A 57671-nucleotide genomic window follows, 5' to 3' on the forward strand; every position below is an offset into this window, starting at 1 on the left:
CCTGCTTGGTCTTCTCGCCGGTGCTCCAGTTATACGTCAGGGCATCCGTCGCTTCCAGGGTTGTTGCGTTGCGATCGCAAAAACGGGCCTGTCCCAGATTACGAACGGTTGGCGTGGCAGGCAAGGGGTTTACGTTGACGGCAATTTCATTGTTGGATGTAAATTCGCAATTGCCCACATCCCGGTAAACGGCCCGGTACGTGCCAGCCGCAGATACCGCAACATTTCTCCCCGTCGCGTTGTTGCTCCAGAAAGTATTGTCGTAATTAGAAGCCAGTGTCACACTTCCTCCCTCGCAAAAGGTAGTCGGGCCGGTGGCGGTAATGGTCGGGCGGTCGGGAACCTGATAGGGAGCCGTAAACACCGTATTTCCCAGCGCGTCTTTCACAGTGGCCATGTAGCGCCCCGTTCCTACATTAATGGTTTGCGCATTGCCGTTCGGTCCCCAATTGAATGAAGTATAGTTTCCATCCACTCTAAGAGACAGCGTATTGTTACCCGCACAGCTTACCGAGAGTGTAGCGCCAGGTCTTGGGTCCTGGGGCGTTGAATTCTGAAAAAAGCCATCATTCAGGCTGTTGCTCCAGGCATCAGCGAGTTGAATTAAGCCGTAATCATGAAAATGCACTCTGTCGGGATCGTAAGAGCTAACGCGGGGGATTTGAATGCCGTCGGTTTCGGGTCCGGCAAAAACATTTCTGACTGTTTGAATGACTCTGTTTTGCCCAGCGATGATGTTCCCGTCAACTCCCCGTTCATCGTCGTAAGAAGCCCGGCTGACTACCCACGAAATATCCCTCCCACTGTGATCCCGGCTTTTGGTGATTACTCCTGAAAGGTTTCTGAAATAGTCGTCCACCGAACGGTTGGAGAAGTTGTCGGCTTCACCCTGATGCCAGAGGATGGCCCGGATACCCAGCGTTTGAACATAATAATTTAACGCCGTTCGCAGGTTTCCGTAAGGTTGCCCGACCTGAAATTTCACAGCACCGTCATAGTCTGAGGCCGTTTGCAGGCCCTCTGAACTCTCCCGCCAGTTTTTGGAGGAAGAACCCTGCCAAGCTGCATTGAAGAATAAAACCGGAACACCCAGACGAGCAACTAGCCTATCGCCCAGAGCGCCCCAACACCAGGCGCTCTGCCCGCGAGGGAAAATCCATTTACCGGCATCCAGGTGCGAAAACTCAAGTGTATTCGGGTCGCGCGGAGATTCGTCCCCTATTCCGACATCGACGCAGCTAACTCTGTCACTGCTAGCGCCTTGTTCACCAAAATTAAAAAAACCTTGGCCGTTGGACTGCCCGGCAACTACAAAAACTTCTCCCACACCAATTCGTTCTACCCCTCCGCCCTCAATGTATTGTTCGCCCTGCAAGCCCCGGATTCTCAGGCGGTACCAGCCACCCCTTACCGTAACCGAGCCAGCAAAAGCACCCCCTTTCGGATTATCCTGGAGCGTTGTCCAATCCAGCAGCGTTCCGCCATCCATCGGTTCAGCCCGAACCTGGATGCGGGAAAATGGCAATGCATAATAACCACCAATCCAGAGACTGGCTTCGTTGCCTTTGTTCCGTTGGAAAACCATTCTGGACCGCGGAAATGTAATTTGAAGTTGCTGCGCTATGCTGAACGCAGGAAGCAGTAAAAATAAGATGTAGAATAACGTTGTAGAAATTCGATTAATCTTCATAGCGTCCGATTGAGTCAATCACGGTGGGTGATCGCCGGATTGGGTACTGTTATTCTTCCGTACGGGTTAAAGCCTTCCATATCAAGTCTTTAAGTTCTACTAATCCTTGCTGACGAATAGCTGAAATAAACACCGTCGGTATTCCAGCGGGTAAACGATCAATAACCGTGCTATAGTCTATTTCGTCGATTAAATCTATCTTAGAAATTGCCAACAGACGCTCCTTGTCAAGCAATTCGGGATTGTATTGACGCAGTTCGTTCAACAGTGTTTCGTATTCGGCAGCCCAATCTTCGCTGGTGGCTGGCACCACGAACAGCAAAATGGAATTCCGCTCAATATGACGCAAAAAACGCAATCCTAACCCTTTACCCTGTGAAGCCCCTTCAATGATTCCCGGAATATCAGCCATCACAAACGACTTGTAGTCCCGATACGCTACCACGCCCAATTGGGGAACCAGGGTTGTAAACGGATAGTCTGCGATTTCGGGCTTTGCCGCTGAAACAACCGACAGCAGGGTTGATTTACCAGCATTGGGAAAGCCCACCAGACCGACATCGGCCAAAAGTTTTAGTTCCAAAATGACCCAGGCTTCTTGCCCGGGTTCGCCCGGCTGTGCGTAGTCGGGCGTCTGGCGGGTCGACGACTTGTAATGATCGTTGCCCAAACCACCCCGACCACCGTGAAGCAAGATAATCTGCTGGCCGTCTTCCGTGATTTCTGCCATCCGTTCGCCAGTTTCCGCATGACGCGCCACAGTACCCAGAGGAACTTCAATGATCACGTCATCCCCTTCCGCGCCCGTCCGGCGACCTCCCTCACCCGCTCGGCCGGGCTTGGCTTTGATGTGTTTTTGATACTTTAAATGCAGTAATGTCCAGAGCTGGGCGCTTCCCTTCAGAATGATATGTCCTCCCCGGCCACCATCACCGCCATCGGGTCCACCCTTATCGACGTGTTTTTCCCGCCGAAAATGCATGGAACCCGCCCCTCCTGCTCCGGATCGAACATTAATTTTTACGTAATCTATAAAGTTTGATGAAGCCATACCCTTCTTTTAACACCGCTGCTTTGCCTGACGCACAAGAGTCGTCTAGGCGGTTTCTATTTTCTCACAAATGGCCTGGAAAATTTCTTCGATGGTCCCAATACCGTTGATAGCTTTAAACTTTCCCTGCGACTCGTAATAACCAGCCACCGGTGCGGTTTTATCGTTATATTCTTTAACCCGTCGTCGGATCAAATCTTCGTTTTGATCATCAGGACGCCCTGACGACAGGCCCCGAATCAACAACCGCTTAGTCAATTCTTCCTCATCGACCTCCAGGGCAACCATTACCGTAATCCCGGTATTGTACTGGGCCAGCAACTGATCGAGTGCCTCGGCTTGCGGAACCGTCCGTGGAAAACCATCAAAAATGAAACCGGCTGCCGACTGATTCTCGTTCAATTTGTTCTCAATCATGCCGATTACCACCTCATCAGGCACCAGAATTCCCTGATCCATGAGCATTTTAGCACGTAATCCCAGTTCCGTTCCTGCCCGGATTTCGGAGCGCAACAGGTCACCTGTTGATAAGTGTACCAAGTGATACGTTGCGATTAATTTTTCACTTTGTGTGCCTTTCCCAGCACCCGGCGGGCCAAATAGTACAAGATTGAGCATAGAGTTTTGTAAGATACACGCAAGTTTGCGTACAAAAATACAATTCTTGTCAGGAAAATATCATTTTCCCTCCTAAGTATTTATTAATGGGAGCATTAAAACAAAAAGGAGTCCCATTCCAGGGACTCCTTTTTGCACTTTAGTAACGCTAAGGGTTACTTCGTAGCCTTACCGGCGGGCTTTTTCGCACCAGGTTTAGAAGCGGGTTTCGTAGCAGCAGGTTGCTGAGCCGGTGGATTCAGGGCGTTCTGAACATCCTTATCGTTCGGATCCAGTTCTGCGGCTTTTGACAGGTATTCCCGCGACTTCACGGCGTCATTTTTGTTCGCATAGTACGACGACAGGAATTTGTAGGCAGTCATCATATACCGTTTGTTGGCTTCTTTCTTGGCTGCATCTGTTGCAATCTCCTTATCGGCAACTTCAAGGTATTTTTCATACAGCGCTACAGGCTCTCCAGTATTCATCGCACCTTTCGTGTCGCTGAAGTAGTTAGCGGAAGCGCGGAAATAATAGCCCGGCGACCAATCCGGCGTGATCTGGTTTACTTTCAAGAAAGCAGAATCAGCAGCCGTATAATAGTTCTCTTTCGCCTGACGAATAGCAGCTGTATCACCACCCATCATCAAGGTGCTATCCCGACCAATCCGGCTTGCCTGCAGGTAGTTTGACATACCCAATTGAAAGTAATCGTTGGTCGTAGCTTTGCTTGTATCCATCAGAATGGCTTTCTTCCACGCACCGATCGATTGATCGTATTTTTTGGCGGTATACAAAAGTTTGCCAATTTCCCGATAAACGTTTTCAGTGCTGTCCATCGGAGCTGCTTTTTCCAGGTTTACGATGGCCAAAGAGTCACCTTCGGGTGTACCCAATTGCGCATATGCACGGCCCAAGTATTTATAATCGTCAGGAATAACGCGGTCTGGGGCAGTCTGAATGAAGTTGTTCAGCGCTTCGATGGATTCGTTGTATTTACCGGCACCTGAATAAGCCCAGCCGTAAATCCGTTGAATAACCGGCGTGTTTACTTTACCTTTCAACTGATCCAGCTTCTGAATAGCCCGGTTGTTGTCACCCGCCAGGAAGTCGAACTGAGCCGAACGCAGCAGTTTGTCTACGTTGGTAGTCTGGCTTTTCTGGATGTACAAATCCATGTTTTTAGAAGCATTTTTGTAAGCGCGTGAGCCGAAGAAGGCTTCAGCCAAATCTTCGTACGTAGGAGCAAACTCCGGGTCAGCCGTGATGGCTTCTTCGTAAAACTTCTGCGCCTGCGGATAGTTTTTAGCGCGCAGGAACGTGTTACCGATTTTGTACTTAGCTTCGGCGTCATTCGGGCGAATGGCCAATGCGTTTTCGTATTTCGTTACCGCATTACCACCATCGTTCTTCAACGTATAAGCATCACCTAACGCCATTTCAATTTCGGCGTTCTCATTCTTCTTATCCCGTTCGTCGGCAATGGTCAGAATCCGGATAGCCTCTGCCGGATCGTTCATGCCTTCTTCGGGCTTTCTAAACATGGTATAAGCCTCACCTGCGCGAAGCAACACGTCCATGTTTTTATTCTTAGTTTCTTTTAGGGCGTTATCGATCAAGGTCTTTGCCGTTGCACGATCTTTCTTAGCCAGCGCGACAGCTCCTAACCCAACGTTGTTGAGTTGGTTTTTCGCATCAGCAGCCACACCTTTTTCAAACGCTTGTTTCGCAGCATCCGGATCGCCAGCTTTCAACTGAGCATATCCCAGATAAAAATAGTTGTCGGCCGAAGGGGCACTGGTCGCCAAACCTTGAAAAGTTTGGATAGCCTTGTTGTAACGGCCTGCTTCCAGATCCTTCACCCCCGACTGTGCATCTTGGGCAACCGCTTGTAATGAACCGAACATACCGGCGGCCACCACTGTCAACAGAGCTTTCTTTTGAAACTTCATGCCTTTTTCAGGTTGAGAATGGATAAATAATAAAGTACTAAATTGTAATAACAAAATACAAAACTAGAAGATTGCCAAAAAACGGAAAACTTTTTACTTATTTTCCAAAACAACCTCTCGAACGTACGGTTTTGCAGGCCAAAGGCCACTTTTTTCTATAAGCAGCCCGCCGACATCCCGCATAATGTAATTAATCAGACCACTACCTAAACCCGAGTGGGCCTCCCGGCTAATTACATAAACGTTTCGTCGTAACGGATATGTCTTTAAACCCAAATTCTTTTGAAACGGTTGAAAAAAATCATCAACAGAAACTGGATTTGGCTTTTCAGACACACCCATAACCCGTAGATTCTTAGACAATTCTGCTGTTATCGGCGAATCACCATCGCTAATCCAATTCACACCAATGAAACCTAATGCCGTCGGATTTTGACGAACATATTCGATCACCTGTTTGTTTGAATTAACTGTAAAAATTTTAATCCGGCTTAAGTTTTTCACCTTAAACTGGCTCAACATAAAATTCAAGTTGCTTGAATTGTTATTATCGAATACCAGTATTATAGGACCACGTTGGTTACTGCGTTTTAACTGCTCCCAATTGGTAATTTGGCCTTGAAAAATACCATTCAGCTCAGCGGTAGTAATCAGGCTATCCGAATTTTGGCGACCTACAATCAGCGCAATACCGTCGGTGGCAATAAACTCAGATTTATACTTTATTTTTTCTTTTGTAAATACAGCTTTTTCCCGCTCATTTAGTTGCCGAGTAGAAAAAACCAGACGAGCACTATCCCGCAGCATTAAAGCAATGGCTTCTTCTTCGGGCTTAAAAATAACATTGAATTTTGTTCTTGGATAAACACCCTCGTATGCCTTGTAAATCGACTCAACCATAGGCTGCAGTGATTCATCAGATGTTATCACAACACTGCCATGCGTTGGGTTATCCGCCGAGGGAGAGTTGCAGGCTAACATGCTGAGCAGGCAAAACCCCATCCCTATTCTGATCAGCACATTCATACCCTAAAATAGACGTTGTACACCTCGATACATCCTGAACAATCCATAAGCGACCAGTAGACCTGCTAATAAATAACGGAACGTACCGATCGGTAATAGTCCAAAAGACTGGGAGGAGGCAATCAGGTAGATGCCCCCTCCCAAGTATAGCAATCCCATCAGCACATTGAGATACAGGCTGAGAAGATCTCCAGATGGTCTTCCTTTCATTCGTAGGTTTACTCCAGCTGGAAGTTAATCGGCAAGTTGTATTTAACCCGCACCGGACGACCAGACTGTTTGCCCGGTCTCCATTTTGGCATGGCCTTTACAACGCGCATAGCTTCTTCATCCGTACCAAAGCCCAGTCCTTTCAGAACGGTCACGTCTTGAATACTTCCGTCGGTATTAACAACGAAGCTTACAAACACCCGGCCGGATACGTTAGCCCGTGATGCTGCGGGTGGGTAGCGAATGTTCTTTCCAAGGAATTGGCCCAGAGCCGACATCCCACCCGGAAATTCCGGATTTTGTTCTACCACAGTGAAGATTTGTTCTTCTTTCGGAGCCGCTTCCACAGCCGCTTCGACTTTCGTCGGACCGGCGGTTTCTTCGGGTGCCACAATTACCTCTTCGGCGTTGGGGTCACCTTCCTGCGTTTTCTCAGCCGCAACGGCTTCTTTCAGCTCCTCAACTGTTGGAGGAGGGGTTTCTTCGGGTACTTCTTCATCCGGTTTTACTTCCGGCGGAAGGAACTTCACCGTGTTTACCTTCGGCAATTCAACCGGCGGTGGTGGCGGTGGGGGGGGTTCATTCGGATCGATTGGCGGGGGTGGTAACTTCATCAGGTCCACTTCAACCATTGCCTGCTCCTGCTCCTCGGGTTTCAGAACGGAAATGATTGTCGGGGTAGCCATCGCCAAGAGGAAGAGCACCGATCCAATGATCAGTGCACGATATACCGTCTTGGAATAGTCTTTCCGTAATGTATACGCACCATACGCCTTGTTACGATTGGCAAACACTATATCGTCAAGTGTTCCCGTGTTAGTCGTTACTTCTGCCATGGCGATTAATTCATTGAATTGTTTTTAGGCCGTTCATTACTTCATTTTGTCAGCGATAAGCTTTTCCTCATCGGGAGTCAACTGATCAACTAACGCGTAGCGCTTCGTTTTCGTGATGGCCATTTCGTCCAGCATGTCTACCAGGTTTTTATAGGTAGATTCTTTGGTCGGTTTGATAACTACAACGAAATCTTTTTCTCCAATTTTGCGCTTGTTTTCCTGCACAGCATCCCGGATTTGCGGACCAAACTGAACCGTTTCCAATTTCGGGTCTTCGTTGGCGGCTTTTCCAAAAATGTAGTGAATCTGGTTTTCTTTTCCCAGGAAAATCGTCATTACTTTCGAAGCCTTAATAGGCTCCGTTTCAACTTTTTCGGTCTTGTCAGGCACGTTCAGTGTCATCGAAGACGGTTTGCTTAAGGTGGAGGCAAGAATGAAAAACGTGATGAGAAGAAATCCCAAGTCTACCATCGGGGTCATATCGACCCGGGTTGACCCTTTTTTACTTCGGACTTTCCCACCTTTATGCTTACCACCACCCCCACCGGTGTCGATATCTGCCATTGTTTTACGAATCTAAGGCGATGAATCGCGTGAGTTTGTGGTTTAACCTTAATTAATCATTTGTCCAACCAGCTGGTGGAGCTTCAGTGCCTGTGATCAGGTTGAATTTGTTAATGTTCTGTGATTGCAAAGAACTTAACACATTCTTAAAGTTCGGAAACTTTGCCAGGTTGTCGCCTTTTACAGCAATCCGTAATTTGTTATTCGCTTTACGGGCGTTGAAAACCCACTGCGATAACTGGTTGGTTTGCAGACTGGCTGTTGAATCGACCGGGATGCCGGGCTGTTTAATTTGCCCTTGCTGATCGGGTTTCAACGCCAAATACGATTTTAACTGAGCAATGGGTAATCCAAAGTTAGGCAGCAGCGAAAAAGCTTTCTTTTCCCGGTCTGAGAAAGAAATTCCATAGGTTTCCCCGATGTTTTCGAGCATAGCCACCCGGTTTGGCTGACCGTCAATACCGAAAAACACTTTTCCATCTTTATCCAAACTGATGGTCATGATGTCGGTATCGGGTACTTTAATCCCTGAGATAGACGTTGGTGGGTTAATTTCAGCAGCCTCCTGTACCCTGATCTGAGCCGTCAAAATAAAGAAGGTCAGCAGAAGGAATGCCACATCACACATCGCCGTCATATCCATGTGAGGCCGCGACCGCTTAGGCTTAACGATAGGCATAGTTTATTGTTTTTTGTGATGTAAAAACGATACCAACCCCGACTTAATTGTGGGCGGCAAAGTTTTGCTGAATGCTCAAACCGATTTCATCGATATTGTACGTCAATTCATCGATGCGGCTGGTAAAGTAGCTATACATAATCGTTGCGATAGCTGCCGTACCGATACCCAAAGCCGTGTTTACAAGGGCCTCAGAGATACCCGTTGAAAGTGCAGCGGTATCTGGCTGACCTGTAGAACCCAATTCGCTAAATGCGCGAATCATACCCAATACCGTACCCAACAGAGCAACCAGCGTTGATACAGATGCCAGCGTAGCAATGATGGTCAGGTTTTTCTCCAACATCGGCAATTCGAGCGTTGTTGCTTCTTCAACTTCTTTCTGCAAAGCCACCAGTTTTTGTTCTTTGGTCAGTTCTGCATCGGTTCTCAGTTGCTGATATTTGATCAGCGCCGTTTTTACAACGTTACCAACTGAACCTTTTTGACGGTCGCATTCTTTAATAGCGGCTTCTACTTCGTTACGGTCGAGCATTCCTTTTACTTTACGAACAAACTCGTCAATCGATCCTGAACCATTGGCGCGGCCGATTGTAATAAAACGCTCAATTGAGAAAACCAGCACAATTAAGAAACAGGTAAACAGAAGCGGTACAATAGGACCTCCTTTGTAAACAATCCCGAAGTAATCGCCATCGAGCGGAAGGTTTTCGTTATTTCCACCTTGAAAGTGACTCGGATCGCCAAATACAAACATGTACGTGCAGATAGCGATGGCAAACAAAATGGGAATGACAAACACCGGATTCAGACCGCCCGACTTTTTCTTGGGAGCTGCTGCTTTAGCTGGTGCTGGAGTTGGAGATTGTGTTTTCATTAGACTAACTGTAGGGTTAAATTGAAACTGGTTTTTTGTGTAAAGAAAACGAAAATTTCAAATTGAAACGTTTTGGTAGAATAAAATTTCGGGCGACTTTTCTTGAAGCCTATTACAAAAGTATCAATTTTCTATCTGAAAATATACAAGCGGTTAGGTCATTTTTTTGTTAAATCGAGAAAATATGCTACGTTTTTTATATTTTTCCAAGGTGAATGCTTCTAATTATCATTTACGAAAAATTGTTAACTATTTCTTTTACACGCCATTATCCAAAATAAAATTTGCTGCCAAAAATTTCCATTTTTGTACTGATATAAAAGAAAATTTTATATAAAAAGTGATTTAAGAAGATCGAATTGCCTTCTTTTTCTTGATTTTCAAATGGTGAACGGTAGGCGAAATTTTAGGAAAATTAATTTGCAAATAAGCCTTCCAGAGCAGCGTTAGCAGAGAACTGACCCGAGCAAACACCGAGATTTCCGGCACGCGGTTTTAGGCAACCAATTTTTTCACCTACGAATAGTACTATACTTCACGCAGAATAGCGTTTGATCTACCTCTTCCAGGTGCTTAGCAGAAACAAAAATGAGAGGGTTGAAAAAGCCGCAATTACGGAGAAGGCCAACGAAAATCGGTCACTTTGGTTGTTGTACAAGAACGCCGATAAATAAGCGCCCAAACCAATACCGGCTTCCAGCGCAATGTACATCGTCGCCAGGGCCCGGCCCCGATTACCCGAATCGCTCAAATCAACCGTCCACGCTTGGGCGGTGGGCGAATACATGCCTGACGCAATCCCGAACACCACCCCGGCCAGCAGAAAAGAGAGGGTCGATGTGCTGAAGGCTAGTTGCAACATAGCCACCGTAATAATCAACGAGGCAACCCGCAGAATCGGCCGCCGACCATACTGATCGGATACTTTGCCCGCCAGAAACCGGATTGCCAGTGATGAAACGGTGAATACTGTAAAAAATAACCCTTTGTTACCCACGTTCAATGCCTGGCTATAATCAGGGGCCAGCGTAATGACCGCTCCGAAGCTAAACGAGTTCAGAAACGTCACCAGCGACGGCGCAAACACCGCCGGTTCAAATACATCCCGGCGCGAAATCCGCAGCAAATTCCACCGAAACGGGACCCGCTCGACCAGCGTTTCCTTCATATTTAGCAGAATTACGATCGAGAGCAGCGCCAGCGTGGAAGAAGTATAAAACAGGGGATTCAGGCCGAAAGCTGACGTTAACCAACTGCCCAGCGCCGGCCCGAAAGCCATCCCGACGCTGCCGCTCAGGCCGAGTACTCCCATTGCTTCGCCCCGGCGCTCGTCGGGTACAATGTCGGCCACATAAGCCGAAGTGCCGGTTGGTTTAAAGCCGGTCGAAAAACCGTGTACCAGACGCAGCAGCAACAAAGCCGCAATTCCGTTGAGCCCGGCCCAGCCGACAACGGGATACAAAAAACCGCAGACAAAACACACCAGCGACCCCAGCGCCATCACCGGCACCCGGCCAACGGTATCGGTCAGCCGGCCACTGAATGGTCTGGACAAACCCGCCGTCAGGGTAAACAAGCTAATGATGTATCCTTTATATTCCGCACCGCCCAGACTGGTTAGATAACCCGGCAGCTCCGGAATCAGCATGTTAAAGCTGGCAAAGAAGAGGAATGAGCTTAAACAAAGAAGAAAAAAAGCAGTGGTGTAAATCGTACGCGGCTGTTCCATCCGTAAAAATAAATGAAAAAAAGCTACCTCCGAATCAGAAGTAGCTTTCCCGCGCTTTCTTAACCTAAACTAATCCTACAGAATCTTGACAGATTTTTTATTTCATTGAAATCAGACGGGTTGTCTCCTGCACCGGTGTACCGATGTTGACCAGTTTTTTTACGCTCCCCTCCGACGAGATAAATTCCAGTTCATATTGACCATCCGACAAATCGCTGACATCCAGCTTAGCGGCAAACTTGTTCTCACTCTTGGCGATGAACTTCTTAAAGTATACTTCACCTTGCTTGCGAAGGACTACTGTCACCGGCAAAAAAGTTGATTTTTCAACGGCCACCCAGATTTTGTTTTCACGGGTAACAAACGTGCTGGTTTCGAACGAGCGGGATTTGGGCGTGTTCGGGGTGGCCGTTGCGATGTTGGTGCTTAGTAACGTAGCAAAGAGCAGAGTACCCAATAATGCTTTCATGGTTGTTCGTATTTGTTGTTTGTTATTCTTTCTGTTGTTACTGTTCTGCCTTCTATATGCCAATTGCTGTGCCAATAAATTAACCTACTGATAATCAGACACTATTATTATCGTGCATTTCCGGAAGTGTACGAACCCGGACAAATTCTGTCCGCAAGCGAACAACGTGGACACCGTTTGGTCCACGCGCCGAATCCTGTATACAATGCGCCGGCAAAACGGGTAGAAGTCTGCCGGTTTTTCCTTCTTCCGTTCAAATCCTAAATCTTTTTCTGGTTCCTGAATACTATGATGAAACGGAGCTTTTTACCTGCCACGGCGGTTTTTCTGCTTGGCCTGGCGACGCTGTCGTTTGGGCAACAGATTTCCCGCGAAGAACTGATTTTCTTGACGCCCGAATGGAAGGGCGAACGCTTTCCCGACGGTCGGCCAAAAGTGCCGGATGCCCTGCTGAAACGCATGAAGCTGGTAACCCACGAAGAAGCCTGGGCCACGATGAAAGGCGCTAACTACAAGTACCAGTACGCCGAAGGCTGGCAAACCATCAACCCCGACAGCGTCCTGGTGGGCCGGGCGCTCACGGCAACGTTTATGCCCGGTCGTCCCGACGTTCACCGGGTGACTGATAAAAAAGGCCACGAAAAAGACGGGCGGGTTAAATCCCAGAACGCCTGGCCCATCGACATGCTGGTGAAAGGCGACGTCTACGTGGTTGATCAGTTTGGAATGCACGAAGATGGCCCCACCATTGGCGACAACCTCGGCAACTCGATTTATGCCAAAACCGGCAACGGGATTGTTTACGAAGGTGCCATCCGCGACATTGCCGGTTTAAAGGAAATCGGCGGTTTTACGTCCTACTTCCGCAGCTACCACCCCTCCCACCACCTCAACAACCCCGACGGCGAACTCAACACCACGCTAGTTGGCATCAACCGGCCAACGCGAATTGGCAAAGTCATGGTCATGCCCGGCGACGTGGTTCTGGGTCGCGACGGTGCCGTTACCTTCATTCCTCCACACTTGGTGGAAAAAGTTGTTAAGACCTCGGAAATCGTGCGACTCCGGGATATGTTCGGCCATCAGCGTCTGCGCGAACAGAAATACACTCCCGGCCAGATCGACAACCGCTGGTCGGCCGAGATCGAAAAAGATTTCTCGCAGTGGCTCAATGCGCACCTGAACGAACTGCCGGTGCCAAAAGAACAAATTCAGGACTATCTAAAAACCCGTACCTGGTAATACGAGGGGAGTTATTTCACAGAGTTTAACGGAGCTTTTCAGAGTTAAGCGGAGCCTCTGCTAAACTTTAAACCTCTCTGCTAAACTCCGCGACCCAACTCGCTCGCTTAAACTCTTAAACTCAACATGACTTCTCGCCGATCTTTCCTTACAAAAAGTGCCATTGCCAGCGTTTTTGCCGCCACTTCCAGTTTCGGCAACGGCCTGGAAACCGCCGTCGAACGAGCGCCCCTGTCGTCCGCGCCGTCCGACCTGAAAATCACCGACATCAAATGCGGTTACATCCGGAACGGCCACAGCCTGTTCGTCAAGATTCACACCAATCAGGGAATCTGGGGCTGCGGAGAAGCCGTTGATGCCACGCCCGGAACCTATCACCTGGTGAAGATGATGGCCGAGCGCATCAAAGGAAAAAGCCCGCTGAACGTCAACCGTTTGTTCGAAGACATCCGCCGGTCTGGCTTTTTCGAAGGAGCGCAGGCCGGTATGTTTATCGCCGTTCTCTCCGCCGTCGAAACCGGTTTGTGGGACCTGGTTGGTAAAGCGCTTGGGTTGCCGGTGTACCAATTGCTGGGTGGCAAATACCGGGATAAAATCCGGGTTTATTGCGATACCGGCACCTACCGTGATAAGGACAAAAGCACGGACAATTTTGCACAAAGCGCCATCGAAGCCGTCAAGATGGGCTTCAACGCCGTCAAATACGACATCGACGAGTGGAACGATCCCAATAAATACGACCGCTACAACTGGACCGCCAGCCCGGGTGAACTGGAACGGATGTATAACCAGATTGCCGCCGTACGAAAAGCCGTTGGGCCTAAAGTCGACATCTGCGTCGATATGCACGGCCGCTACGACATGACTACCGGCAAACGTGTGGCAAAAATGATGGAGCCGCTGAACCTGATGTTTCTGGAGGAGCCCATTCCGGCCGAAAACGTCGAAGCCTACAAGATCATTTCCGAATCAACCAGCACGCCTATTTGTGCGGGCGAAAACCATTACCTGGCCTACGGCTTCCGCCGAATGCTGGAAATTGGGGCGGTGGACATTATTATGCCGGATTTGCAGAAAGCCGGTGGCCTGGGCGAAGGGCAGCGGATTGCCAACCTCGCCAACCTCTACTACGTGCCGTTTGCTCCTCACATGGTAGCGTCGTACCTGGGCGCGATGGCATCCAGCCACGTCTGCGCGTCGGTACCGAATTTCATGATTCTGGAATGGCAGATCTACTTCCACGAAGATCCGATGTTCAAGGAAATCGTCACGTTTGACGGGCCAATGGTGAAAGACGGCTTTATTCCGCTCTCCGAAAAACCGGGCATCGGCGTTGAAATCAACGAAGCGGGCATGAAAAAGTACGCACCGAAAGATGTACCCTTCTTCGTTTAATCGATGAAAAAACGCGCTCCCTTTTACCGCTTCCATACGGCTTTGACTTTTTTGCTGATTACCCTTTCATCGGCAAAAACCGTGTATGCCCAAAGTCCGGATTTTCAGAAAATGACGCCGGAAGAACGAACGGCGTACATGAGCAAAATGCGCGCGGCTGCCCAGGAAGACTGGCAAAAAATGATGGATAAACTTCAGTTAAAAGTCCCCGCCAACCTACCCCCGCCCGCCGATGATCCAAAACGACCGCAGCACCTGAAACAACGCCCCAATTCGACCAACTGGTACGACGAAGCCGGAAACACGCACGTCCGCTCGGGTTGGGGCAACTGGACGAATTACAACGAAATCCAAGCAAACGCCTACAAACTGCCCGATCCGCTGGTGCTGAAAAACGGCAAAACCGTTAAAAATGCCGCAGCCTGGTGGAAACAACGGCGGCCGGAAATTCTGAACGCGTATGAAACCGAGATCTTTGGCAAAACCCCGGCCAATACGCCCAAGGTTACGTTTGAGGTGACGGCCACGGAACCCGGCGCACTGAACGGCAAGGCCATCAAAAAGACGATTGTTGGCCACATCGACAATTCGAAGTTTCCGGGCGCAAAACCGAGCATTACCATGACGCTCTATCTCCCGGCCAATGCGTCCGGCCCGGTGCCGCTGATGGTCGTTGCCACCACGAATTTCAATTTTCCGGCCCCGGCGGGCCCTACCGCGCTGGACATGGTGCTGGCAACTGGCTGGGCCTACGCCCGCGTCAATACCGGCGATATCCAGATGGACAGCGGAGCCGGTTTGCACGAAGGCATCATCGGCTTGGTCAACGAGGGCAAAGACCGCCAGCCCGACGACTGGGGCGTCATTTCGGCCTGGTGCTGGGGCCTGAGCCGTGCGCTGGACTATTTTGAAACCGACAACGCCATTGATGCCAAAAAAATCGGGATTCAGGGTCATTCGCGCTGGGGCAAAACCGCCCTGCTGGCCGGAGCGCTGGATCCGCGCTGGGCTATTGTCTTTTCGAGTTGTTCCGGTTCACTGGGCGCGTCGCTCGAAAAGCGGAATTTTGGCGAGACAATCGATAATGTGGCCGGTTCGGGTGAGTATCATTGGATGGCCGGTAACTTTCTAAAGTATGGGGGCAACTGGCAGGCGATGCCCGTCGATGCGCACAGCCTGATGACGCTCGTGGCTCCGCGCCCGCTTTTTATTACCGGGGGAACGCAGGACCAGTGGGCCGACCCACACGGCGAGTTTCTGGCCTGCGTGGCTGCGAGTCCGGTTTATGAGCTGCTGGGCAAAAAAGGTGTTGGCACGCAGCAGATGCCGGCCCCGGATGTGTCGCTGGTCAAGGGCGATCTGGCGTTTCGGAATCACGAGGGCGGCCATACCGACTTGCCCGACTGGCCAGTTTTTCTGGAATTTGCCAAAAAATATTTTAACGACACGAAATAGCGTACGAATGGGAATGCTACAAACCATGCGCTGGTTCGGGCCGCATGATCCGGTTTCGCTGATGGATATTCGTCAGGCGGGTTGCACCGGAGTGGTGACGGCTTTGCACCAGCTTCCGGTCGGCGACGTCTGGACGATTGCAGAGATTGAGAAACGAAAAGGTCTGATCGAAGCCGACAACAAACGGTATATTCCGCTGCATTGGGCGGTGGTCGAGAGCCTGCCGGTTCACGAAGACATCAAGAAAGGCCGTCCCACGCGTGAAGTGTACATTGAAAACTACAAGCAGTCGCTGCGGAATCTGGCGGCTTGCGGCATTACCACGGTTTGCTATAACTTCATGCCGGTGCTCGACTGGTCGCGGACCAACCTGAGCTACGAAATGCCGGACGGCTCGCTGGCGCTGCGGTTTGTGTGGGAAGATTTCGCGGTTTTCGACCTCTGTATCCTGAAACGGCCGGGGGCCGAAGCTGACTACGAACCGGGTGTTATTGAGTCGGCCCGCGCAAAATTCACCCAAATGACCCCGGAGCGAATCACGGAGCTGAGCAACATTGTTTTGCTCGGTTTACCCGGTTCGGAGGAAGCCTTCACGCTGTCTACCTTTCAGGGCCTGCTGGACGAATACGCCCCCATCAACGACCGGGCGTTGCGGGAAAATCTCTACTATTTTATTCGGGAAGTGGCACCGGTGGCCGAATCCGTCGGCATCAACCTTTGTATTCACCCCGACGATCCGCCGAGGCCGTTACTGGGTCTGCCGCGAATCGTCAGCACCGAGGCCGATCTGGCAGAATTGATGGCGGCTTGCGACAGCACCGCCAACGGCATCACGTTCTGCACCGGGTCGCTCGGCATCCGTCCCGACAATGACCTGCCGGGAATGGTACGGCGGTTTGGCAACCGGATTCACTTTATCCATTTGCGAACAACGAAGCGGGAAGCCGATCCGCGTAATTTCCACGAAGCCGATCACCTGGCGGGTGATGTAGACATGTACGCGGTTGTCAAGGCGATTGTGCTCGAACAGCAACGGCGGGCCGCAGCCGGTGTGGGCGTAACGGCCATTCCGATGCGCCCCGATCACGGCCACCAGATGCTCGACGATTTGCACAAGCGAACCTATCCGGGTTACTCGGCCATCGGTCGGCTACGCGGCCTGGCCGAGCTGCGGGGGCTGGAGATGGGCATTACACGATCTTTGGAAGATAGGGAGTGACTTATTTCGCGGAGTCTAGCAGAGCTCTTTAGAGTTAAGCGGAGCCTCTGTTCAACTCTAAAGAGCTCTGCTAGACTCTGCGATACAACTTTTAAAATCATGAATTACAAGATCATATTTCTTCTCCTGTTAACCACCTGGTGTCGCGCCGGAGCGCCGGACCGAGACGACGGTTACCGGTTATGGCTGAAATATGACCTGATCAAAGACGCCAGCCAACGAGCCACGTACGCCCGTTCGGCCCAGTTCATTGCTTTGAGCGGCAATACCCCTGTTTTGAAAACAGCCGCCGAGGAATTGCAGGCTGGTTTGCAGGGCTTGCTCGGGAAAGCCGTTCCAATCGTCACGAGCGCCGGAAACAAAACCGGTGGCATTATCCTGACAACCAGGGCGGATTTACCGACACGCAATGACGAGGGCTATCAGATTACCGGCAAACAAAACATCACGGTTTCGGGCCGAACCGACGCGGGAGTGCTGTACGGCGCATTTGCGTTGCTGCGTCAACTACAAACCGGGCAACCCATCAGTGGGCTTTCGCTGATCAGTAATCCTAAAATTCAGCTCCGGATGCTGAACCATTGGGACAATACCGACGGCAGCATTGAACGGGGTTACGCCGGTTCATCACTCTGGAATTGGTACGAACTCCCCGAACGCATCGACCCGCGCTACCGGGATTACGCCCGCGCCAATGCTTCTATCGGCATCAACGGCACGGTGGTGAATAACGTTAACGCGAGTTCCCGGTTTTTAACCGCCGAGTATCTGGAAAAGGTGGCCGCCCTGGCGAATGTCTTTCGTCCGTACGGCATAAAAATCTATCTGTCCGTTTACTTTCCCGCGCCCAAAACCATCGGGGGGTTAAAGACCGCCGATCCGCTCGATCCGGAAGTCAACAAATGGTGGGCGGATAAAGCCACTGAAATTTACAAGCTCATTCCGGATTTTGGCGGTTTTCTGGTCAAGGCTAATTCGGAAGGCCAACCCGGTCCGCAGGATTACAACCGCACCCACGCCGACGGGGCCAACATGCTGGCTAAAGCGCTGGCTCCGCACAAAGGCATCGTCATCTGGCGCGCGTTCGTCTACAAGGCCGACGGAAAAGCCGACCGTTTCAAGGCGGCTTACGAAGAATTTCAGCCGCTCGACGGCCAGTTTGATAAAAACGTCATTGTACAAGTCAAGAACGGCCCGATTGATTTTCAGCCCCGCGAACCGTTTTCACCCATCTTCGGCGTGATGCCTAAAACACCGTTGGGGATGGAATTCCAGTTGACGCAGGAATACCTCGGTTTTGCCACGCATCTCGTCTACGAAGCGCCCATTTTCAAGGAATGCCTGGATTCAGATACCTACGTCACGGGTAAAAACTCGACGGTTGCTAAGGTCATCGACGGCAGTTTACACGCGTACCCGCTAACCGCCATCGCCGGTGTGGCCAACACTGGCTCGGATCGCAACTGGACAGGTCACCCGCTGGCCCAGGCCAACTGGTACGCTTTCGGGCGGCTGGCCTGGGACCATTCGCTGTCGTCGGAAGCGCTTGCCAACGAATGGGTAAAAATGACACTCACGACCGAACCGGCTTCTGTTAAAACCATCACGGATATGCTGCTGAAGTCGCGGGATATTTACGTTAACTACAACACCCCGATGGGCCTTTCGCGTCCCTGGACGGGCGCGCATTTTGCGCCGGAGCCCTGGCAAAACCGCAGTTCGCGCCCTGACTGGACGGCGATTTATTACCACCGCGCCGACTCCCTTGGTCTGGGTTTCGACCGCACGGCCAAGGGCAGCAACGCGCTGGCCCAATACCGTCCGGAAGTTCAGCAGCAATGGAACAACCCGGAAACTTGCCCGCTCCCCTATCTGCTCTGGTTTCACCACGTTCCGTGGACGAAAAAACTGAGCACAGGCCGGACGCTCTGGGATGAACTCTGCACGCGGTTTTATACCGGGGCGGATTCCGTCGGCTGGCTGCAAAAGCAATGGGCACAGGTCAAAAAAGATGTGAACCCCGAAACCTTCGACAACGTAGCCGGGCGGCTGGCGACCCAGCAGAAGGAAGCCATCTGGTGGCGCGATGCCTGGGTGCTCTACCTCCAGGAATTTTCCCGACAGCCCATTCCAGCCCCCTTCAAAAAGCCGGAGCGGAGTCTGGATGAGGTGAAACAATTGGTAGAAATTTATAAAATGCGGTAATCCGCAGATACCGATAAACAGAGAAAACGTGCAATCAAGCGAAAACCAACCAAACGTATTTTCATTAACGGGCAAGCTGGCCCTGATTACGGGGGGCGGAACGGGCATCGGTTTCGACATTGCCCGCTGCATGGTGCAGGCCGGAGCCCGCGTCGTCATTACCGGCCGCCGGGAAGAACCCCTCCGCGAAGCCGTTGCCAACCTGGGGGAAACGGCCCATTATTTTACCAACGATGTAACCGACCTAACGGGCTTGGAGTCATTGGTAGAACAAATCGAAACCACGCTCGGATCGGTTGATATTCTGGTGAATAACGCCGGTATCAACCTCAAAAAACCAGCGCTGGAAGTCACCGATGAAGAGTTTAGCCGCATCATCCAGACGAACCTGAACGCGGTTTTTGCCCTCACCCGGGCCTGCGCCCGTCGCATGGTTCCCCGGCGCAGTGGGTCCATTCTGATGATTTCGTCGATGGCGGCCTATTACGGGATTGACCGCGTGGTGGCGTATGCGGCTTCCAAATCGGCGGTGGAGGGCATGGTAAAAGTGCTGGCGTCGGAATTTTCACCCCACAACGTCCGGGTAAACGCCATCGCGCCGGGATTCATCGAAACCGAAATGAGCAAGAAAGCGATGGGTGGCGACCCCGACCGGCGCGACCGGGCCATGCGCCGAACGCCGATGGGCCATTTTGGCAAACCGGAAGACATTGGCCATGCCGCCGTTTTCCTATCATCTGACGCGGCCCGCTACATCACCGGCGCTTCGCTGCCCGTCGACGGCGGCAACTCGATTGGCTTTTAATCAGAACAGACTCATTAGTATTCACCCTTCCTTTATTGACTCATGCAAAAGATCAGCCGAAAAACCTTTTTCGAAGAATTATCACTTCTGACCGGGGCCTCCCTACTCGCCGGCCAAACCATCGCTTCGGTACCGAACTGGAAGAAATCGCAGATGAAACTGGGCATGGTCACGTATTTGTGGGGGAAAGACTGGGACGTTCCGAGGCTGATCAAAAACTGCACCACCGCCGGGATTGGCGGAGTGGAACTACGGGTGGAACACGCCCACGGTGTGATGCCCAGTTTGTCGGCTGCCGAACGCCAGGAGGTAAAAAAGAAGTTTGCCGATAGCCCGGTAAAGGTGGTTGGTATGGGAACGAACGAGCAGTACGACTCGCCCGATCCGGACCGGCTGCGGAAGTCCATCGAACGCACCAAAGAATTTATCCGGCTGAGCGCCGACGTGGGCGGTTCGGGCGTTAAGGTGAAGCCCAATCAGCTACACAAGGACGTTCCGACCGAGAAAACGTTGGCGCAGATTGGCCGGTCGCTGGACGAACTGGCGAAATACGCGGCTGATTTCGGACAGCAAATCCGGCTCGAAGTGCACGGTGAGGAAACGCAGGAGTTGCCGAATATTAAAACCATCATGGACCACGCCCCGAACAAAAACGCCACGGTCTGCTGGAACTGCAATCCGGAAGATCTGCACGGTAAGGGACTGGAATACAATTTCAATCTGGTTAAAAAACGCTTTGGCGACATCTGCCACGTTCGCGAACTGAACGACACGAGTTATCCGTACCAGCAATTGATGGATTTGTTTGTGAAGAACAACTACAAAGGCTGGATTCTGCTCGAATGCCGCACGAACCCGACCGACAAGGTGGCCGCCCTGATCGAACAGCGTCAGCTTTTTGAGAAAATGACTTCCCAGGCTTAAACGGAACGACACCCATGAATCGTCGGGCATTTATTGGCTACACGGGCGCGCTGACGGCCGTGGGACTGAGCGGTTTTTCGCGGCCCTCCGCGCTGAGTGAACCAGACAAACCACTGGCGAAAATTCGGATCAAAAGCGTCAACTCCAACTTTGAGCGCGAACCGCTGAATCCGTATCGGTTTAAAGGCAGCGCCATCACCGACAGCTGGCAGACAATGGCCCTGCTCGAATCGGATTCGGGCATTCGGAAAATTGGCCTGGCGACGCAGGGGGTGCTCTGGTCGGATTCCAGCGTGTTTGCCGCCCACTCCGAAAGCGCCGGAAACGCGCTGATGTATGCCATGAGTGAACGGGCGCTGCAACTCATCCGGGGCACGTCATTTACGACGCCGGTTGAGCTGCTGGACACGGTGTTGCCGGAGGTGCTGGCGTACGGGAAAAAGATTACCGGCAACCCCAACCTGCGGAAAACCTTCGCGCTGAATGCGCTGGTTTGCGTCGATAATGCCGCCTGGCTGCTCTACGCGCAGGAAAACAACATCACCCGCTTCGACGACATGATTCCGGCGGCTTACAAGCCGGGTCTGTCACACCGGCATACGAAGGTAGCCAGCATCCCGTCGTTCAGCGTAGGCACCACCGCCGAGCGCATCAAAGCCGCAGCCGACGAAGGCTATTTTATCATGAAACTGAAAACCGGTTCGGCGGGAACGCAGGCCGAAATGATCGAGAAAGACATTGCCTTTCTGACGGCGGTGCACAAGGCCATCGGGCATTACGAAACACCCTACACAAAGAGCGGTAAAATACCGTATTACTTCGACGCCAACGGGCGCTACGAAAAGAAAGAAACATTGCAGCGGTTTCTGGACCACGCCAAAAAAATTGGCGCGTTTGATCAGATTGCGGTTATTGAAGAGCCGTTCGAGGAAAATAATGAGGTCTTTGTGGGCGATCTGGGTGTGCGGGTGGCCGCCGACGAAAGCGCGCACACCGTCGAGGATGCCGCCCGTCGGATTGAGCAGGGCTACTCCGCCATCGCCGTCAAAGCGATTGCCAAAACGCTCAGCATGACTATGAAAATCACCCAGCTGGCCTACGAAAAAAAGATTCCCTGCTTCTGCGCCGACCTGACCGTTAACCCCATTCTGGTTGACTGGAACAAAGCCGTGGCTGCCCGGCTACCGCCTTTTCCCGGCATGACGGTCGGTTTGCAGGAAACCAACGGCCACCAGTATTTTAAAAATTGGGACAAGCTGATGTCGTACCATCCCAGAGCCGGGGCCTCGTGGACCAGAACGCAGAAAGGTGTGTACCTGACGGATCAGTCTTTTTACGACCAGAGTGGCGGAATTTTTGAGCCGTCGGCCCATTACGAAGCGCTTTTTGCCGACAAATAAGCTCGGAAATACCGTTTTAAACCCTTATTTTTCTGTTTATAGCCAACATTCGTAAGCAGAAATGCAAGTACTCGTCCATTTCCTGATCAGAAACAAGCTCGCTATTCTTTACGGTATTTCGCTGGCGTTACTGCTGTTTCTGCTGAAATGGCTTGAGTTACGGCTTCTGATTATTCACCATACATCTGAAATTTATATCGGCTCGATTGCCCTTCTTTTTACTGGTTTAGGTATCTGGCTGGCGCAGAAATTAATCAAGCCCAAAGTCAAAACCATTGTTGTTGAAAAAGCCGTTTATCATCCCCAGCCGGCCGGTTTTATCCGGGATGAAGAGGAACTTACGAAAATCGGTTTAAGTAAACGCGAACTGGAAGTATTACAGTTAATGGCTGAAGGATTGAGCAACCAGGAGATCGCATCCCGTTTGTTCGTTTCGCTCAACACCATCAAAACGCACTCGTCGAATGTGCTGGAAAAGCTGGAGGTTAAGCGCCGGACGCAGGCCGTTCAAAAAGCCAAACAACTCCACCTCATTCCCTAACACCAGCTCCCACTAAAGTGTAATTTTTGCCTTTCAGGCCGTAAATCACCCAAAAGAATGAGTAAGGAATGGGCGTGCCTGCTCAATTTTGCCCGTCTCAAAAACTACAATACGGATGAAAAAAATTGTTCTGATCTGCGGACTCATTTCCGGTTTTCTCCTTACCGCCATGATGGTCGTTTCGACGGCGATGTGTTACCTCAATGACGATTTTAAAGGCAACATGGTGCTGGGCTATGCATCAATGGTGCTGGCGTTTGCGCTCATTTTTGTGGGAATAAAAAACTATCGCGACAAGCACAACAACGGTGTTGTTTCGTTCGGGAAAGCTTTCAGGATTGGTTTATCTATTACGCTGATTGCTTCCTCTATGTACGTTATCGTCTGGCTGATCGACTATTATCTTTTTATCCCTGACTTTATGGATAAATACACCGCCCACGTCTTGAGAGAAGCCCAAAATGACGGTATATCCCCGGCCGACCTATCGACAAAAACGCAGGAATTACAACAATACAAGGAGATGTATAAAAATCCTTTATTCGTTGTCTTGTTCACTTATCTAGAAGTTCTTCCGATTGGCTTGCTTATTTCGCTGATTTGCGCCCTTCTGTTGAAAAAAGGGAACCGCAGCCAGGTTCAGCCAGCATAAGCCATAAAAAAAGGCAAAACAGAAAATTTCTGTTTTGCCTTTAGGCCAGTCGGGATGGCGGGATTCGAACCCACGACCCCTTGCACCCCATGCAAGTACACTACCTGGCTGTGCTACATCCCGAATCGGGTGCAAATATACAAAAGTTACGCATACTGCATGAAACACTCCAAGTTATTTTCTGCATCTGCAAACTTTCGTCCGTGTTCTTCTGATTCCAAATCCCGTTGGTACAGCTTTTTGAATACGAACGAAAGCCCGTAGGTGCGTTTATTCATTTCGATTGTTGGCACCGCCCTGGCGAGCCGGGGGCTGCGCCGACTGCTGTTGCTGCATTGGGTTCGGAACCCGGGCTCCTCCTCGGCCACCCTGTCCTTGCTTAAACAACTGGAAACGCGTCGGTTTTGATACGCGCGGGAAAGCGTTGTTGTCGGTGTCAATGTCGGCAATCTCCTGGAAAGGATCCAGCGTCCACTGCACCACCCGCTTGCCCGTGGCAATCACCTTCTGAATCTGTGCATCGTTGAAGCGCCAGATCTCCGCCGGAAAACGAGCCACCGAATCGGTGCCGTCCTCAAACTGCATCCGGACAATCACCGGCATGGGCAGGCCTCCCTTGTTCTTGACCGTCAAGGTATAAAAGTTGTTCTTCGACGCCAGCGTCTGACGCTCTTCCTGGCTCAGACTGGACAGGTACTCTTCGTACTTCTTCTTGTCGGCATCGGTCACCGCGTAAGGATCGTAGCGGTTGTAGAAGTCCTTCATGGTCGAGTCCTGGGCCACGACGGTCTGGGCCTGGGTGGCCGCATCGCGCATCTTGCTGATGGTCTTGGCCCGGTTCTGGGCTTCGGTGCGGGCCAGGGCCTTCTCGACTTCGGGGTTCTGGGTGTTGAGGGTAAACCAGTCGACTTCGACCAGGTCCTGATCGACGGGTTCGACGCCGTAGAACCAGCCTTTCCAGAACCAGTCCAGGTCCACGCCCGAGGCATCTTCCAGGGTGCGGAAGAAGTCGGCGGGGGTGGGGTTTTTGAAGCGCCAGCGGTTGGCGTACTCCTTGAAGGCGTAGTCGAACAGTTCGCGGCCCATGACGGTTTCGCGCAGAATGTTCAAGGCCGTGGCCGGTTTGGCGTAGGCGTTGGGGCCGAGGCTAATGACGTTATCGGAAGAAGTCATAATGGGCGACAGCACCGATTTGTCGGATTTCATGTAATCAACAATCTGATTGGGTTCTCCGCGCCGGGTCGGGAAGTTATAATCCCATTCCTTCTCGGCCAGATATTGGCAGAACGTGTTCAATCCTTCGTCCATCCAGGCCCACTGCCGCTCGTCGGAGTTGACGATCATGGGGAAAAAGTTGTGGCCCACTTCGTGGATAATCACCCCGATCATACCGGCTTTGGTCGCTTCCGAATAGGTACCATCGGGTTCGGGCCGCCCGCCGTTGAAGCTGATCATCGGGTATTCCATCCCACCGCCAGGAACTCCATGACAGGAAATCGCCACCGGGTAGGGATACTTGAAGGTCCGGTTTCCGTAGGATTTGAGCGTGTGTTCTACCGCCCGGGTTGAATACTGGCCCCACAGCGGATTTCCTTCTTTCGGATACACCGACATGCTCCAGATTTTGCGGCCATCGCCGTAGACATCGGTTTGCATGGCGTCCCAGATGAATTTACGGGAGGAGGCAAAGGCAAAGTCGCGCACGTTGTCGGCTTTGTAAATCCAGGTTTTCTTGCCGGTTGGCTTCGCTTTCTCGGCGGCTTCGGCTTCGGCCTGCGTCACAATCAGCACCGGCGTTTTGGAATTGGCGGCTTTCTGCATTCGTTGCGCCTGCGTGGGCGTCAGCACCTGCTTGTAATTCTGACACTCGCCCGAGGCAACCACAACGTGGTCGTTGGGCACAGTGATGGCCACTTTGTAGTTACCGAAGATGAGCGTGAACTCACCCTGCCCCAGAAACTGCTTGTGCTGCCAGCCGTTGACGTCGTCGTAGGCCGCCAGACGCGGAAACCAGTGGGCAATGAAGTAATTGTAATTACCGTCTTTGGGAAAGTACTCGTAACCGCTGCGACCGTAGTATTCCGTGATCAGGTAACTCCAGTCGACGCCAAAGGCAACGTTCTGGCCCGGTTTCAGGGGCGTCGGCAGGTCGATGCGCATCATCGTCTGGTTGATGGTGTATTTCAACGGCTTACCGGCTTTGTCTTTTACCGCCGTAATTTTATACCCAAAGTCTTTGTTGGGATCCGGCCCGGCGCCCCGGCCAGCCGTAGAAGTTAAGGTACTCAGCCCAGCCGGCGACATACCGTTTTCGTTCACTCCGCCCGTTTTTGTAATCCCGCCAATGGAGCCTTTTTCGAAATAATTCTGATCGAGTTGCAGCCAGATGTACTTCAGTTCGTCGGGCGAGTTGTTGAAGTACGTCACCAGTTCGGAGCCCGTGATTTTCTGGTTGGCATCGTCAAGTTCAACCTTGATGTCGTAATCGGCCCGGTTCTGGAAAAAATCGCGGCCGGGTGAGCCGGAAGCCGTGCGAAACGTATTGGGCGTGGGCAGCAACGGACCCATCTGTTCAAAGCGGTCGTTGGCCTTGTAATTGGGCGATGGCTGCGATTGCGCTTGCGCACCAAATACAATTGCGGTTAATCCCGCAACCAATACATGAAATCTCAATTTCATAGTTGGGTGTCGAAATATAATTTGTGATGAATGTGACAATGAAATTACGAAAAAGCCTTCAACTATACCTATACGGTATACGTTAGAAACGCCGAAGCCAGTAAACTTTCTATTTATACTTTTTATTTTCCTAGTTCACCGTGGCATAAACAGGGAAACCGCTGTTCGATAAAGGCTCTTGAGCACCCGGTGGAAGGAAGCCGTTCGGATATCAGAATAGTTCGGCGAGGTATTCGTTGCCGATAATGAGCGAGAGCGCCATCCCGGCCACAATACCGGAAACAATCAGATTCCAATCGTGCCGGCGAACCCGCATCAGTTCCACCAGGAAAAAAGCGAGGGCTAATACGGCGATGACGATGAAAATCTGGCCGAGTTCCAGGCCAAGATTGAACGCAAACAACGGTTTGACGATGCTCGACTGCCGCCCCAGCAAACTCCGGAGGTAATTGGAGAAACCCATACCGTGGATCAGACCGAACAGCAGCGCGAGCACGTACCGCCCCGGCGATTGCCTGGGCTGCTCGTTGAACAGGCTTTTAGGAATTTTGTAGAAAAAGTTGGTGACTGCCGTAATCAGAATGGTAATCGGGATCAGCAATTCAATCAGATCGGTGCTGTAGTTGATCAGTTGCAGCGTGGCCAGTGCCAGCGTAAGGGAGTGGCCGAGTGTGAATGCCGTGACCAGAATCAGGACCTGTTTCCATTGGTTGATCGTGTAAATAGCGCACAATGCGATGACAAACAAAATGTGGTCGTAGCCACCCGGATCGGTAATGTGCGAAAAGCCCAGTTGGAGGTAAGCCCAGAATTCACTCATACGGCAATTGACGGTGTTAAAAGCGGTTGGGAATAGAATCGTTAGGTGGAATGCCGCAAAAATAGAAAGTTTGTCCATTCAGACCTACTTTACGGTCGGTAACTACAGATTGCCTTGTACTTTTGTGAACAGGCTATTGTTTACTCATCAACATTACCCTTACCATGCAAACCGTTTCCTTTTCATCCATCGGCAAACCCACCGACGTTCTCCAGGTTATCGAAACCTCGTTGCCCGAACCGGGGCCCGGTGAAGTCCGGATTAAAGTTATTGCCAGTCCAATCAATCCGTCGGACCTGCTGTTTGTCCAGAATATGTACGGCACCCAGCCCGAATTGCCCTCAGGGACGGGTTTTGAAGGTGTCGGCATAGTCGATAAACTGGGTGAAGGCGTCACCATGCGTACCGGCATCCGGGTGAGTTTCACGGCCATCGGGGCCTGGTCGGAGTACGTGCTGGCCAACCAGCGCAGTTTAATTCCGGTGCCCGATTCGCTGTCCGACGAGGTGGCGGCCCAGTTGTTTGTCAACCCGTTTTCGGCCTACGCCATGGTGGAAGAGTCGGGACTACAGCCCGGGCAGTGGGTGCTCCTGACAGCCGCCGGATCATCGTTCAGCAAACTGGTGATTCAGTTGTGCAAGATGAAAGGCATTCAAACCATTGGCACCGTCCGGCACAACGACCTCGACGACGAACTGAAAGCCCTCGGGTTGACCGAAATCATCAATACCGAAAAGGAAAAGCTGACCACCCGCGTGAAAGCCATCACCCAGGGACGCGGTGTAGCCTGCGTGCTGGAAGCGGTGGGCGGCAATACCACCTCCGATGCGCTGAAGTGTCTGGCCAAAGGGGGTACGATGCTGCTCTACGGTGTACTGAGTCTGCAAAACCCCTCGCTCAACGCGGGCCTGATTATTTTCCGGGAATTAACCATCAAGGGATTCTGGCTGACCGACTGGATGCGCCGGGTCGACAGCCAGACGCGGCAGAACGTGGCCCGCAACGTAATTACGCTGCTCGTGAGCGGCCAGATTCAGGTGCCGGTGGAAGCGACCTATGCGCTTACCGATCTAAAAAAAGCCATTGAACACAGCGAACGGGCCGGACGGCGCGGAAAGATTCTGCTAAAAGCCTAAATACTAAGTTTTCCAACCGTTTCTCTGTATTGTTTCGTTATATTTGAACACCTATCAATTACAATAAATCCGGCCGGAAGGCGTTGACAAACGAAGGCTTCTGCACCGGTTTAGTGGCAACGATAAAAACCGATTATCTGATTTACAGCGCACATGATTCTATTACAAGTTCCAACGACGGGTACTTCAGCCGTCGACTCCACGGCAGCCGCAGCTCCGGCCCAAAGTATGCAACTCTTCGATCTGGTAGCCAAAGGCGGCTGGGTCATGATCCCCATCTCCATCCTGTTTTTCCTGACGTTGTACCTCATTATCGAGCGCTGGCTGTTCATCCGCAGCAACACCCGCGTCGACGATAATTTCATTGACAACGTGAAAGACATGGTGATGCAGGGAAATATCAAATCCGCCGAATCCTTCTGCAAAAACCAGCGGAATTCCATCGGCCGGATTTTCGAAAAAGCCGTCGGACGCATTGGTTCGCCCATTAAAGATATTGAAGGCACCCTGGAAACCGTCGGTCAGATTGAGTTGTCGCGGCTGGAACGCAACCTGGGCTATCTGGGAATCATCGCCGGTATTGCGCCGATGCTCGGTTTTATCGGTACCATTTCGGGGATCATCCGGATTTTCTACGACATCTCGCTCTCGGACAACATCAGTGTCGGGATCATCGCCGGCGGTCTGTACGAAAAAATGATTACGTCCGGCGCCGGTCTGATTGTGGGGGTTATTGCCTATACCGGGTATCACCTGCTCAACATGCTCATCGAGAAATTTACGCTGAAGCTGGAAATCAACTCGTTCGAGTTCATGGAAGTATTGCAAAAACCAACCGAAGCCGCGCGGGTCCGATAAGACAAAGAAGGTAGACAGGGGAGCAAAGACCAACGCTGCTCATTAGTCTGTCTTTCGTCTCTTGTCTTTATTCTATCCTCTCTTATGAAATTTCGAAGAAAAAATAAATTTGCCGCCGAGGTTGCCACCTCTTCGCTGAACGACATCATGTTCTTCCTGCTGTTGTTCTTTCTGATCATCTCGACGGTGGCCAATCCGAACGTCATTAAGCTGATGCTGCCGAAAGCATCGTCGTCGCAGCAGCTCAGCAAAAAGCAGGTGACGCTTTCCGTTGACGCCGAGAAACGGTATTTTATTGATAAAACGCCGGTATCGCCCGAAAACCTGGAAATGGAGCTGCAAACGGTGATGAAAGATGTGGCCGAACCAACGATTGTGGTTCGGGTTGATAAAACGCTGGCCGTTCAGGACCTGGTCGATATTTTGCAAACAGGAGCCAAGCTGAACATAAAAATGGTAATGGCAACCTCGAAATAAGCCAATCCATTCGCTACAAAGAGACCGGTGAGCTTCGCTTACCGGTCTCTTTCTTTGAAAGTCCAGCGGGTCAGGTGGCCGTTGCGGTTTTCCGTAACCCAGACCGTTACACCCGGAAATCGTCGCATCAGCCGACTGCTTTTCCGAATCCCGGCTACACTAAACACTTTCGTCAGGGCGTCGGCCTGCGTACCGTCGGGGGCCAGAACCGTCGTCTGAACGTCGTGGAGCAGCCCCAGGCCCGTCCGCGGATTCATCAGGTGCGAATACCGTTTCCCCTCGTGTTCGAGGTACCGGTAGGTTGCGCCGGAAGCCGTGATTCCGACGTTCTTGAGGAGTAAGGTGGTGGTGTCGGTGCCAAAACCCGTCAGTACCCGCCAGCCCGATTCGCCCGGGGGTGGTTCGCTCACCCGAATATCTCCGCCAATGTCCAGCAGGGCCGACCGGATGCCCAATTGCTGGAGCACTTTCATTCCTTCGTCATTGGCAAACCCCTGACCGATACCGCCCACATCCAGCCGCATACCCGCTTTTTTCAGGCTTATTCTCCGGCCCACCGAGTCAAACCGGATGTACCGGTAATCGACCAGCCGGTGTGCTTTTCTCAACTCCTTCCGGGAGGGAAAGATGTTGCGCCGAACGGCCCGACGCCAGAGCTGCGACAAGGGTCCAATGGTGGGGTCATACAAACCGTCCGATTTTTGGGCCATCATAACGGCTTTTTGAAGAACATCGTACAGGAAAGGCGAAACCCGCACCCACTGCCCCGACCCGGCCGTGGCCGAAAGCCGATTGATTTCGCTTCCGTCCCGGTAATCGCTCATCACCTCATTCAGCGAATCCATCCGGGCGTCAACCGCCCGCCGAACCCGTTGGGCCGTGCTATCGTCCGGCGCGTAGAAAACTTTACGGTATTCGGTCCCAAACAGTCCCCGGTCAAACGTGTACCGCTTCAAGGACTGGGCGCGCGTCGGCCCGTTCATTAGCGTGCAGCAAAGGAACAGGCAGGCGCCGATACGCCCCAGGCCCAAAACCGTTCGTACTCTGTTGGTTGAAAGAGTTGACAAAGCCGTCGTTATACTTTCGCTACTTTGTTCCGCAGGTAGAAATCAGCCAGTACGAGCGCGGCCATAGCTTCCACAATCGGAACCGCGCGCGGAACAACACAGGGATCATGCCGGCCTTTACCCGACACTACCACTGGATTTCCGTTCACATCCACGCTTTCCTGATCCTGCATGATGGTTGCCACGGGTTTGAACCCTACCCGGAAATAAATGTCTTCGCCGTTGGAAATGCCCCCCTGAATCCCGCCGGAGTGGTTGGTCGTCGTCCGAACGCGGCCGGTTCCCTCATCGACGTAATACGGATCGTTGTGCTCGGAACCGTGCAGTTCCGTTCCGGCAAAACCGCTGCCATATTCGAAGCCTTTTACGGCGTTGATGCTCAGCATAGCCTTGCCCAGCTCGGCATGAAGTTTATCGAAAACCGGCTCTCCCCAGCCCGCCGGAACACCCGTCACGACGCAGGATACCACGCCCCCCACCGAATCGCCCTGCTTGCGGGTTTCGTCGATGTAGTCGAACATCCGCTGCGCCAGTTCCGGATCGGGGCACCGCACGGCGTTTTCTTCGGCTTTGGCCAGTTCGAGTTGCTGATACGGGGTTTCGAGTTTCAGTTTTCCCACTTGCGACACATACGCCTGAATGCTGACGCCCTGTTGCTTCAACAATAGTTTCGCCAACGCCCCGGCGGCCACCCGGGCGGCTGTCTCGCGGGCCGAACTGCGTCCACCACCCCGGTAATCCCGCACCCCGTATTTCTGCTGGTAGGTGTAATCGGCGTGCGAAGGCCGAAACTGCTGGGAGATGTGCGAATAATCTTTGCTGCGCTGGTCTTCGTTCCAGATCACCAGGCTGATGGGGGTCCCTTCTGTTTTTCCTTCGAAAATGCCGGATAGCACCTGAAATTCGTCTTTCTCGCGCCGTTGCGTTGTAATTCGCGACTGGCCGGGCTTCCGGCGGTCCAGTTCCGACTGAATAAAGGCGGTATCGACTTCCAACCCGGCCGGACACCCGTCGATGATGACGCCGATGGCCGCGCCGTGTGATTCGCCAAATGTAGCTATTTTAAAAAGCGTGCCGTATGTACTGCTCATTGCTTACCTAGAAGTGAAAAATATGTCAAGCGAGACGAGGTGAACGGTCTTTATTCTTTTGTCCATCCGCTCGCATCTTCGCTTATTTTTTCCAAAATAAATACATCATTCCCAGAATCATGCCTACCAGCAGGATATTTACCCCTATTCGCACCAGTTCCTGAAGATTGATGGGCTGGCGTGAGCTATCCGTTTGTTCAATACCCGTATAGATAGATCCCGGTAAGCTGATTTGCACGGTATCGCCCTCGGGCAGTGCCGTGCCGCCCACGCGCAGGGTGATGGCCGACCGCAGGGTGTCATACCGTTGCTGCTTCAGGTTAAAATAAATCCACTGAAAATACGAAGCCAGCGGAAACTTGCCGTTTTGCCGGGGAACCAGGGCGTACGAAAAGTTTTTGTATCCCGAGACCGTACCGCCGGATCGCTTGATGGACTCTTTGGCGCTCGGCGGAAAAATGTCAAATGTTGTTGAATCCGTTACGGTCGGGGCTGCAAGCGACGCAATATTGCCTTCGCCCGTAATCCGGAAGTTGTACTGCACGCTCTGCCCCACGGCGGGATTTTTCCGCAGGATGTTTTCGAGAAGCCGGTATTGACCGACGGCCACCTGATCGCGCAACGGATGGGGCGGCAGCGGGTTTACCATGATGGCGAGCGGGCTGGTGACATACGACACAATTTCTTTTTTGCGTTCTCCACCCGGCTTAGCGGCCGGACGGTATTGGAGCAGCCTGAGATTGACCGACGGAATTCGGATGGATTGTTTGTTGAGCGGAAAGAAAGTAGCCTGGTAGATTCGGTATTCAGCGTAGCGTTTGCCATTAAGTACCACCGGATGCCGCGACAGGTCAGTAATGCCCTCATTTTCCTCCCAGCAATTGGGCGGGCGCAATGTTTTCAGAATTTGTTGCAGCTGCTGATCAAGTTCATAAAACGTTAACTCGAAGGGGTAGGATTCCGCCACGAAAAAAGACAATTTTAACGAAAATCCTTCTCCGGTATAAACAGCGTTCTTTGAAGTGCTCAGTGAAAGGAAAACGTCGTTCTTACTGATAGCCGCCGGAGCGACCAGCTGAGCCGCCAGGGTATCCTTTGAAGTAGCCGAAGGCTGAACGGTAATAATAACTTCCTCAGACTGGATGGTCGTCTCTCCTACAATCAATTCAAAAGGTGGCAAACGATACTGGCCCGGGCGAACCGCGGTATAGGACTGAGTAATTAACTGAGAGACAACGGCTTTCCCATTGATCTCAACGGGCGTCACGCTGGTGGTGGTGCCTTTTTTAATGAAGCCTTTGATGGAAGGAAAGTTGATAATAGGCCGGGAATCACTGTTTTTAATGATCACCGAAATCGTAAAGGGCCGTTCAATCGAAATGTCGGTTTCGCCTATTTCAATAGCTATTGAGGGCTCCTGAGCTAACCCTTTCAGGTTCAGCGGGCCGTAAAAAAATAATACAACTAATAATTGGAATTTTAAAAATTTCATCTCTAAATTTGAACAACAAAAATAAGCACAACGCGTTACAATTTTGAGATGCCGATGGACGGTCTTTTCTCGAAGTTGGCTAATTTTAGACTAGTGGAGTAGATCCTCAAAACTCTAACCAAAAAAACCGAAGTATGTGGTATGGCAACAATGCTGGAGTACATCAAGACAATCCTCCAAAAAGTAAGCTTTGACAAGCAATTATTTGAGAAGGAATTGAAAAAAGCGATTGGCCTTCTCGTACCGGGGGAGGTAAAACAATTAAAATCCTGGTGCTACGAGAAATTTAGTAATTTATATTTATCCGTTCTTAACCGATGTTTTTACAGGCGAAAGCTTGCCTAAGCAAGGTTAAACAAAAAAGGTCGGCTGAAGCCGACCTTTTTTGTTACCGGGCAAACCGTAAGCGCTTGCCCAAAGTCGTATCATCAAACCGGCCGTTGGCGTAGGCGACATGGCCCGATACAACGGTGTGGGTCACGGCAGCTCCGAAAACCGTTCCTTCCAACGGCGACCAGCTGCACTGGTATTGAATGGTATCTTTTGCAACCACGGTTTTCTGAGCCGGGTCAACCAGCACCAGATCCGCCCAATAGCCTTCCCGAACGTAACCACGCCGGTCAATCTGGAAACAGTCGGCTGGAGCATGGCACATTTTCTCAACCACTTTTTCCAGGGAGATTTTTCCCTGGCTGGCGGCTTCCAGCATCAGCAACAACGGGTGCTGTACCAGCGGCAAACCCGAGGGCGCCTGCCAGTACGGCTGCTGTTTTTCGTCCCAGGTGTGGGGGGCGTGGTCGGTGGCAATGATGTCCAGCCGGTCGTCGAGCAGCGCCTGCCAGAGTTGCGGCTTGTGGTGCGGGGCTTTGATGGCCGGATTGCACTTGATCAGGTTCCCCAGTCGCGCATAATCGTCGGCATCAAACCAGAGGTGATGAACGCAGACCTCGGCCGTAATCCGTTTTTCTTTCAGCGGAACGGTGTTGTCAAACAACGCCAGTTCGTCAGCCGTCGAAATGTGCAGAATGTGCAGCCGGGTGTTGTGCTTCCGGGCTAGTTCCACCGCCATGGATGAGGATTTCAGGCAGGCTTCTTCGTTCCGGACGAGCGGATGGATGGCTGCGGTCGCCGAATCTCCGTAGACTTCCCGGTAATGAGCCGCATTTGCCCGGATGGTGCCCTCGTCTTCACAGTGGGTTGCAATCAGCATCGGGCTTTTCCGAAATACTTCTTCCAGCACTTTCGCATTATCGACCAGCATGTTGCCGGTTGAAGAACCCATAAAAATCTTAATGCCGCAAACGGTTTCCGGATCGGTTTTCAGCACCTCGTCCAGATTGTCGTTCGAACCACCCATGAAGAAAGAGTAATTGGCGAGCGACGTCCGGGCGGCAATTCCGTACTTCTGAGCCAGCAATTCCTGCGTCAGCACGTTCGGAACCGTGTTGGGCATTTCCATAAAACTCGTGACGCCCCCGGCCACGGCCGCCCGCGCTTCGGACTGGATGGTGGCTTTGTGGGTCAGACCGGGCTCGCGGAAATGGACTTGATCATCAATGACACCGGGTAATAAATAGTTTCCCTTCGCGTCGATAACGGTATCAGCCGACTGGCCCAGACCGGAACCGATCTGTTCGATAAAACCATTCTTGCAAAAAACGTCGGTTTCGCGAATGATGCCCTCGTTGATCAACCGGGCGTTGCGGATTAATAGGCTGCTCATGCTGCAAAGGTAGAACGGGAAGCCGAAACCTCCCGCTACGGGCTTGGGAAAGTCTTAGGATTTCCGGAGTTGGGCAACCTCCTTGGCAAAATACGTCAGAATGATTTTGGCACCGGCCCGCTTCATGGCCGTCAGGATTTCGAGCATCGCCCGTTCCCCGTCAATCCAGCCGTTGGCCGCAGCGGCTTTCACCATTGCGTATTCTCCGCTAACGTTGTAGGCAGCAATCGGCAGATCAAAGTTGTCGTTCAGCAGTTTGATGATGTCCAGATACGCCATCGCCGGTTTCACCATCAGAAAGTCGGCCCCTTCAGCGTAATCCAGTTCGGCTTCAATCAGGGCTTCGCGGCTGTTGGCCGGGTTCATCTGGTACGTCTTCTTATCGCCAAACCGCGGGGCCGAATCCAGCGCATCCCGGAACGGTCCATAGAACGCACCCGCGTATTTAGCGGTATAGGCCATAATCGAAACGTTCGTGAATCCTTCCGCATCCAGCGCTTCGCGGATGTACGCAATGCGGCCGTCCATCATGTCCGACGGCCCGATAATGTCGGCTCCGGCGCGGGCCTGGGCCACAGCCATTTTAGCCAAGATAACCAGGGATTCGTCATTAACAATTTCAAAACCGTTTGGCCCTTCCTGCACCACCCCGTCGTGACCGTCGGAGCTGTAGGGGTCCATCGCAACGTCGGTCATTAACGCCACGTCGGGAAAACGGCTTTTGATGGCTTTCACGGCTTGCAAGTATAACCCTTCGGGGTTGTGGCTTTCCGTGGCATATTTGTCTTTTTTGCTTTCGGGCAGGTTGGGAAACAGGGCGAAGGTGCGCAATCCCAGATCAACGCACTCCTGCATTTCTTCGAGCAGCAAATCCAGCGAGAACCGGGCCACACCCGGCATGGAAGCGATTTCGGAGCGGATGCCCTCTCCTTCCATAACAAACATGGGGTAAATCAGATCGGAGAGCGAAAGCGAGTTTTCCTGAACCAACTCCCGGATCACGGGCGATTTTCTATTTCTGCGGGGTCTTCTTAACATGTCGATATTCCTGATTGCAATCGCAAAGGTTGTGTTTTTTATCCATACAAAACGCAGCGGAACATCCCGGCGTCCTGTTGGAAGAACGTTAAAGATTGTCCGCTGCGTTCGGAAAAAGCGAAGAAAATCAGGCCATCAGCTTAAATCCTTCACCGTGCAGGTTGACAATCTGCACCGATTCGTCGTCTTTCAGGTATTTGCGCAGTTTGGTAATGTAAACGTCCATGCTGCGGGCGTTGAAGTAGGAGTCGTCGCCCCAGATGAGTTTCAGGGCGAAACTGCGGCTCAGCGGCTGGTTTTTATTCTCGGCAAAAAGTTTGAGCAGAGCCGCTTCCTTGCTGGTTAGTTTGACAGCCTGCGAATCGCCGTTGGCCCCATTTCGGGTCAGGATCTGGTGAGCAAAATCAAACGAAAATGAACCAATCTGGTAAGTGGTTTGCTGCGGAATGTTATCCGTCTTTTGATACCGCCGGAGGATGGCCTGAATCCGCAGCAGCAGTTCTTCCATGCTAAACGGCTTGGTCATGTAATCGTCGGCCCCGATCCGAAACCCCTGAATGGTATCTTCTTTCATGGACTTGGCCGTCAGGAAGATAATCGGGATATCGCGCCCTGACATCCGGACCTCCTTCGCCAGCGAGAAACCGTCTTTCTTGGGCAGCATCACATCAAACAAACACAGATCGTAGGCATTGTCCACAAACCGCTGCCAGCCCTGATTACCGTCGGTGGCCAGATCGGTGTGGTAGCCTTTCGAGTTCAGGTATTCCTGCAACAACAAACCCAGATTCGGGTCATCTTCAACCAGTAAGAGCTTAGGCATATGGTTTCTTCTCCGCTCAACTCTCTCCCCTCCGCTTGACTCCGCGAAATAGCTTTGTAAGTTTCGCGGAGTCAAGCGGAGGGGCAGGAGGTAATCAGAGAGATTATGATTGATGGTATGGCAAAATTAATTCAAACGTACTTCCTTTTCCTAACTGGCTCGTCACCTGGATGGAACCGTGGTGCTCTTCGACCATTTTCTTGACGTAACTCAGGCCCAGACCAAAACCCTTCACATCGTGCAGGTTGCCCGTCGGCACGCGGTAGAATTTCTCAAAAATCCGGCTAAGTTGGTCCCGGGTCATCCCGATGCCCTGGTCGGCCACGGTAATACTGACGCCGTTTTCAACGTTGCGCGTCCGGATGGTGATATCCGGGTGCTCGGGCGAATACTTGATGGCGTTATCCAGCAGGTTATACAATATGTTACTCAGGTGGACCTCATCGGCTTCCACAAGTTCATCGGCGGCTTCAAAATCCAGGTGGACCTCCCCCTGCTTCTGCTCGATCTGCAAACCGATGGTATTCAGTACGTTGCCAATCGCATCGTGAATGTTGACCGACGACAGTTTAAGCTTAACGCCCCCTTTGCCCGCCGTATCCCGGTCGAGCAGCGCCATTTGCAGCACTTTTTCAACGTGGGTGCCCAGCCGACGGGTTTCGTCGCGGATGATGCCCATGTAGCGCGTTAGGCGCGTGGTTGGCTCTTCTGACTGTTCAATACCGTGTCGGAGTTGCTCCTGCGCCATTTCAACCGCCAGGGAAATGGTCGAAATCGGCGTTTTGAACTCGTGCGTCATATTATTGATAAAGTCGTTTTTGATGTCGGCCAGTTTTTTCTGACGGACAATGGTGCTGATTGCAACGTAGAAGCACGCCATGATCACGAGCACCAGCACCGCCGAACCGGCCAGGATGGCGGTCATTTTTCGCAGGATAAACTGCTGCTGATCCGGGAAGTAGACGTAAACGTAATTGCCCCGCTCCAAGAAATTGTTGGGAAACAGCGTGGCTTTATAGATCTTCTTTTTACCCAGCACCTGATTTTCGGAGTGTGAAGCAAACAAAAGTTGCGGCTTGGCCGCCCCCATGCCCGAATGAGCCCGAACGCCGTACTCGAACGGAATGGTAATGCCCCGGTCTTCCATGGTTTGCTTCAGCAGCGAGTCCAGCACCGCTCGGTTGACCCGGCTTTCAATGGGCCGGTTGGCAAACAACAGATCGCGCACCACTCCTTTGACCATCTCCGATTGCTGTTCTACTTTCTGCAGACCCGCCTTGGTCGTTGGAGCCTCCACGATGGGCGACGATACCGGCGACTTCCGTTTCGGACGTAGCTTGCGCGCCAGTTGCGTTCGCTTCACCGGACTTTTCATAACCGTCACGCTGTCGATAATGGGCTGGCCGTACATCAACCGCAGCTGACGTTCAAAGATCTGATCGACCAGCCGGTTAAAATGCCGCTGTTGCTGCTGCTGCAACTCCCAGAATTCATCCGGCCCCAGCGCGTCCTGCTGCCGCACCAGATCTTCAAAATGTTTCTGCTGAACAGCCGACAGCTTCTGAACGTCCACTTGAAAAGCATCAGAGGGCGATACCTGCGTTTGCTGCCAATGACCGACCGCTACCGACGAATTGATAGCTTCCGGTTCGGTAATCACCGGTTTTGATTCTTTAGGTTGCCGGGCAATCAGTGACTCCGGCGTTTCAACCGGCGTTTTCGTAACGGTTTTCTCCGGCTGCTTGCTGACGGAAGGCCGCGAAATAGCCATCAACTGGCGCTTTTGTTCCTGCTGGTTCATGCGTTGCCGGGCCAGGTATAAAATTTCCTGCCGCTCGAGCGTCCGCACCACTTCCTGCAAACCGTCGGTCACGCGGGAATCAAACTGGTCTTTCTGCAACGACAGCGCGTTGTTGATCCAGTACAGTTGCAGCGAAATCAGCCCCAGCAACCCAACCGTCATCAACGCGGCAATCCAGCGTATGCGTTGTTTTGTCATTTTTTATTCCTTCTGTGCAACATTCGAGTTACAAACTACATCTATTGGCTAGTTAACACACCTAAAATTACGGAAATCAAGGCCTACGGGCTAAAGCATCCCTGTCCATTTAACATACTTTAACAACGAAACAATTCGAATTACTCTACGTTTGCAATGTTTTCTGACTGTATAACAACGAATGAAATGAATACACAATCTGGAGTTCGCTACCGCCTGATGCTGGCAGTTTTTGTAATGAGTGGCTGGTCGGCGACGGCGCTGGCTCAGTCTGATAAGAAGACCGATGCTGATAAAAACAGCGTCAACGTAAAGATCGTAGAGCGCACCGAGCTCGGCGAAGCTCACGAACTGGAGCGGACTTACCGGCTGAACGGAATGCGCGATGACGAACGGGATGCGCTGGTAAACCGGCTGGTGGATTCCATCCGAACCAAACGAGGCAATAAAAAGGGCCAGATCACAATTACAATTGATGAAAATGACAGCCACTATACTTACCGGCAGGATGACACACCAAATCATTCCAAGCACCCGTCCGATCGGCTGCTTAGACAGAAAGACATCACCGCCCGCCGGCCCAACCGCCCGTCTGGCCCGGGTGAGTTTCGGTTTTACAGGGACGGAAAATTGCAGAACCACTTCCGATTCGATACCGACTCACTGGTTGATCGCGTGAAACGGCTGGAATTCGCCTGGCCGGAGAATTTTGGGCAACGCATGGAAGATGCTTTCGGTAGCTGGTCGATGAGTGTGGGTTCCAAAGCCTCCACCATCCGTAGCCTGGAAGTGTATCCCAATAATCCGGAGACCAATCAGTTAAATATCCGGTTTACGGCACCCGCCAAAGGCGACATTCGCATTCGGGTGACAACGCCCGACGGCAAGGAAGTGGCCAAAAAAGATGTAAAAGACTTCTCCGGAAACTACGCCGGGCAAGTTGATATTGACCGGAAAGCCAAAGGCGTTTACTTCGTCAACGTCACGCAGAACGACGACGGAGCGGTTAAGCGAGTTGTTATTCCTTAATTTCATCCGGTAAAAGCTACGGATTAACCAGCCCCGCCAGGGTTTCATCCTTCCATTTAGGTGGTTTGTCCATAGAATCAGTCACTTCACTTACTTTTATAGAAAGGCTGTAAAAAAGTCGCTGTACTTTTATGTTACCTTTTAGGCTTGTCTGCGTCTTAAATTAAGTAAAAGGAACAAGGTCAATACCGTTTATCAATATATACTACCGTTTACAAAGTTTTTTAGAAAAACAAGGTACTATGTATTGCAAGGTACGATCTAAAACCCATATCTTTGTAAAGAACTTAACAAGGGACCAACCCGTGAAGAGTATGAAAAAGTTAGTAATCATTTTCCTGTTGCTTGGTGCCGGCTTCAATGCTTCGGCAATGGGTCACCCGCATAATCTGTTCTCTGCTCACCGCAAAGCAAAACAGTATAAGTCGGTGATGGCCTGCAAAACGACGACGGTTACTGAAAAACGTACCTTCACGTCTTACGCTAAGGTGGCAACGCCCTCACTCATTCAAACGTGGGTTACGGTCCGCAAGAAATTGCTGTAGACCTCTATAGATCTTCTATTTCCTCCCGGCAAGTGGTGTTACAACGTAGGTTGTGACACCACTTGTTTTTTACGGCACAGTAATTGCAATTTCTCCACTAATCTGTGTCTTGAATTTAACGGCCTTTTCACGCGCTCCTCCCGCTACTTCAGGAAAAATACTCAATGTTGTCACCAAATTTTATCAACAAATGTAGGATTTTAAGGGGGCCATTATTAGGCATGTTTTTGTTAATTAATTAACTTTATCCTTTAAATGGATTAGTCTGTACAACCTGACGTAACCGTACTTCTTAACCAAAATGCGTACTAAAGTTGTCCTGGGAGTGATATTGGCTGGATTGACGGCCGTTTTTTTGACAGCTTTTGGATGGGACCGTTCCGGATTAACCCGGCCCGTATGGCGTCAAACTCTTTTATCGACCAATTTCCTGGCTTCTTTTTCGAAAGAAACCCCAACCGTCCGCAAGGCCGTTCCGGAAGTGTGGCGTCATAAACTGGCGGCTCATCCGGTGGAAGTGCTGGGGTCGGCTCCGCAACAGCAGCGGTGGGTCGACAGCGTCTTTCAGACCATGACCCGCGAGCAAAAGATTGGACAGTTTTTTATGGTGGCCACGTTTTCCAACCAGGACGAAGCCCACTACCAATATATTGAAACCCTGGTTCGTCACTACAACATCGGCGGACTCATCTTCTTTCAGGGCGGTCCAAACCGTCAGGCCGTTCTGACCAACCGCTATCAGGCAGCCGCCAACATTCCCCTTCTGATCGGTATTGACGGCGAATGGGGCCTGGCGATGCGGCTCGACAGCACCATGGATTTCCCCAAACAGATGACGCTCGGCGCCATTCGCGATACGGCGATTGTCTACCGCATGGGGGCCGAAATTGGTCGTCAATGCAAGCGATTGGGTATCCACATCAACTTTGCGCCGGTTTCCGATATCAACAGCAATCCATCGAATCCAGTGATCGGCAACCGCTCCTTTGGCGAGTCAAAGGAAAATGTTGCCCTGAAAGCCGTGGCCTACATGAAAGGCTTGCAGCACAACCACGTCATCGCAACGGCCAAGCATTTTCCGGGCCACGGCGATGCCAGCACCGACTCGCACCTGGCGCTGCCAACCATCAGCCGGTCGGTGACGCAATTGAATGACATTGATCTGTATCCGTTTCGTAAACTGATTGCCGATAGCCTAATGGGTGTTGTTACCGGCCACTTACACGTACCGGTAGTTGACAATACACCCCGCCTGGCCGCAACCTTGTCGGAAAAAGTAGTTACCGAATTACTTAAGAAAGAGCTGGGCTTCCGGGGACTGGTCTTCACCGACGCACTAAACATGGGTGGCATCGGCAAATTACCCGCCGAAGAAGTCAATCTGCGGGCCCTAATGGCAGGCAACGATATTCTCCTGTACCCGGAAAACGTGCCCGATGCCGTTCACAAGATCGCGAGCGCCATTGACGAAGGCCGGATTTCGCAGGAGCTGATTGACGAGAAAGTCAGGAAAATTCTGCGCGCCAAATACTGGGCGGGGCTGAACAAATACAAACCCGTTCCACTGGAAAACCTCAACCGCGATCTGAATTCGTCGGAAGCGCAGTTGCTCAAACAGGAGCTTTGTGAGCAGGCCGTTACGCTGGTCAAGAACACCAACAACCTGCTGCCAATCGGCCCGCTGGATACGCTGCGGCTGGCGTCGGTTTCAATCGGGACGGATTATGGCAACGGCTTCCAGAAAATGCTGGGCCGGTATGCGCCGTTTAAACAGCTTACATACGGCGAAAAACCGTCAAATGAACACAGCGTCGATGAGATGATCAGCCAGATTGGGAATGCCAATGTGGTGGTCATTAGCTTCCACCGGATGAGCCCTTCAGCCCGCTGGAATTACGGTGTTACCAACGCATCGCTGAGTCTGATCAACCGCCTGAAGCAAAAAGGCGTTCGGGTGGTGATTTGTGCTTTCGGGTCGGCCTACGCCCTACGCCCGTTTGCTGGCACGGAGGCCGATGCGGTCTTGTGTGCCTACGAAGATGGCGAAGAAATGCAGCGCGTGGTTCCGCAGGTTATCTTCGGGGCGGTTCCGGCCAAAGGCGTCATGCCGGTTACTATTGGTGACTGGAAAATCGGAAACGGCTTACTAACCGCCCCCAACCAGCGACTGGCCTACAGCCTGCCCGAAAGTGTGGGAATGCGGTCCGGCCAATTGCGGCACATCGAAACCGTTATTCAGAAAGCCATTCGCGACCGGGCCTTTCCGGGCTGTCAGGTGCTGGTGGCGCGCAAGGGCAAGGTAGTTTACGACAAAAGTTTCGGGACGCTGACCTACAATAGCTTCGAGCGCGTAACGGACGAAACCCTCTACGACCTGGCTTCCCTCACGAAAGTACTAGGAACACTGCAGGCCGTCATGCTCCTGAACGAGCGCGGGGCCATCGACCTGAACCAGAAAGTTTCTTATTACCTGCCCGAGTTCCAGAACGGTACCAAACGGAACATGACCGTTAGCGATGTGCTGCTGCACCAGACCGGCTTACCGGCGGGTTTGTCGCGGGCCATCGAGCGGGCGAAATCATCGGGTGTGGCTGATTACCGTACCGTGCGCGATAGTTTACACTCGCTGCAAGTTGGCCCCAACTTGTACGCAGCCCCGACCCTGCGCGATTCGATCTGGCAGTGGATTGTACGAACTCCGCTGACAACCCGTATGGATGAGGACGGCCGTTACAACTACGTGTACAGCGATTTGAGCTTTGTTATTCTGCAAAAGCTGGTTGAACGGGTTTCCAAGCAACCGCTGGACACCTTCCTGAACGAGAATTTATACAAATCACTGGGCATCTCCACCCTTTGCTTCAACCCGCTCCAGTGCCATCCGGGTACGAAGATTGCGCCCACCGAGCAGGACACCTATTTCCGCAATTCCCTGTTGCAAGGAACGGTTCACGATCAGTTAGCGGCTTTACAGGGCGGTATTTCGGGTCATGCCGGACTATTTGGGGATGCAACGGACATTGCCAAAATTCTGCAAATGAACCTCCAGCGGGGAAACTACGGTGGTCAGCGGTTTCTGATGCCGGGCACGGTGCCGCTATTCGTTCGTACACAGAGCGACCGTAGCCACCGCGTGCTGGGCTGGGATAAACCCGAAGTTGACGGCAACAGCGTTTACCACGCCACACAGGTGTCGCCCCGCTCCTTTGGACACACGGGTTTTACCGGTAACGTGGTTTGGGTGGATCCCGACTACGACCTTGTCTTTATTTTTCTGTCTAACCGCGTGCACCCCAGCGCGGGAAACACCCTCATCAATACGCAAAAAATTCGTCGGCAGATCCATGAGATTATTTATCAGTCGATGTAATTTGTACTTTTGCGGAATAAATCTGAAAAATACAAAGTCAAGTACCCCCGCCATTTCTTAATCAATTCCATTTCGTATGAATCAATTTTTACGTCAGTATTGTCTTTTGCTGATTGTGTGTTTGGGAAGTGTTGGAATAGTTTCAGCCCAGGCAATTACGACGGGGGCCATTTCACCGACCTCAATCTGCGCGGGCGGCAAGATTTCTGTTCCCTTCTCCACATCAGGCAACGTTGGGTCCAGGCCCCAGTATAAGCTTCAGCTAGCTCCGGCTTCGGGAGCTTTTTTCGAAATCGGCAGCGGCACCAGTAGTCCAATTACGGGCACCCTTCCAGCAACCATCAGTGGCGCTGGCTACCGAATCCGTGTTGTATCGACCAGCCCAAACAACATAACGGGCAGCGTTAGTGCAACAACCTTAACCATCAACGAAATTCCGGAGGCCCCGTCCGTTGTATCTTCCGCTGCTTACTGCCAGGGCGCTACCGTTGCTGATTTATCCGCAACCCCAACCAACGGCGGAACATTGCAGTGGTATGAAAGTGCCACGGGGGGCGCGGGTACAGCCACGGCTCCGACGCCAGTTACGGCGGTTGGTTCGACCACTTATTACGTTAGCCAGATCGTCGATGGCTGCGAAAGTCCAAGAGCGGCCATTACGGTAGTCATTACTGCAAAACCGAACGCACCAACGACCTCACCAGCAACTTACTGCCAGGGTATTGCCGCCAATCCACTGACCGCAACTCCGGCCGACGGCGCTACTCTGAACTGGTACGGAACCAGCGCGACGGGCGGAACCGTCTCGGCAACGGCTCCAACGCCCCCCACAAGCGTCACCGGAACTACCACCTACTACGTAAGTCAAACCATTAACGATTGTGAAAGCCCCCGGGCGGCTCTCGTCGTAACGGTTAAAGCACCACCGGCAGCCCCAACGGTCGAAGCGGGTCCTTCGTACTGCCGGAATCAGGAAGCGAAGCCTTTAACGGCCACGGGTCAAAACTTAAAATGGTACGATACGGCCACGGGCGGCAATGAGATTTCAAACGTACCGGATACCAAAACTGCCGGAACGTTCGATTACTACGTCAGTCAGACGGTAGACGGGTGCGAAAGCGGACGGACCAAGATTACCGTTGAGGTAAAAGCCGTTCCACCCGCCCCAACGGTTGCGCCGGTTAGCTATTGCGCCGGAAATACGGCTTCTCCCTTGTCGGCCGTAGCGGCCAGTGGCGGAACACTCAAGTGGTACGGTCTGAATGGTGCAGCGCTGGCCGGCCCCCCTACTCCGCCGACCAATGTAACCGGCGTTACGAGTTATTCCGTTAGCCAGACGGTGGGGGCAAGCTGCGAAAGTCCGAAAGCCGTTATTGAGGTAACGGTTAATGCCATTCCGTCGGCTCCAGTCGCCAGCAGCGCGGTTGCTTTCTGCCAGCGAGAAACGGCTAAACCGTTAGAAGCGACAGGCCAAAATCTAAAATGGTATACAACGCCAACGGGCGGAACGAGCGAAGCTTCCGTGACACCGAGTACGGCAACCGCCGGTGTGACCACGTACTATGTCAGCCAGACCATTAATGGCTGTGAAGGTCCCCGGACCAGCGTCACCGTCACCGTCAGAGCGCTGCCAAACGCTCCAGTGGTGGCTAACAAAGAGTTAGCTTATTGCGTTGGCGAATCCATTCCGACCTTAACCGCTACGGCCGCCACCAGCGCCACGCTGATCTGGGCTGGTCCGGGCGTTACGAATCCTGCCGTTGCTCCGAAACCCGGTTCAGCAAATCCGGGTGTGTTCAACTATACCGTCAGCCAGCGGGTGGGCGACTGTGTAAGTGAAAGCGTGGAAATTACGGTTACGATCAGGGAGAAGCCGTCAGCTCCGGCAACCAGGAACGTAGCGGCCTGTGTTGGCACCCCGGTGTTGGACCTTGAAAAAAATGTGACGGTTCCGAATGGTGCAACCCTCCAGTGGTATACGGCCCCAACGGGCGGAACAGCCCTAGCTGGCACACCGACACCCGTTGTCAGTACAACCGGAACGACCAGCTATTTCGTTACCCAAACCGTGAACGGTTGCGAAAGTAATCGCTCAAAATTAGACGTCACCGTTAATCCGTTACCCGTCAAACCAGCCATTTCTAAAGTTGACCCGTACTGCGAACAAGCGACGGCATCCTTGCTGAGTGCGCGGGGAACAGGTACGATTAAATGGTACGGACCCAACGGCAGAACGCCCCTGGATGAAGCACCCAGACCATCAACTTCTAAAGCGGGAAATCTGTACTATCTGGCGACTCAAACCGTCAATGGCTGTGAAAGTCCCGTAGATTCCATTGTCATTGTTGTTAAACCCAAACCGGGCAAACCCACAACGACGGATTCGGCACTTGAATTTTGCCAGAACACCAAGGCTCCGGTTTTGGCCGCAACGCCCGTAGCCGGCGCCAAGTTAAACTGGTTCACGTTCACCAGCGATTCCTCCGCAACAGCTCCCATCATTCCAAACAAGGAAGCCCGAACTTATACTTACACCGTCAGCCAGACCCTGAATGGCTGTACAAGCGACAAAGCCGAAATCAAGGTAACGGTCAATCCGACCCCAGTGGCACCGCAGGTTACGATTGGACGCCCGGTGGTTTGTCAGAAAGAAGTCCCCATTGCGCTAACGGCCAGCGGGCAAACTCTGAAGTGGTATGCCAACGATTCAACGACCCTTATAACCAATACCGTTCAGAATACCGACAACGCGGGTACGTTTGTTTATTTCGTCAGTCAAACGCTGAAATCCTGTGAAAGTCCGAAGTCGCGGGCGGAGCTGCGGGTGAAGCCGCTTCCGGGGGCGCCCCAGATTTCCAGTCCAGCGGAAATTTGCCAGGATGCTCCGGCGCAAACGCTGCAGGCAAACGGCCAGGGGGTGAAATGGTTTGATATCAACAACAACCCGTTAAATGGGGCGCCCACGCCGGGAACGAACGTTGACCAGGAAATCACCTACACGTACCGAACCACCCAAACCGTCGATGGCTGCGAAAGTGACAAGCTGACCGTCAACTACAAAGTTGTTGTAACGCCCAGGCCCGGCGTAACCACACCGGTGGCTTACTGCCAGAATGCTCCGTCCAAACCGCTGGAAGCGACGGGTCAAAGCCTGAAATGGATCAACCCGTACGGAAACGAATCGGCAACGGCTCCGACGCCCCCGACCACCAACATTTCGACCAAACCTGAAGGCGACTCGTATTACGTGACCCAGAAAATTGGCAGTTGCGAAAGCCGCCGGGCCGAAATCAGGCTGATCGTCAACGCGCCCCCTACGGCAAAAATCGAAGGAGCAGCAACGGTCAATCTGGGTAAAACCGTTCCCGTTACCATTTCCTTTACCAGCGTGCCGCCTTTCAGTTACACCCTGTCGGATGGCACCAGTGGAACCGCCACGGCTGCGCAGAAGGAAATTGAGCTTCTGCCGACGAAGAAAACCACCATCTACCGCATCACAAACGTGACTAACTCCTGCGGAGCCGGAACGCCCGTGGGTACATTTACCGTCAATGCCCTGGTTCCAACGGTTACGACCAACCCGTTATCGGTTACAACGGTTTGCGTTGGCACCCCGGTTCAGGTTCCTTTTGGAACGGCTGGTGAGTTTATGGAAGGCAACCGGTTCAATGTAGAAATTGCGCTCGCTGCGGATACGGCTTTTGCCAACAAGGTTACCATCGCGGCCGAGGCCACGCAGAGCCCCGCCACGGCTACTCTTCCGACGACGCTGGCACAGGGGCTGTATCTTGTCCGGGTGATCGCTACCAACCCCCGAGTTCCGGTGCCCGGCAGCAAAAGCCCCACCATCCTGAATGTTCGTGCGCTCCCGACGGTTACCTTGACGGGTACGAAAGACATTTACGACAACGAACGCACTCCGCTTGCCTTTGCGCTGACCGGCGACGCTCCGTGGACGTTTGACTATTCGGACAATACCAAATCAACGAGGGTAACCACCAGCACCAATCCGCACATCATCACCGTAACACCGGTTCAATCGACAACTTACACCGTCACCTCCGTTTCGAATACCTGCGGAACGGGCAAGGCCACGGGAACGGCTACCATTCGGGTGCTACCCGTGTTGGGGCTGGAACCCGACCCACTCACGACGGCGGTGAAGGTTTTTCCGGTACCCACTGAACATACGCTGACGATTGACATTGATCTGCCGTTGCAGAAAGATCCAGCCCGTTTGCAGTTGACCGACCAGAACGGCCGCATCATAAACCAGCTCACGACGCGCCAGCGCCATACCAGGTTCGACCTAAGCCAGCGCCCGTCGGGGTACTACTTCCTGCAAATCCAGGTTGGTGACCGGAAAACGGTTCGAAAAATTATGAAAAGGTAATTTTGGGGGCGTTCGATGGTTTAATTGGACGCCCCAAAAACCGTCTCCCGCATGATGAACGACGACTATTTTATGGAACTAGCCCTTCAACAAGCCGAACAGGCTTTTGAAGAAGACGAAATTCCGGTCGGGGCTGTTGTCGTTTGTCGAAACCGCGTTATTGCCAAAGGGTATAATCAGACAGAGAGGCTGACCGATGTAACCGCCCACGCCGAACTCCTGGCCTTAACGGCCGCCGAACAATTTCTCGGTTCGAAATACCTGACGGACTGTACGTTGTACGTTACGCTGGAACCCTGCATAATGTGCGCGGGTGCTTTGGCCTGGGCGCAGATTGGCCGGATTGTGATCGGCGCGCCGGACCCGAAGCGTGGTTTTTCGAACGTAAAACCGTCTGTTTTGCATCCTAAAACCCTGTTAACGACCGGCATTTTGGCCGACGAAAGCCTTCACCTGCTACGCAACTTTTTTCGGGGGTTACGAACATAAATCCAAAAGTCGCTGTTATCGCGTTTGACAACTTGATTGTATGTCTCACCTTAACACATCACAAAATGGCTTTTGAATTAGCTCCCCTTCCTTATCCGAGCAACGCGCTGGAACCCCACATCGATCAGCAGACGATGGAAATTCACCACGGCAAGCACCACAATACGTACGTGACGAACCTCAACAACGCGGTGAAAGGCACCGAGCTGGAAGGCAAGGCGATCGAAGAACTGGTGGCTGATGTCAGCAAGTACCCGGTAGCGGTTCGGAACAATGGCGGAGGGCACTGGAATCATACATTTTTCTGGAACATCCTGTCGCCCAACGGCGGTGGTGAACCGACCGGCAAACTGGCCGAAGCCATCAGCCAGAAATTTGGTTCGTTCGACGCTTTCAAAGAAGAGTTCGCCAAAGCCGCTACGACTCGTTTTGGGTCAGGCTGGGCCTGGTTGATCGTTACATCAAACGGCGAGCTGGCTGTCACATCAACCCCGAACCAGGACAACCCGCTGATGGATGTTGCCGAACAAAAAGGGACGCCGATCCTTGGTCTGGATGTCTGGGAACACGCTTATTACCTGAAATATCAGAACAAACGCCCCGATTACGTATCAGCCTGGTGGAACGTTGTCGACTGGAAAGGCGCTGATGAACGGTATCAGCAAGCCGTATAAGCCCTTGATACGTGGTGAATTATGAATGATTAACGAAGTTAGAAAATAAAAAATCATCGTTCGTTGTTCATAATTCATCATTCTTTGTTACTTTTGCAGTCCGTACACGGAGGATGTAGCTCAGTTGGTTAGAGCGCCAGATTGTGGTTCTGGAGGTCGCGGGTTCGAGACCCGTCTTTCTCCCTCCCGATTGGCCCTGTCAAAAACAGGGCTTTTTTATTTTATTCCCTGCATCTTTTAGCTTTTCACGTCATGCCCGACCGACTGTACCGCCCCGTGCTGACGATTCTGACGCTGGCTTACCTGGCCGGGATTGTGGGTCTGCAGGTGCCGGCGCTCTCTCCGCTCTTCCGAAGTTTGGTGCCGTTCAATCTACTGGGGTCTCTGGCTCTGTTACTGTTGTTTCACACCGACTGGAAACCGTCTTTTTTTTTCTACTGCCTCCTGGCTAGTCTGCTCGGGTTTCTGGTTGAAGTGTTAGGCGTTCATACCGGTTTTGTTTTCGGCGTTTACGAGTATGGTGCTACACTCGGCTGGAAACTCTGGGCAGTACCGATTATTATTGGCGTCAACTGGCTGATGCTGACTTACTGCTGCGGAGTAATTTGCGACCGCCTGAACGTACCGGTTTACCTTAAAACCATTCTGGCGGCTTCCCTAATGGTTTTGCTGGATTTGTGGATTGAACCCGTTGCCGTCCGGCTCGACTTCTGGACCTGGCTGGAACCCGAAATTCCCATCCGCAATTACATCGGGTGGTGGATAGTTTCCCTGGTTATCCTGTCGATTTGGTACGGTCTGCCGTTCCGCAAACAAAACCGTCTGGCGGCTCCGCTGCTGCTGCTTCAATTTGTATTTTTCATCGTTAATAACTTGCTGTTCTTCTTTCTGATCGAACCATAACATTTTGGATTAATTCCTGTTAAAGTGGTTTAAAAGTACACTATCCATACCGGAATGCCCGAAAGTTATATTACCAGACGTTATCAGGTACCATCAGCGCTCCCATTTCGTAGCTTGTTCGCGTTGTTATAATTACCTAAAATTGTATACGGAAGCCGTTATACGTCGTTGCTTTTTTAACGCACCTGGCTTGGGACAAGTATACGTTTCACTATTCCCATGAGCACTTACTCGATTAGAGATCTTGAACAACTTTCTGGAATCAAGGCGCATACGCTTCGAATCTGGGAGCAGCGGTACAATATCATTTCTCCCAAGCGGACCGATACGAATATTCGTACCTATGACGACCTGGATTTAAAGCTGGTCCTTAATATCTCGCTTTTAAAGGATCACGGCTTCAAAATATCAGAAATTTCAAAGATGTCGTTGGGTGAAATGGCGCAGGAAGTCATCACCTTGTCCGACCGCAAACTAACTTATCCGGATCAGATTCACGCCCTGACGATTGCGATGATTGATTTGGACGAGGACCGTTTCGAAAAAATCATCAGCACCAACATTCTGCAGTTCGGCTTTGAAAACACGATGATCAATATCATTTATCCGTTTCTCAGCCGAATTGGTACGCTGTGGGTAACGGGCTCGATTGGCCCGGCTCAGGAGCATTTTATGACCAGTTTGATTCGTCAGAAACTCATTGTGGCCATCGACGGTCAGCTTAACAAGCAACGCCCGACGGCTAAAAAGTTTATGCTGTTTCTGCCGGAGGGGGAATTACACGAAATCGGTTTGCTGTTTGCCAACTACGTCATCCGGGCCCGGCACCATAAGGTGATTTACCTGGGGCAAAGTCTGCCCCTGAAAGAACTGGAATTTGCCTACGAAGCCCATAAACCGGATTACATATTTACCTCCATTACATCTTCGCCGAGCAACCACGAGGTGCAGCCTTTCGTGGATGATCTGGCCAAAAAGTTTCCGGATGCGCAACTGCTGTTGACCGGCTACCAGGTGGTGGGGCAGGATATTCAGCTCCCCGAAAACGGCCTGATCATCAACACAACCGATGACCTGATTCGGATAGCGACGTCATAAAAACAGGCCATTCAGCATTGAATGGCCTGTTGAAAATGGCAGGATAACTCATCGGTTCATCAACTCATCGAACGTCAGCGAGACGTAGTACATGCCGCCTACGCTCGGATTCCCCCACGCCTGGGTGTAGAGTTTGCCCAGCACATTGGTTCCTCCTACTTTCAGAATGGATTTGATGCCCGGAATGCGCTTGCTTATTTGCGCATCCAGGGTGCTGAAGGCCGGAATGGTAGTTTGCTTCCGTAAGGTAGCTTCTGTGTTTGCAAAGCTCGACTCCCACAAGAACGCATCCTGGTGTCGGAAAATGACGTTGAACCCGTAGCCGCTTCCGCGAATGTTGCGATTGCTGAACGACAGGTTGTAACGGTATTTGGGAGAATTGAAGAACGTCACAAATTCGCTCGGCAGCGATCCGCGGTTCGACAGATCATTGAACGACACGTTACCGCCGATGATGAAATTACCCGGCAGCAGGTAATCAGCGCTAAGTGCCCAACCGTGGTTTTTAACCTGAACGGGCGCGTTAACGTAGAAACTGTAGATGTTGCGGGTGGTGCCGCTGATCAATTGCAGCAAGGACGCCGGGTTGGACGGCGTGGCAGGCTGAGCGCCCTGCACAACGACCTGCGCTCCCTCAAAATTCAGGAAACGGTTGTAATAATAGTAAGCATCAATAAATAACTTGTTTTTAATCAACCCTTTATATCCAACCTCGTACGTTTCAACACGCTCGGGATCCCACTGCTGCGGCTGGTATTGTTGCAGCGCCTGAGCCGCCTGGGGCAAAGCCGTACCGCCCTGCAGGGCAGCTCCAAACGTCCGCACGGATTCGAGCGTGTAAACCGGACTTTGGGAGAAGTTAAACCGATCGCGGAACAGTGGCAGGCCCCCGATCAGCCGGGCGCTCGGTGTGTTCAGGTTGATGTACTGCGCCTGCGTGGTTGGAATCCGGAAACCGCGCTGGAACGACGCCCGGATGTTGTGCACTTTAGCCAGCGTTAAAACCGCAGACAAACGCGGGCTGAACTGCCCTTTGAAATTGTTGTTTTTGTCGTACCGAACCGAACCCGTCAGCTTAAGGATGTCGACCAGCGTTTTGGAAGCCTGCGCGTAAGCACCAAACTCATTGATTTTAAACTCTTTGCTGTTTTCGTCAAGCGCGAAGATGGTGCCTCCGGAGTTCAGGGCATATTGGCGTACATTGCCCCCCACGATCAGCTCCACGGTTGTCGGGTCGATCAGCTTGCCGAAGTTGTACATAAACTCGCCGTGGTAGAGGTTGGTACGATCCAGGAATTTTGCCCCTAGGTTGGGCAGCGTTCCGGGCAACGGCCGTCCTGTGACGGTTGCCAGCGCCTGGTCGAATTGCGGAGTTCCCGGCAAAAACCGTCCCTGATCGGCGGCAGCGCGGGCAGCCGTGTGCAGATTCCCCGAGATGGCATTCACGGCGCCAAGGGCGGTCTGGTAAGCGGTGGCCGGATTGGTTGCTGCGGCCTGGGTAAAGGCCGTGCCAAAGGTTTGTAAAGCCCCTCCGGCGTAGGTAAAGGCGTACTGCGGAAACCACGAACCCGCCAGGTTGCTTTGATTGAGACTCGGTTTCCAGGCTTCGTTGATTCCCTGTCCCAAAATACCGATGGCAAACGAATCGCCGGAGCGTTCCTGCGTTGTGTAAGCCCGGACAAAGAAGTTGGAACCCCGCAACTCGGCTTTGTACTGGCCGATGCTGAATCCTTTGATGTAGTAACGATCCTGACCCGTGTAGGCCGTCGTACCTGTTCCCCAGTTGGCTTGCAGGATTGCTTCCAGGTTGTCGTTGATGCGGTAATGCAGCGCCCCGTTCAATTTTAGGCTGCTAACCTTGTAATTGACCAGTTCATTTTCGGCATAGCCAGTCCGGGATACCGTCACGTTGGGCAACAGAACCTCGTTGATAATGCGCGTCGCCGGAATATTCGTCGCGGACGACAGTTGATTGATGCCTCCAATAATGCGGGCCAGATCCGGCGAGATTAGCGCAATCTGAGCCGGGGGAACCGGTAGCAGTTGCGCAATCGTGCTTTGAAACGCGCTCAGGTTAGCACTGGCATCTCCGTAAACGTTAATGCCGTCGTAACCGGGGTTGGCCTGACGGGTGCCGTTGGCCATTGTAAAGCCGTTGGCAAATCCCTGATCCCGGTAATCGGTGGCCTGCCAGTCGGTGGCGCTCAGGTAGGAAACGCTGGCTTTAAACGCCAGTCGGTTGTTAAAGGCTTTGGCGTACCGGATCCCGGCGTCGTAGAAGGGGGTGGTGGCGGTGGCGCGGTTGCTGGCCGACATAATGCCGGTTTTGGCGTACGCACTCAGCCCCTGATACTGAAACGGATTTTTGCTCGTCATTAGCAGCAGCCCGTTGATGGCGTTGGGTCCGTAAAGGGCCGATGCCGCACCCGGCAGCAATTCAACGCTTTCCACATCCAGTTCAGACATACCGGCGATGTTGCCCACCGAAAAGTTAAGCCCCGGTGCCTGGTTGTCCATGCCGTCGACCAGCTGAACTACCCGCGTATTCCCGTTGGCGCTGAAACCCCGCACGTTGACCGACCGGAACGTCAGGCTTTGCGTACTCATATCCACCCCTTTCAGGTTCAGCAGGGCGTCATAAAACGTGGGAGCCGGTGTCGACTGAATGGACCGAATATCCATCTTCTCGACCGTAACCGGTGATTTCATCACATTCTCTTCTACCCGCGACGCCGACACGACCACTTCCTGACCCAGCATCACCTGCTCCTGCAGCTCAATGGTCAGACCGGACGGATTGTCAACCGGTATCTCACGGGTCTGAAAACCGACGGATGACACCACAACCGTAAGGGGAGTTGGTACGGATGTGGTCAGGTCAAATTGGCCTTTGCTATCGGTAATGGTTCCAGCTACTGTTCCCTTTACGGTTATGCTGACGCCCACCAACGGATTCCGTGTAGTTCCTTCCGTAACGGTTCCGGTAATTTTGGTTTGCGCAAAACACCACACAGTTGTTGCCAGCCAAAACCCGAAGAAAAGGAATAGCTGCTTGTTACTTTTTTTCATGAGCCAGTAATTATTTTGACATAGGACGACATTGAGTATTTGAAAGCAAGAATGCAAGAAAATTACAATAATTACAACAAATTGTTACAAAATACAGCAGTGACTGATAAAGGTACCTGCAACCTACTGATAATCTGGCAATAGATCGTAAATTTACTGTTGCCTTACTGGCCAAAGCGTAAATCCTTGGCGCGGGTGTTTTCTGGTACTATCGCTTTTGTATCGTTTTCAATTTAATAAAACCGTAATGTGAGTTTGCTCCTGAACCTCAATGCCGTTCGGTACTTTTGAAGCGGGTCTTTTTTTTGATGCTGACAATGTGGTCATTGCGCTTCCTGTGTTTAGGGAGAATTTTTCAACGAATGGTCAACTAGAAAACGGGGACATTACTAAAATCCTCTTTTTGCACCGCTTTTTCCTAAGAAAACTCAGAGTTTACTAACTTTTTGTCTCATTCCTTGTAGTTTAGAAGCCCCTTCTTCAATTTAAGGGATTAAACGCATATCCAGAGTTTTAATTTACTATGAATCATACGTATGTAATTATTATGGCTGGCGGAGTTGGAACCCGCTTCTGGCCATTTAGCCGCACCAATTATCCCAAGCAATTTCACGATGTTCTCGGTACCGGCAAATCACTGCTTCAGCAAACGGCGGAGCGTTTTGACGGAATCTGCCCGAAAGAAAATATTTATATTGTAACCAGTGCCGAGTATCAGCAATTGGTAAAAGAACAGCTCCCGTACCTCAGCGACGATCAAATCCTGTGCGAACCCGTTCGCCGGAATACCGCACCCTGCATCGCTTACGCTGCGTATAAAATTGCTCAGAAAGATCCACAGGCGAATATGGTTGTTGCCCCGGCCGACCACATCATCTTGAAAGAAGAAGACTTTAAAAATACGATCCGCACGGCTCTGGAAGCCACGGCCAATCAGGACATTCTGGTTACACTCGGTATTCAGCCCAGCCGTCCGGATACGGGCTACGGTTACATTCAGTACATTCCGGATTCGGATAACCACCCCGTTAAGAAAGTCAAAACGTTTACCGAGAAACCGCATCTGGAACTAGCCCAGCAGTTTCTGGAGAGTGGCGAGTTCGTATGGAACGCCGGGATTTTTGTCTGGAACGCTCAGGCCATTCGGAAAGCGTTTGAAGCTTACATGCCCGAAACAGCAGAGATTTTTGCGGAAGGTGACGAGTGGTATTTCACCGAGAAAGAGGATGCGTTCATCAACAAGGCTTATTCGCTTTGCAAAAACATTTCCATTGATAACGGTATCATGGAAAAAGCCAATAACGTTTACGTGGTATTAAGTGACTTCGGCTGGTCGGATCTGGGGACGTGGAAATCCCTGTACGAAGTATCGGGGAAAGACGACAATCAAAACGTGACCGACGGCACGCACATGCTCTACAACACGAGCAATAACATCATCAAAACGCCCAAGAATAAGCTGGTTGTGATCAGCGGCCTGGAAGGCTTTATCGTGGCGGAGTTTGACGGTGTGCTGCTGATCTGCCCCAAAGAAGAAGAGCAGAAAGTGAAAGAATTCGTGGCCGACGCTAAAAACCACGGAGCACACTTCGTTTAAAAATGCTGGAATAGGAATGATGGACGATGAACGGCGTCAACCCTCCACAGTCCATCATTCATATTCCTTAAAAATGTTTCCAGCCTTGGGCCTTGATGGGCGTGTATTGTCCGGCCTTGGTACCCAGCAGAATATCATCCGGCTTGTCGGTCAGGTAGCCGATGGGCGTGATGCGGGCGTGGTTTTTTAGCTTCTCAAATTCGTGCGGGCGGATTGTAAACAGCAATTCGTAATCTTCCCCGCCATTCAAAGCTGCCGTTAAAGGACTCAGATTCAGCTCCGTTGCCACCAGGTAGCTGACGTCGTCAATCGGAATGTTTTCGTCGAAGATGACAGCCCCCGTTCCGGATTGGGTGCAGATGTGCATCAACTCGGACGCCAGACCGTCCGAAACGTCGATCATGGCCGTTGGCACTATGCCTAAATCCTGCAATTCGTAGACAATGTCGGTGCGGGCCGATGGACGAAGCTGCCGCTCCAGCACGTAGGATTTGTCTTCGCCGATTTCCGGTTGCATGTTCGGGTCCGACAGGAAAACCTGTTTTTCCCGCTCCAATAGCTGCAAGCCCAGAAATGCCGCCCCCAGATCGCCCGTTACACAGACCACGTCGTTGGGCTTGGCGGTGTTGCGGTACGTAATTTTATCCTTCGCCACTTTGCCGGTTACGGTGACCGAAATAACCAGTCCGGAGCGCGACGAGGTCGTGTCACCCCCAATCAGATCGACCCGGTACGCTTCGCAGGCGGCTTTGATTCCGGCGTATAATTCTTCGACGGCTTCAACTGAAAACCGGTTGCTGAGCGCAATGCTGACCGTTATCTGCAACGGCGTTCCGTTCATGGCCGCAATGTCCGAGACGTTTACCGCAACGGCCTTAAAACCCAGGTGCTTCAGGGGTGAGTAGGCCAGGTCGAAATGGACGCCTTCGAGCAGCATGTCCGTCGAAATCAGCCAGTAATCCGGTCCGCCGGTATCAATCACAGCCGCGTCATCCCCAATACCGCGGACGGTTTCGGTATGCGACGTCTGGGCAAAATCCCGGCTAAGGCGTTGAATCAGGGCGATTTCGCCGACTGATCCCAGTTCCGTTCGTGTATTCATAAAGTTCTAAAGCAAAAAAGCCGCTTTCGGTTCGAAAACGGCAAAATAAAAAACAAACGGTTCCCGATCGGAGTCCGTAATTTACTTCTTTACGGATTTGACAGGGTATATTTATTGGTCGTACCGCCGGTCTTGCGATCCGCCGTCGTGCGGGTAATTTCCAGTGAATTATCGTTTACAGTCCCAATATTGAATTCGATGGTTGGGCCGTCGGTTGGGGCCGGACTCAAATTTTTCAGCACCAGCCGGGTGTCGCCCTGCAACTCGTACTGGCCCGTTGAGGTAAAGCCGTCCACTTGTTTGATTACCACGGTTGGCGGGTTACTCAAATCCAGCGAATATTGCGAATACGCGGGTTTAACGTTATTCGCTCCCCCTTTGTTGTAAACGACTACGTTGTTTTCCTCTACTTTCTGGGCCGACCAGTTTTTGGCAATTCGTTCCGAAAGCGGCTCTGTTTTGTTTTTACTGCAACCCGTCAGAATCGTAAACAAACCCAGTACGGCAATAAAGGCGATGATAGTTGTTCTTTTCATAAAAATTCAATCGTTATAGACTTTCCAGTGTTCATTAGTAACCGGTTAAAGTTACGTGTTTTTGAGGAATCCCTATCCAAACTTATCCGTAAAGTTGCATTTTTGCTGTTTGAACTGTCAGTATCCCTATGAATACCGGTAAACA

At 51.9% G+C, this 57671-nt stretch carries 47 protein-coding genes and 2 tRNA genes (2 of these 49 only partly in view); 25 read left to right on the plus strand and 24 right to left on the minus strand.

Annotated elements, in window-relative coordinates; all coding sequences use genetic code 11:
* From OQ371_RS05580 to OQ371_RS05630, 11 genes are all read right to left on the minus strand, one after another.
* A protein-coding gene (locus tag OQ371_RS05580; protein WP_265992799.1) for a T9SS type A sorting domain-containing protein crosses the window boundary here: on the minus strand, positions 1 to 1585 show its 5' portion. Its footprint begins 1028 nt before the window's first position; 1585 of the gene's 2613 nt are visible here — the first part of the coding sequence; the start codon lies at positions 1583 to 1585; its stop codon lies beyond the left edge, outside the window.
* Between the two features lie 154 nt (positions 1586 to 1739).
* Positions 1740 to 2741 (minus strand): GTPase ObgE, encoded by a 1002-nt coding sequence (gene obgE, locus OQ371_RS05585; RefSeq protein ID WP_265992800.1) that lies wholly within the window; start codon positions 2739 to 2741, stop codon positions 1740 to 1742.
* A gap of 45 nt (positions 2742 to 2786) precedes the next feature.
* The gene (locus OQ371_RS05590) at positions 2787 to 3359 is read right to left on the minus strand and encodes an adenylate kinase (RefSeq protein WP_265992801.1); all 573 of its coding nucleotides are present in this window, start codon (positions 3357 to 3359) and stop codon (positions 2787 to 2789) included.
* A gap of 155 nt (positions 3360 to 3514) precedes the next feature.
* Entirely contained in the window at positions 3515 to 5290 is a 1776-nt protein-coding gene (locus OQ371_RS05595) for a tetratricopeptide repeat protein (RefSeq protein WP_265992802.1), read from the minus strand.
* Between the two features lie 93 nt (positions 5291 to 5383).
* On the minus strand, positions 5384 to 6316 hold the full coding sequence (locus OQ371_RS05600) for a PstS family phosphate ABC transporter substrate-binding protein (protein ID WP_265992803.1): 933 nt from the start codon (positions 6314 to 6316) through the stop codon (positions 5384 to 5386).
* 218 nt (positions 6317 to 6534) lie between these two features.
* Positions 6535 to 7362: an energy transducer TonB gene (locus OQ371_RS05605; RefSeq protein WP_265992804.1), complete on the minus strand. Its 828-nt coding sequence runs from the start codon at positions 7360 to 7362 to the stop codon at positions 6535 to 6537.
* Positions 7363 to 7398: 36 nt separating this feature from the next.
* Complete coding sequence (locus tag OQ371_RS05610; protein ID WP_265992805.1) at positions 7399 to 7926, minus strand: ExbD/TolR family protein; 528 nt, start codon at positions 7924 to 7926, stop codon at positions 7399 to 7401.
* A gap of 52 nt (positions 7927 to 7978) precedes the next feature.
* Complete coding sequence (locus OQ371_RS05615; RefSeq protein WP_265992806.1) at positions 7979 to 8605, minus strand: ExbD/TolR family protein; 627 nt, start codon at positions 8603 to 8605, stop codon at positions 7979 to 7981.
* Positions 8606 to 8648: 43 nt separating this feature from the next.
* The gene (locus tag OQ371_RS05620) at positions 8649 to 9482 is read right to left on the minus strand and encodes a MotA/TolQ/ExbB proton channel family protein (RefSeq protein WP_265992807.1); all 834 of its coding nucleotides are present in this window, start codon (positions 9480 to 9482) and stop codon (positions 8649 to 8651) included.
* Between the two features lie 556 nt (positions 9483 to 10038).
* Positions 10039 to 11211 carry an MFS transporter gene (locus OQ371_RS05625; protein ID WP_265992808.1) on the minus strand — a complete coding sequence of 391 codons (1173 nt, stop codon included), beginning with the start codon at positions 11209 to 11211 and terminating at the stop codon, positions 10039 to 10041.
* Between the two features lie 97 nt (positions 11212 to 11308).
* A complete protein-coding gene (locus tag OQ371_RS05630; RefSeq protein ID WP_265992809.1) occupies positions 11309 to 11680 on the minus strand; it encodes a hypothetical protein in 372 nt (123 codons plus the stop codon).
* Between the two features lie 291 nt (positions 11681 to 11971).
* Here OQ371_RS05630 and OQ371_RS05635 point away from each other — a divergent pair, with 291 nt between their 5' ends.
* From OQ371_RS05635 to OQ371_RS05680, 10 genes are all read left to right on the plus strand, one after another.
* Positions 11972 to 12922, plus strand: coding sequence for an RraA family protein (locus OQ371_RS05635; RefSeq protein ID WP_265994268.1), 951 nt, complete (start codon positions 11972 to 11974; stop codon positions 12920 to 12922).
* A 126-nt stretch (positions 12923 to 13048) separates the two neighbouring features.
* Positions 13049 to 14317: a mandelate racemase/muconate lactonizing enzyme family protein gene (locus OQ371_RS05640; protein WP_265992810.1), complete on the plus strand. Its 1269-nt coding sequence runs from the start codon at positions 13049 to 13051 to the stop codon at positions 14315 to 14317.
* Positions 14318 to 14320: 3 nt separating this feature from the next.
* Complete coding sequence (locus tag OQ371_RS05645; protein ID WP_265992811.1) at positions 14321 to 15772, plus strand: alpha/beta hydrolase; 1452 nt, start codon at positions 14321 to 14323, stop codon at positions 15770 to 15772.
* 25 nt (positions 15773 to 15797) lie between these two features.
* A complete protein-coding gene (uxuA, locus tag OQ371_RS05650; protein WP_265992812.1) occupies positions 15798 to 16991 on the plus strand; it encodes a mannonate dehydratase in 1194 nt (397 codons plus the stop codon).
* A 99-nt stretch (positions 16992 to 17090) separates the two neighbouring features.
* Positions 17091 to 19196 (plus strand): alpha-glucuronidase family glycosyl hydrolase, encoded by a 2106-nt coding sequence (locus tag OQ371_RS05655; RefSeq protein WP_265992813.1) that lies wholly within the window; start codon positions 17091 to 17093, stop codon positions 19194 to 19196.
* A gap of 28 nt (positions 19197 to 19224) precedes the next feature.
* Positions 19225 to 20001, plus strand: coding sequence for an SDR family NAD(P)-dependent oxidoreductase (locus OQ371_RS05660; protein ID WP_265992814.1), 777 nt, complete (start codon positions 19225 to 19227; stop codon positions 19999 to 20001).
* Positions 20002 to 20043: 42 nt separating this feature from the next.
* The gene (locus OQ371_RS05665) at positions 20044 to 20925 is read left to right on the plus strand and encodes a sugar phosphate isomerase/epimerase family protein (protein WP_265992815.1); all 882 of its coding nucleotides are present in this window, start codon (positions 20044 to 20046) and stop codon (positions 20923 to 20925) included.
* A gap of 14 nt (positions 20926 to 20939) precedes the next feature.
* A complete protein-coding gene (locus tag OQ371_RS05670; RefSeq protein WP_265992816.1) occupies positions 20940 to 22325 on the plus strand; it encodes an enolase C-terminal domain-like protein in 1386 nt (461 codons plus the stop codon).
* Between the two features lie 61 nt (positions 22326 to 22386).
* The gene (locus OQ371_RS26315; protein WP_310586613.1) at positions 22387 to 22866 is read left to right on the plus strand and encodes a response regulator transcription factor; all 480 of its coding nucleotides are present in this window, start codon (positions 22387 to 22389) and stop codon (positions 22864 to 22866) included.
* A gap of 115 nt (positions 22867 to 22981) precedes the next feature.
* Positions 22982 to 23518: a DUF4199 domain-containing protein gene (locus OQ371_RS05680; protein WP_265992817.1), complete on the plus strand. Its 537-nt coding sequence runs from the start codon at positions 22982 to 22984 to the stop codon at positions 23516 to 23518.
* 49 nt (positions 23519 to 23567) lie between these two features.
* Here OQ371_RS05680 and OQ371_RS05685 read toward each other — a convergent pair.
* From OQ371_RS05685 to OQ371_RS05695, 3 genes are all read right to left on the minus strand, one after another.
* Positions 23568 to 23641 (minus strand) — tRNA-Pro (locus tag OQ371_RS05685).
* A 147-nt stretch (positions 23642 to 23788) separates the two neighbouring features.
* Positions 23789 to 26197: a M1 family metallopeptidase gene (locus OQ371_RS05690; RefSeq protein ID WP_265992818.1), complete on the minus strand. Its 2409-nt coding sequence runs from the start codon at positions 26195 to 26197 to the stop codon at positions 23789 to 23791.
* Between the two features lie 211 nt (positions 26198 to 26408).
* A complete protein-coding gene (locus tag OQ371_RS05695; RefSeq protein WP_265992819.1) occupies positions 26409 to 27017 on the minus strand; it encodes a HupE/UreJ family protein in 609 nt (202 codons plus the stop codon).
* Positions 27018 to 27181: 164 nt separating this feature from the next.
* On the opposite strand from OQ371_RS05695, the gene OQ371_RS05700 reads away from it, so the two are divergent.
* The 3 genes from OQ371_RS05700 (at position 27182) to OQ371_RS05710 (ending at position 29488) form a co-directional block, all read left to right on the plus strand.
* A complete protein-coding gene (locus OQ371_RS05700; RefSeq protein ID WP_265992820.1) occupies positions 27182 to 28153 on the plus strand; it encodes a zinc-dependent alcohol dehydrogenase family protein in 972 nt (323 codons plus the stop codon).
* A 153-nt stretch (positions 28154 to 28306) separates the two neighbouring features.
* Entirely contained in the window at positions 28307 to 29011 is a 705-nt protein-coding gene (locus OQ371_RS05705) for a MotA/TolQ/ExbB proton channel family protein (protein WP_265992821.1), read from the plus strand.
* Positions 29012 to 29095: 84 nt separating this feature from the next.
* On the plus strand, positions 29096 to 29488 hold the full coding sequence (locus OQ371_RS05710; RefSeq protein WP_265992822.1) for an ExbD/TolR family protein: 393 nt from the start codon (positions 29096 to 29098) through the stop codon (positions 29486 to 29488).
* Positions 29489 to 29526: 38 nt separating this feature from the next.
* Here OQ371_RS05710 and OQ371_RS05715 read toward each other — a convergent pair whose 3' ends face one another.
* The 3 genes from OQ371_RS05715 to OQ371_RS05725 form a co-directional block, all read right to left on the minus strand.
* Complete coding sequence (locus OQ371_RS05715; protein ID WP_265992823.1) at positions 29527 to 30471, minus strand: FAD:protein FMN transferase; 945 nt, start codon at positions 30469 to 30471, stop codon at positions 29527 to 29529.
* A gap of 92 nt (positions 30472 to 30563) precedes the next feature.
* The gene (gene aroC / locus OQ371_RS05720; protein WP_265992824.1) at positions 30564 to 31646 is read right to left on the minus strand and encodes a chorismate synthase; all 1083 of its coding nucleotides are present in this window, start codon (positions 31644 to 31646) and stop codon (positions 30564 to 30566) included.
* Positions 31647 to 31728: 82 nt separating this feature from the next.
* Positions 31729 to 33138, minus strand: a complete 1410-nt coding sequence (locus tag OQ371_RS05725) for a BatD family protein (protein WP_265992825.1) — start codon at positions 33136 to 33138, stop codon at positions 31729 to 31731.
* Positions 33139 to 33279: 141 nt separating this feature from the next.
* Between OQ371_RS05725 and OQ371_RS05730 the strand changes: the two genes are divergently transcribed.
* Positions 33280 to 33483 carry a hypothetical protein gene (locus OQ371_RS05730; protein ID WP_265992826.1) on the plus strand — a complete coding sequence of 68 codons (204 nt, stop codon included), beginning with the start codon at positions 33280 to 33282 and terminating at the stop codon, positions 33481 to 33483.
* Between the two features lie 43 nt (positions 33484 to 33526).
* On the opposite strand, the gene OQ371_RS05735 is transcribed toward OQ371_RS05730, so the two are convergent.
* The 4 genes from OQ371_RS05735 to OQ371_RS05750 form a co-directional block, all read right to left on the minus strand.
* A complete protein-coding gene (locus OQ371_RS05735; RefSeq protein ID WP_265992827.1) occupies positions 33527 to 34861 on the minus strand; it encodes a dihydroorotase in 1335 nt (444 codons plus the stop codon).
* Between the two features lie 54 nt (positions 34862 to 34915).
* The gene (gene hemB, locus OQ371_RS05740; RefSeq protein WP_265992828.1) at positions 34916 to 35899 is read right to left on the minus strand and encodes a porphobilinogen synthase; all 984 of its coding nucleotides are present in this window, start codon (positions 35897 to 35899) and stop codon (positions 34916 to 34918) included.
* A gap of 127 nt (positions 35900 to 36026) precedes the next feature.
* The gene (locus OQ371_RS05745; RefSeq protein WP_265992829.1) at positions 36027 to 36722 is read right to left on the minus strand and encodes a response regulator transcription factor; all 696 of its coding nucleotides are present in this window, start codon (positions 36720 to 36722) and stop codon (positions 36027 to 36029) included.
* A gap of 103 nt (positions 36723 to 36825) precedes the next feature.
* On the minus strand, positions 36826 to 38721 hold the full coding sequence (locus OQ371_RS05750; protein WP_265992830.1) for a sensor histidine kinase: 1896 nt from the start codon (positions 38719 to 38721) through the stop codon (positions 36826 to 36828).
* Between the two features lie 186 nt (positions 38722 to 38907).
* Between OQ371_RS05750 and OQ371_RS05755 the strand changes: the two genes are divergently transcribed.
* The 9 genes from OQ371_RS05755 to OQ371_RS05795 all read left to right on the plus strand — a co-directional run bounded on the left by OQ371_RS05755 (position 38908) and on the right by OQ371_RS05795 (position 51222).
* On the plus strand, positions 38908 to 39750 hold the full coding sequence (locus tag OQ371_RS05755) for a T9SS type A sorting domain-containing protein (protein ID WP_265992831.1): 843 nt from the start codon (positions 38908 to 38910) through the stop codon (positions 39748 to 39750).
* Between the two features lie 314 nt (positions 39751 to 40064).
* Positions 40065 to 40295 (plus strand): hypothetical protein, encoded by a 231-nt coding sequence (locus tag OQ371_RS05760; RefSeq protein ID WP_265992832.1) that lies wholly within the window; start codon positions 40065 to 40067, stop codon positions 40293 to 40295.
* 301 nt (positions 40296 to 40596) lie between these two features.
* Entirely contained in the window at positions 40597 to 43665 is a 3069-nt protein-coding gene (locus OQ371_RS05765) for a serine hydrolase domain-containing protein (protein ID WP_265992833.1), read from the plus strand.
* 76 nt (positions 43666 to 43741) lie between these two features.
* Entirely contained in the window at positions 43742 to 48058 is a 4317-nt protein-coding gene (locus OQ371_RS05770) for an Ig-like domain-containing protein (protein WP_265992834.1), read from the plus strand.
* A 54-nt stretch (positions 48059 to 48112) separates the two neighbouring features.
* Positions 48113 to 48547 (plus strand): nucleoside deaminase, encoded by a 435-nt coding sequence (locus OQ371_RS05775; RefSeq protein ID WP_265994269.1) that lies wholly within the window; start codon positions 48113 to 48115, stop codon positions 48545 to 48547.
* Between the two features lie 65 nt (positions 48548 to 48612).
* Positions 48613 to 49221, plus strand: coding sequence for a superoxide dismutase (locus OQ371_RS05780; RefSeq protein WP_265992835.1), 609 nt, complete (start codon positions 48613 to 48615; stop codon positions 49219 to 49221).
* Positions 49222 to 49329: 108 nt separating this feature from the next.
* Positions 49330 to 49405, plus strand: a tRNA-His gene (locus tag OQ371_RS05785).
* 68 nt (positions 49406 to 49473) lie between these two features.
* Positions 49474 to 50124 (plus strand): carotenoid biosynthesis protein, encoded by a 651-nt coding sequence (locus tag OQ371_RS05790; protein ID WP_265992836.1) that lies wholly within the window; start codon positions 49474 to 49476, stop codon positions 50122 to 50124.
* Between the two features lie 219 nt (positions 50125 to 50343).
* On the plus strand, positions 50344 to 51222 hold the full coding sequence (locus OQ371_RS05795; RefSeq protein WP_265992837.1) for a MerR family transcriptional regulator: 879 nt from the start codon (positions 50344 to 50346) through the stop codon (positions 51220 to 51222).
* Positions 51223 to 51270: 48 nt separating this feature from the next.
* Here the strand turns inward: OQ371_RS05795 and OQ371_RS05800 are convergent, their stop codons facing one another.
* Complete coding sequence (locus tag OQ371_RS05800) at positions 51271 to 54291, minus strand: TonB-dependent receptor (RefSeq protein ID WP_265992838.1); 3021 nt, start codon at positions 54289 to 54291, stop codon at positions 51271 to 51273.
* 523 nt (positions 54292 to 54814) lie between these two features.
* Here OQ371_RS05800 and OQ371_RS05805 point away from each other — a divergent pair.
* On the plus strand, positions 54815 to 55888 hold the full coding sequence (locus OQ371_RS05805; RefSeq protein ID WP_265992840.1) for a mannose-1-phosphate guanylyltransferase: 1074 nt from the start codon (positions 54815 to 54817) through the stop codon (positions 55886 to 55888).
* Between the two features lie 67 nt (positions 55889 to 55955).
* On the opposite strand, the gene thiL is transcribed toward OQ371_RS05805, so the two are convergent.
* Together thiL and OQ371_RS05815 are read right to left on the minus strand one after the other, a co-directional pair.
* A complete protein-coding gene (gene thiL / locus OQ371_RS05810; protein ID WP_265992841.1) occupies positions 55956 to 56990 on the minus strand; it encodes a thiamine-phosphate kinase in 1035 nt (344 codons plus the stop codon).
* An 89-nt stretch (positions 56991 to 57079) separates the two neighbouring features.
* The gene (locus tag OQ371_RS05815) at positions 57080 to 57526 is read right to left on the minus strand and encodes a hypothetical protein (protein WP_265992842.1); all 447 of its coding nucleotides are present in this window, start codon (positions 57524 to 57526) and stop codon (positions 57080 to 57082) included.
* Positions 57527 to 57654: 128 nt separating this feature from the next.
* Here OQ371_RS05815 and OQ371_RS05820 point away from each other — a divergent pair, with 128 nt between their 5' ends.
* Positions 57655 to 57671, plus strand: partial view of a cytochrome b5 domain-containing protein gene (locus OQ371_RS05820; RefSeq protein WP_265992843.1) — the start only. The gene runs 238 nt beyond the window's last position; 17 of the gene's 255 nt are visible here — the first part of the coding sequence; its start codon is at positions 57655 to 57657; its stop codon lies off the right edge, out of view.

Origin of the sequence: Larkinella insperata (assembly GCF_026248825.1) — a bacterium.
Taxonomy (GTDB): domain Bacteria; phylum Bacteroidota; class Bacteroidia; order Cytophagales; family Spirosomataceae; genus Larkinella; species Larkinella insperata.

What these genes read in the sequence shown, in the direction of transcription:
- obgE (WP_265992800.1), bottom strand. Translation starts at nt 2,741, where the DNA reads ATGGCTTCATCAAACTTTATAGATTACGTAAAAATTAATGTTCGATCC.
- OQ371_RS05590 (WP_265992801.1), bottom strand. Translation starts at nt 3,359, where the DNA reads ATGCTCAATCTTGTACTATTTGGCCCGCCGGGTGCTGGGAAAGGCACA.
- OQ371_RS05595 (WP_265992802.1), bottom strand. Translation starts at nt 5,290, where the DNA reads ATGAAGTTTCAAAAGAAAGCTCTGTTGACAGTGGTGGCCGCCGGTATG.
- OQ371_RS05600 (WP_265992803.1), bottom strand. Translation starts at nt 6,316, where the DNA reads ATGAATGTGCTGATCAGAATAGGGATGGGGTTTTGCCTGCTCAGCATG.
- OQ371_RS05605 (WP_265992804.1), bottom strand. Translation starts at nt 7,362, where the DNA reads ATGGCAGAAGTAACGACTAACACGGGAACACTTGACGATATAGTGTTT.
- OQ371_RS05610 (WP_265992805.1), bottom strand. Translation starts at nt 7,926, where the DNA reads ATGGCAGATATCGACACCGGTGGGGGTGGTGGTAAGCATAAAGGTGGG.
- OQ371_RS05615 (WP_265992806.1), bottom strand. Translation starts at nt 8,605, where the DNA reads ATGCCTATCGTTAAGCCTAAGCGGTCGCGGCCTCACATGGATATGACG.
- OQ371_RS05620 (WP_265992807.1), bottom strand. Translation starts at nt 9,482, where the DNA reads ATGAAAACACAATCTCCAACTCCAGCACCAGCTAAAGCAGCAGCTCCC.
- OQ371_RS05625 (WP_265992808.1), bottom strand. Translation starts at nt 11,211, where the DNA reads ATGGAACAGCCGCGTACGATTTACACCACTGCTTTTTTTCTTCTTTGT.
- OQ371_RS05630 (WP_265992809.1), bottom strand. Translation starts at nt 11,680, where the DNA reads ATGAAAGCATTATTGGGTACTCTGCTCTTTGCTACGTTACTAAGCACC.
- OQ371_RS05635 (WP_265994268.1), top strand. Translation starts at nt 11,972, where the DNA reads ATGAAACGGAGCTTTTTACCTGCCACGGCGGTTTTTCTGCTTGGCCTG.
- OQ371_RS05640 (WP_265992810.1), top strand. Translation starts at nt 13,049, where the DNA reads ATGACTTCTCGCCGATCTTTCCTTACAAAAAGTGCCATTGCCAGCGTT.
- OQ371_RS05645 (WP_265992811.1), top strand. Translation starts at nt 14,321, where the DNA reads ATGAAAAAACGCGCTCCCTTTTACCGCTTCCATACGGCTTTGACTTTT.
- uxuA (WP_265992812.1), top strand. Translation starts at nt 15,798, where the DNA reads ATGCGCTGGTTCGGGCCGCATGATCCGGTTTCGCTGATGGATATTCGT.
- OQ371_RS05655 (WP_265992813.1), top strand. Translation starts at nt 17,091, where the DNA reads ATGAATTACAAGATCATATTTCTTCTCCTGTTAACCACCTGGTGTCGC.
- OQ371_RS05665 (WP_265992815.1), top strand. Translation starts at nt 20,044, where the DNA reads ATGCAAAAGATCAGCCGAAAAACCTTTTTCGAAGAATTATCACTTCTG.
- OQ371_RS05670 (WP_265992816.1), top strand. Translation starts at nt 20,940, where the DNA reads ATGAATCGTCGGGCATTTATTGGCTACACGGGCGCGCTGACGGCCGTG.
- OQ371_RS26315 (WP_310586613.1), top strand. Translation starts at nt 22,387, where the DNA reads ATGCAAGTACTCGTCCATTTCCTGATCAGAAACAAGCTCGCTATTCTT.
- OQ371_RS05680 (WP_265992817.1), top strand. Translation starts at nt 22,982, where the DNA reads ATGAAAAAAATTGTTCTGATCTGCGGACTCATTTCCGGTTTTCTCCTT.
- OQ371_RS05690 (WP_265992818.1), bottom strand. Translation starts at nt 26,197, where the DNA reads ATGAAATTGAGATTTCATGTATTGGTTGCGGGATTAACCGCAATTGTA.
- OQ371_RS05695 (WP_265992819.1), bottom strand. Translation starts at nt 27,017, where the DNA reads ATGAGTGAATTCTGGGCTTACCTCCAACTGGGCTTTTCGCACATTACC.
- OQ371_RS05700 (WP_265992820.1), top strand. Translation starts at nt 27,182, where the DNA reads ATGCAAACCGTTTCCTTTTCATCCATCGGCAAACCCACCGACGTTCTC.
- OQ371_RS05705 (WP_265992821.1), top strand. Translation starts at nt 28,307, where the DNA reads ATGATTCTATTACAAGTTCCAACGACGGGTACTTCAGCCGTCGACTCC.
- OQ371_RS05710 (WP_265992822.1), top strand. Translation starts at nt 29,096, where the DNA reads ATGAAATTTCGAAGAAAAAATAAATTTGCCGCCGAGGTTGCCACCTCT.
- OQ371_RS05715 (WP_265992823.1), bottom strand. Translation starts at nt 30,471, where the DNA reads ATGAACGGGCCGACGCGCGCCCAGTCCTTGAAGCGGTACACGTTTGAC.
- aroC (WP_265992824.1), bottom strand. Translation starts at nt 31,646, where the DNA reads ATGAGCAGTACATACGGCACGCTTTTTAAAATAGCTACATTTGGCGAA.
- OQ371_RS05725 (WP_265992825.1), bottom strand. Translation starts at nt 33,138, where the DNA reads ATGAAATTTTTAAAATTCCAATTATTAGTTGTATTATTTTTTTACGGC.
- OQ371_RS05730 (WP_265992826.1), top strand. Translation starts at nt 33,280, where the DNA reads ATGGCAACAATGCTGGAGTACATCAAGACAATCCTCCAAAAAGTAAGC.
- OQ371_RS05735 (WP_265992827.1), bottom strand. Translation starts at nt 34,861, where the DNA reads ATGAGCAGCCTATTAATCCGCAACGCCCGGTTGATCAACGAGGGCATC.
- hemB (WP_265992828.1), bottom strand. Translation starts at nt 35,899, where the DNA reads ATGTTAAGAAGACCCCGCAGAAATAGAAAATCGCCCGTGATCCGGGAG.
- OQ371_RS05745 (WP_265992829.1), bottom strand. Translation starts at nt 36,722, where the DNA reads ATGCCTAAGCTCTTACTGGTTGAAGATGACCCGAATCTGGGTTTGTTG.
- OQ371_RS05750 (WP_265992830.1), bottom strand. Translation starts at nt 38,721, where the DNA reads ATGACAAAACAACGCATACGCTGGATTGCCGCGTTGATGACGGTTGGG.
- OQ371_RS05755 (WP_265992831.1), top strand. Translation starts at nt 38,908, where the DNA reads ATGAATACACAATCTGGAGTTCGCTACCGCCTGATGCTGGCAGTTTTT.
- OQ371_RS05760 (WP_265992832.1), top strand. Translation starts at nt 40,065, where the DNA reads ATGAAAAAGTTAGTAATCATTTTCCTGTTGCTTGGTGCCGGCTTCAAT.
- OQ371_RS05765 (WP_265992833.1), top strand. Translation starts at nt 40,597, where the DNA reads ATGCGTACTAAAGTTGTCCTGGGAGTGATATTGGCTGGATTGACGGCC.
- OQ371_RS05770 (WP_265992834.1), top strand. Translation starts at nt 43,742, where the DNA reads ATGAATCAATTTTTACGTCAGTATTGTCTTTTGCTGATTGTGTGTTTG.
- OQ371_RS05775 (WP_265994269.1), top strand. Translation starts at nt 48,113, where the DNA reads ATGAACGACGACTATTTTATGGAACTAGCCCTTCAACAAGCCGAACAG.
- OQ371_RS05780 (WP_265992835.1), top strand. Translation starts at nt 48,613, where the DNA reads ATGGCTTTTGAATTAGCTCCCCTTCCTTATCCGAGCAACGCGCTGGAA.
- OQ371_RS05790 (WP_265992836.1), top strand. Translation starts at nt 49,474, where the DNA reads ATGCCCGACCGACTGTACCGCCCCGTGCTGACGATTCTGACGCTGGCT.
- OQ371_RS05795 (WP_265992837.1), top strand. Translation starts at nt 50,344, where the DNA reads ATGAGCACTTACTCGATTAGAGATCTTGAACAACTTTCTGGAATCAAG.
- OQ371_RS05800 (WP_265992838.1), bottom strand. Translation starts at nt 54,291, where the DNA reads ATGAAAAAAAGTAACAAGCAGCTATTCCTTTTCTTCGGGTTTTGGCTG.
- OQ371_RS05805 (WP_265992840.1), top strand. Translation starts at nt 54,815, where the DNA reads ATGAATCATACGTATGTAATTATTATGGCTGGCGGAGTTGGAACCCGC.
- thiL (WP_265992841.1), bottom strand. Translation starts at nt 56,990, where the DNA reads ATGAATACACGAACGGAACTGGGATCAGTCGGCGAAATCGCCCTGATT.
- OQ371_RS05815 (WP_265992842.1), bottom strand. Translation starts at nt 57,526, where the DNA reads ATGAAAAGAACAACTATCATCGCCTTTATTGCCGTACTGGGTTTGTTT.